Origin of the sequence: Mucilaginibacter arboris, assembly GCF_009754915.1 — a bacterium.
GTDB lineage: Bacteria > Bacteroidota > Bacteroidia > Sphingobacteriales > Sphingobacteriaceae > Mucilaginibacter_A > Mucilaginibacter_A arboris.
Genome location: NZ_WPIK01000006.1, coordinates 230,686 through 274,254, shown reverse-complemented (window position 1 = coordinate 274,254; position 43,569 = coordinate 230,686). Strand labels below are relative to the sequence as shown.

30 protein-coding genes and 1 pseudogene (1 of these 31 only partly in view) are annotated in these 43,569 nt (G+C 40.6%); 20 read left to right on the top strand and 11 right to left on the bottom strand.

Annotated elements, in window-relative coordinates; genetic code table 11:
• The first annotated feature begins 113 nt into the window (after positions 1–113).
• From GO621_RS08705 to GO621_RS08695, 3 genes and pseudogenes are all read left to right on the top strand, one after another.
• Positions 114–1,562, top strand: a pseudogene (locus GO621_RS08705) (IS1182 family transposase).
• A 687-nt stretch (positions 1,563–2,249) separates the two neighbouring features.
• Positions 2,250–5,918: a CheR family methyltransferase gene (locus GO621_RS08700; protein WP_157566077.1), complete on the top strand. Its 3,669-nt coding sequence runs from the start codon at positions 2,250–2,252 to the stop codon at positions 5,916–5,918.
• Between the two features lie 49 nt (positions 5,919–5,967).
• Entirely contained in the window at positions 5,968–6,999 is a 1,032-nt protein-coding gene (locus GO621_RS08695) for a chemotaxis protein CheB (RefSeq protein WP_157566076.1), read from the top strand.
• Between the two features lie 533 nt (positions 7,000–7,532).
• Here the strand turns inward: GO621_RS08695 and GO621_RS08690 are convergent.
• From GO621_RS08690 to GO621_RS08675, 4 genes are all read right to left on the bottom strand, one after another.
• Entirely contained in the window at positions 7,533–8,510 is a 978-nt protein-coding gene (locus GO621_RS08690; RefSeq protein ID WP_157566075.1) for a 2-hydroxyacid dehydrogenase, read from the bottom strand.
• Between the two features lie 82 nt (positions 8,511–8,592).
• Positions 8,593–9,648, bottom strand: a complete 1,056-nt coding sequence (locus tag GO621_RS08685; protein ID WP_157566074.1) for a response regulator — start codon at positions 9,646–9,648, stop codon at positions 8,593–8,595.
• 17 nt (positions 9,649–9,665) lie between these two features.
• Complete coding sequence (locus GO621_RS08680) at positions 9,666–10,886, bottom strand: PAS domain-containing sensor histidine kinase (protein WP_157566073.1); 1,221 nt, start codon at positions 10,884–10,886, stop codon at positions 9,666–9,668.
• A 115-nt stretch (positions 10,887–11,001) separates the two neighbouring features.
• Positions 11,002–11,361, bottom strand: a complete 360-nt coding sequence (locus tag GO621_RS08675; protein ID WP_157566071.1) for a hypothetical protein — start codon at positions 11,359–11,361, stop codon at positions 11,002–11,004.
• 494 nt (positions 11,362–11,855) lie between these two features.
• Here GO621_RS08675 and GO621_RS08670 point away from each other — a divergent pair, with 494 nt between their 5' ends.
• The 4 genes from GO621_RS08670 to GO621_RS08655 all read left to right on the top strand — a co-directional run bounded on the left by GO621_RS08670 (position 11,856) and on the right by GO621_RS08655 (position 17,034).
• A complete protein-coding gene (locus GO621_RS08670; protein ID WP_198170187.1) occupies positions 11,856–13,655 on the top strand; it encodes a thiamine pyrophosphate-binding protein in 1,800 nt (599 codons plus the stop codon).
• Between the two features lie 65 nt (positions 13,656–13,720).
• Positions 13,721–14,737, top strand: coding sequence for an SDR family oxidoreductase (locus GO621_RS08665; RefSeq protein WP_317163416.1), 1,017 nt, complete (start codon positions 13,721–13,723; stop codon positions 14,735–14,737).
• Between the two features lie 214 nt (positions 14,738–14,951).
• Positions 14,952–15,449 (top strand): DUF4142 domain-containing protein, encoded by a 498-nt coding sequence (locus tag GO621_RS08660; protein WP_157566070.1) that lies wholly within the window; start codon positions 14,952–14,954, stop codon positions 15,447–15,449.
• Between the two features lie 301 nt (positions 15,450–15,750).
• Positions 15,751–17,034 (top strand): family 43 glycosylhydrolase, encoded by a 1,284-nt coding sequence (locus tag GO621_RS08655; RefSeq protein WP_198170186.1) that lies wholly within the window; start codon positions 15,751–15,753, stop codon positions 17,032–17,034.
• A 584-nt stretch (positions 17,035–17,618) separates the two neighbouring features.
• On the opposite strand, the gene GO621_RS08650 is transcribed toward GO621_RS08655, so the two are convergent.
• Together GO621_RS08650 and GO621_RS08645 are read right to left on the bottom strand one after the other, a co-directional pair.
• Positions 17,619–18,419 (bottom strand): hypothetical protein, encoded by an 801-nt coding sequence (locus tag GO621_RS08650; protein WP_157566066.1) that lies wholly within the window; start codon positions 18,417–18,419, stop codon positions 17,619–17,621.
• Positions 18,420–18,614: 195 nt separating this feature from the next.
• Positions 18,615–20,168, bottom strand: coding sequence for an IPT/TIG domain-containing protein (locus tag GO621_RS08645; protein WP_157566064.1), 1,554 nt, complete (start codon positions 20,166–20,168; stop codon positions 18,615–18,617).
• Positions 20,169–20,283: 115 nt separating this feature from the next.
• Between GO621_RS08645 and GO621_RS08640 the strand changes: the two genes are divergently transcribed.
• Positions 20,284–21,522, top strand: a complete 1,239-nt coding sequence (locus GO621_RS08640) for a sensor histidine kinase (protein ID WP_157566062.1) — start codon at positions 20,284–20,286, stop codon at positions 21,520–21,522.
• A 20-nt stretch (positions 21,523–21,542) separates the two neighbouring features.
• The gene (locus tag GO621_RS08635; RefSeq protein WP_157566060.1) at positions 21,543–22,184 is read left to right on the top strand and encodes a response regulator transcription factor; all 642 of its coding nucleotides are present in this window, start codon (positions 21,543–21,545) and stop codon (positions 22,182–22,184) included.
• Between the two features lie 288 nt (positions 22,185–22,472).
• Here GO621_RS08635 and GO621_RS08630 read toward each other — a convergent pair whose 3' ends face one another.
• Complete coding sequence (locus GO621_RS08630) at positions 22,473–22,643, bottom strand: hypothetical protein (RefSeq protein WP_157566058.1); 171 nt, start codon at positions 22,641–22,643, stop codon at positions 22,473–22,475.
• 397 nt (positions 22,644–23,040) lie between these two features.
• On the opposite strand from GO621_RS08630, the gene GO621_RS08625 reads away from it, so the two are divergent.
• The gene (locus tag GO621_RS08625) at positions 23,041–25,452 is read left to right on the top strand and encodes a PAS domain S-box protein (protein WP_198170185.1); all 2,412 of its coding nucleotides are present in this window, start codon (positions 23,041–23,043) and stop codon (positions 25,450–25,452) included.
• A 424-nt stretch (positions 25,453–25,876) separates the two neighbouring features.
• On the opposite strand, the gene GO621_RS08620 is transcribed toward GO621_RS08625, so the two are convergent.
• On the bottom strand, positions 25,877–28,486 hold the full coding sequence (locus GO621_RS08620) for an MGH1-like glycoside hydrolase domain-containing protein (RefSeq protein ID WP_157566054.1): 2,610 nt from the start codon (positions 28,484–28,486) through the stop codon (positions 25,877–25,879).
• 438 nt (positions 28,487–28,924) lie between these two features.
• On the opposite strand from GO621_RS08620, the gene nirB reads away from it, so the two are divergent.
• From nirB to nirD, 3 genes are read left to right on the top strand one after another with little or no spacing between them, the layout of a single operon-like run.
• A complete protein-coding gene (gene nirB / locus GO621_RS08615; protein ID WP_157566052.1) occupies positions 28,925–31,432 on the top strand; it encodes a nitrite reductase large subunit NirB in 2,508 nt (835 codons plus the stop codon).
• Positions 31,426–31,590, top strand: coding sequence for a hypothetical protein (locus GO621_RS08610; RefSeq protein WP_157566050.1), 165 nt, complete (start codon positions 31,426–31,428; stop codon positions 31,588–31,590). The genes nirB and GO621_RS08610 overlap by 7 nt, the downstream gene beginning before the upstream one ends.
• The gene (gene nirD, locus GO621_RS08605; protein ID WP_157566047.1) at positions 31,580–31,939 is read left to right on the top strand and encodes a nitrite reductase small subunit NirD; all 360 of its coding nucleotides are present in this window, start codon (positions 31,580–31,582) and stop codon (positions 31,937–31,939) included. Before GO621_RS08610 ends, nirD begins: the two co-directional genes overlap by 11 nt.
• A 4-nt stretch (positions 31,940–31,943) precedes the next feature.
• Here nirD and GO621_RS08600 read toward each other — a convergent pair whose 3' ends face one another.
• Positions 31,944–32,639, bottom strand: a complete 696-nt coding sequence (locus GO621_RS08600) for a Crp/Fnr family transcriptional regulator (RefSeq protein ID WP_157566045.1) — start codon at positions 32,637–32,639, stop codon at positions 31,944–31,946.
• A gap of 138 nt (positions 32,640–32,777) precedes the next feature.
• On the opposite strand from GO621_RS08600, the gene GO621_RS08595 reads away from it, so the two are divergent.
• From GO621_RS08595 to GO621_RS08575, 5 genes are all read left to right on the top strand, one after another.
• A complete protein-coding gene (locus GO621_RS08595; protein WP_198170184.1) occupies positions 32,778–34,304 on the top strand; it encodes an alginate export family protein in 1,527 nt (508 codons plus the stop codon).
• Positions 34,305–34,351: 47 nt separating this feature from the next.
• Positions 34,352–35,656, top strand: coding sequence for an MFS transporter (locus GO621_RS08590; RefSeq protein WP_157566043.1), 1,305 nt, complete (start codon positions 34,352–34,354; stop codon positions 35,654–35,656).
• A gap of 61 nt (positions 35,657–35,717) precedes the next feature.
• Entirely contained in the window at positions 35,718–39,242 is a 3,525-nt protein-coding gene (locus tag GO621_RS08585; RefSeq protein WP_157566041.1) for a nitrate reductase, read from the top strand.
• A 4-nt stretch (positions 39,243–39,246) separates the two neighbouring features.
• Complete coding sequence (locus GO621_RS08580; protein WP_157566039.1) at positions 39,247–40,734, top strand: rubredoxin domain-containing protein; 1,488 nt, start codon at positions 39,247–39,249, stop codon at positions 40,732–40,734.
• A 96-nt stretch (positions 40,735–40,830) separates the two neighbouring features.
• The gene (locus tag GO621_RS08575; protein ID WP_157566037.1) at positions 40,831–41,175 is read left to right on the top strand and encodes a hypothetical protein; all 345 of its coding nucleotides are present in this window, start codon (positions 40,831–40,833) and stop codon (positions 41,173–41,175) included.
• 23 nt (positions 41,176–41,198) lie between these two features.
• On the opposite strand, the gene GO621_RS08570 is transcribed toward GO621_RS08575, so the two are convergent.
• A complete protein-coding gene (locus tag GO621_RS08570; RefSeq protein ID WP_157566035.1) occupies positions 41,199–41,822 on the bottom strand; it encodes a hypothetical protein in 624 nt (207 codons plus the stop codon).
• 161 nt (positions 41,823–41,983) lie between these two features.
• Here GO621_RS08570 and GO621_RS08565 point away from each other — a divergent pair, with 161 nt between their 5' ends.
• Complete coding sequence (locus GO621_RS08565; RefSeq protein ID WP_157566032.1) at positions 41,984–42,637, top strand: YceH family protein; 654 nt, start codon at positions 41,984–41,986, stop codon at positions 42,635–42,637.
• Between the two features lie 61 nt (positions 42,638–42,698).
• Here GO621_RS08565 and GO621_RS08560 read toward each other — a convergent pair whose 3' ends face one another.
• Positions 42,699–43,118, bottom strand: a complete 420-nt coding sequence (locus GO621_RS08560) for a YidH family protein (RefSeq protein WP_157566030.1) — start codon at positions 43,116–43,118, stop codon at positions 42,699–42,701.
• Between the two features lie 415 nt (positions 43,119–43,533).
• Between GO621_RS08560 and GO621_RS08555 the strand changes: the two genes are divergently transcribed.
• On the top strand, positions 43,534–43,569 hold the start of the coding sequence (locus GO621_RS08555; RefSeq protein ID WP_157566028.1) for a type II toxin-antitoxin system Phd/YefM family antitoxin. It continues 183 nt past the right edge of the window; only the first 36 of its 219 coding nucleotides appear in the window; its start codon is at positions 43,534–43,536; the stop codon falls past the right edge of the window.

The following is a 43,569-nucleotide window of genomic DNA, read 5'->3' as shown; positions in this document are numbered from 1 at the left end:
AAACTGAGGACACTGAAAAAGTACCATGGAAAATGGGGATAAAAAGGAGCAGAGAAATTAAGTTTTCTGCTCCTTTTTTGTTATTTTTAAAGTATAATCAGCAGACCTTTCAGATGTTAGTTCAACAACAGCAAATTCAGTTCAGCGCTTTTTCGGGTTTATATGATTTGATCGTTCTCCAGGATAATCTTCTTCGCAAGATCAATGAACTGCTATGCTTTACTTTATCTACAAAGAATTGGTGGGCAAGTATTGTGCAAATAACGGGCGTATGGCAGAAAGCCCCGTACGGATGTTTAAATACCTGTTATTGAAAACGATCTATACCGTTTCGGATGTTGATATCGTTGAGCGTTCCAGGTACTATATGTCCTTCAAGTATTTCCTGGAGATGTTGCCTGGGCAGGAAATCATCGGCCATAGTTCGTTAACAAAGTTCCGGAAGCTGCGGTTGAAGGATACCGGCCTGTTAAACCGCTGATTGGTAAAAACCATCTCTATAGCTATTGAAAAGGGCATTATCCGCTCCAGGTCAATCATTGTAGGTGCTACGTATTCTTTTTCGCGATCCCATCCATATTCAGCATTGGAGGTATTGAGAGAGCGTTCAAAACTAATTCGAAAAGCGGTTTATGCTATAGATGAGGGTATGAAAGACCACATGCCAAAAAAGGATGATTCGGATGATCTGGAAAAGGAACTGGCTTGTTGCAGGGAACTTGAAAAGCATATCGAATCGGACCAAACGTTGAGTTTGGATCCTGCGGTCAAAGAAAAACTAAACCTGTTGAAGGAGACGGTAGAAGATACACTGGAAAACTACACGCCCTCCAAAGACAAGAATGCCAGGACTGGCCATACATCAGCCAACAGCTCATTTTTTGGTTACAAACCCATCGGGGGCCATGACACAGGAACGTATCATTACAGCTGCTGTGGTTACCTCCGGAGAAAAGGGGGACGGCCCCGAGCTTCCAAAACTTTTGGAGATTAGTCAAGGCAACGGGGCCAACGTAGGCGTAATTATCGGCGGCACAGCTTATTCAGAGAAGGAAAATCTTAAACTAACGGCCGAACAAGACATCAAGGTTGTGTCCAAGCTTGAAGCTGTAATAACATAGGACGTTAGAAAGGAAGAAGACGAGTTTGATTATAATAAGGATGCCGATATGTTTGTATGTCCGGCAAGCCATTTGGCCATCCGCAAAGCGAGGCAGGGGAAAAAAATGTTGAAAAAAACCAATCGTACACCTACTATTTCGACATTGAAAAATTTAAAACATGCCAGTTAATGAATGGGTGTTACAAGCCGGGGGCAAAGTCAAAAACGTATGCGGTAAAAATAAAGTCGACTGTACATCAGGAGCAACAGGCTTTCCAGGATACAAACTACTTTAAAGAAAAGGCCAAACATAGGTATAAAATCGAAGCAAAAAACAGCGAGTTGAAAAATGTCCATGGCTATGACGGGCAATAGCTTATGGGATTGAAAATATGGAGATGTAAGGGCACTGGCGATTTTAACACTTAACCTTAAAAGGATCATCAAACTAATATCTTAACTACAAAATAAAAAAAGACAGGCTGAAACCCTTAGCGCTTCAGTAAATCAGGCTGTTCCGCAATGCCTCACAAAATACATCGATAAAAAAAAAGCGATCAAGTAAAATCGTCTTTACTTGATCGCTTTTTTATATCCCCTCAACAGAGGTACTTTTTCAGTACCCTCTGCAAAACATGAAGGTTTTTTTTAAAGCGATTTTAATCCTTATAAAAAGCTTTTTCATAAGCCTGATTTGTTTGCACAATACAGTACCCATCACATGGTTAATTATAAGATTTAATTACATAAAAGACGGGCAAAGTCAGCAGTATTTACGCAGTAACTATCAGAATTACTTAACAATCGTAAAACCGCCACTATTAATTCCGGTATCGCCATGGGTGGCTGTATAAGCACAAGCTGTATATTCAGCTACATGACCCAGTGTTTGTCATTAAATATTGTATCGCGCAGCTTTAAATAAGCCTCTTTGGGTGTTTTGTTTGTCGTGTTAGAAAAAGTCAACTACCCCTCCGTTTCTAAATACTATCAGGATAGTTCCCCTACTTCATTTGTTGATGAGTAAAGTTTAATTAAAATTAACATTTTTTAAAAAATATTGGTTTAAAACTTCTGCAGGATATGCTTGTTTCGTTAAAAATTATAATCTTTAAAAAATATTCCCCTTAAACTTAAAAGGTTATCCATGTCATTAGCCGATGTTGCCCAGCCTGTTTCCAGTCAACAATTTCCAGTTGTTGGTGTTGGGGCTTCAGCCGGGGGACTGGAAGCATTCAAGCTTTTTATACAATCTATTCCTAAGAACTCGGCCATGGCTTATGTTTTCGTACAGCATTTAAGCTCAGGCCTTGAAAGCCAGTTAGCGGAAATCCTTCAGAAGCATACGCAAATGCCGGTACACCTGATAACAAATTACATACACCTGCAGCCAGACCATATCTATGTCATTCCGCCCGACCAGATGCTAACTGTTGTAGACGGATCGCTAAAACTTGAACCGATTGCAGACAGGAGAATAAAAATTATTGATCTTTTCTTTTCATCGTTAGGTGTCGTTCATCAAAGCTTTGCCGTTGGCGTAGTGCTTTCAGGGTCTTTAAACGACGGTACATTAGGGCTTCAGGTGATCAAGGCCAATGGCGGCCTCACCTTTGCCCAGGATGAATCTTCTGCAGCTTTTGACAGTATGCCCAAAAGCGCTGTAAAGGCAGGGGCGGTTGATTTCATTCTTCCCCCGGAACAAATTGTCCCCAGGCTAATAGCCATTAACCGGCCTTTTAAAGGGGGGCCTATAGGAGAAGCCTTACCTGTTCCAAGTAGTCCGGACCAACAGGATGAAGAGGTTTTCAAGGAGCTGTTGACTCTCCTTCGTGTACGCAAAGGCGTTAATTTTACTGATTATAAACAGAGCACGGTCAAAAGGCGTATTGCCCGCCGAATGGCTTTAAGTAAAATTGGGGAACCAAAGGATTATCTCCATTTTATCCGGGAAAATAAAAGTGAGCAGGATGCCCTTTACCAGGATATGCTCATCTCAGTTACCCATTTTTTTCGGGATACCAAAAGCTTTGATTCCTTGTGTAAAATTATCTTTCCCGGAATCCTGAAACAAAAGGCAGCCCGGGAACCGCTAAGAATTTGGGTTGCAGGTTGTGCAACAGGCGAAGAAGCTTACTCCATGGCGATATGTTTACATGAATTTTTAGGTGACAAGGCGGGCGGACAAAAAATACAGATTTTTGCGACAGATATTTCTGAAACCGCAATTAATAAGGCCCGTTCCGGCATTTACAATGAAGCAGAACTGGAAGGCATCTCCATACAGCGCAAACAACAGTTTTTCATTAAAATGGACGGCCATTACCAGGTGAAAAAATCCATCAGGGAACTTTGTATTTTTGCCCATCACAATATACTTGGTGACCCCCCGTTTTCCAAAGTAGCCCTGATTAGTTGTCGTAATGTGCTGATCTACCTGGAACCGGTACTTCAGAAACGGGCATTAAGTGCTTTTCATTATGCATTAAATGAAAATGGTTATTTAATGTTAGGGAAATCTGAAACTACCGGCAGTAGTAATGAGTTATTTACTCCTTTTAACAAGCAGGACAGGATATATCAGCCCAAAGGGCCTCATGGAAGATACCCAAATATAATTCCGGAAAGGCGGAAACCTGCGTTAGAAGGCCAGGGCCAAACCCTTCCAATCGATAAGTTCCTTATAAAGGATATCCATAAAACTGCCGATTCCATTTTGCTCTCTAAATATTCCCCTTCAGGAGTATTGGTTAACCAGAATTTTGACATTATTGAATTTCGCCGTAAAACGGACCCCTGGCTTTCGGTGCCTATGGGAAAGCCGAGCTTGAACGTGTTAAAAATGGCCAGGGAAGGACTCTCCTTTGAAATCCGCAGCCTGTTACAACAAGCAAAAACACAACAAGTGTCCGTTCGTAAAGAAGGTATATTCTTTAAGCTGAACGGGATTCAGCAATATGTGGATATAGAAGTAGTGCCTTTAGCTGATGCCTCTGAGGCATACTACTTAATACTGTTTCAAAACAGTGTCCCCTCACAAAACCGGGATGTAAGGTCGGGACCAAAAGATACACCGGAACAGGTTTCTGAAAGCACTAAACCGCTACTTATGCGCATAGAGCAGCTGGAAAACGAACTGGCACAGGCGCGCGAGGACATGCGGGCGGTAACCGAGATGCAGGATGCTGCTAATGAGGAACTGCAAAGCGCGAATGAAGAACTGCTTTCTGGAAGTGAAGAGCTGCAGAGCCTGAACGAAGAACTGGAAGCTTCCAAGGAGGAGCTGCAAAGCACGAATGAAGAAATTATTACCGTAAACAACGAATTGCTGGACCGCAATGAACAATTGGATAATTCCCGAAAATATACTGAAAAGATATTCAGCATCATTCATGATTCATTGGTTGTTCTAAATAAAGAGCTTATAGTATTAAGGGCTACGGACGGGTTTTATAAGTTATTTAAGACAAGGGAGCAGGAAACGGAAGGCCAGTTTCTATACAAATTGGATGCAGGGCATTGGAATACTCCAGCGCTCCGGCACTATTTTGAAAATATCTTGCCAGAACAAGGTTATTTTGAAGGATTGGAAGTGGGCATGGAGAGCAGCAGGACTGGCCCTATGGAGTTGCTTGTGAATGCCCAGCAGTTTGACACCCATACGGGAGAAAAACTGATTATGATAGCTGTAAGTGATATTACCACTAAAAAGAAGCTCGCCAAAACAGAAAAACTACTGCAGGAAAGCCGGGACAGGCTATCTTTTGCTATTGAATCAGCCGGTATGGGGACATGGGATCTTACCCCTTCTACCGGAGAACTTATATGGGACAAGCGCAGTAAAGAGCTTTTTGGTTATACCTCAGCAGGTTCCGCCCACTACAACATCTTTCTTGGCCAGGTACATCCCGATGACCGCAGTAATCTACATGAAATAATACAAAAGACTTTGAGGGGGGAAAACGGAGGAAATTTTAACGCACAGTATCGTATGGTACGGCCCCCAGATCAAAAGATTTGCTGGATGAAATCCAAAGGTAAAGCCTATTTTGATGAACAAAACCAGCCTGTCCGCTTCGTAGGTACTGTTTTAGACATATCAACTGAAAAACAGGCAGAGCAAAATATGGGTAAGTTGCTGCAGGAAAAAGATGAGTTCATGAGTATTGCCAGCCACGAATTAAAGACCCCTATTACCAGTATTAAAGCCGGCCTGCAAATACTGGAACGCTCGATGACTGGGAAAGAGGAGTTTAAAAATATTCTTTTACTGGCAAAAAGGGCAAACCAGCAAACGGGTAAATTAGCAGATCTTGTAAAAGACCTTCTGGATGTAACCAAAATCCAGTCAGGAAGTTTAGTGCTTGATAAATTCCGCTTTCCAATTGTAGGGTTTGTTCGGGAATGCTGCGAGCAAATATCCGACAAAAGTGGAGATTACGAGATCATAATTCACGGCAGCGAGGATTTAATGGTATATGCAGACAGAAACCGTACTGAACAGGTAATGACGAATTTAATTACCAATGCCATTAAATACGCTCCGGGAAGCAATATAATGAAAATAGCGATAACGAAGGAAATTGGTTCTGTTAAAATTACTGTAACTGATTTTGGAATAGGTGTTGCAAAGGAGAAAATCCCTTTTTTATTTGACAGGTTTTTCAGGGCAGAGGAAGTAACAAAAAATTATGCTGGTTTAGGATTGGGGCTTTATATCTCGGCAGAAATCGTTAAGCGCCACCATGGAGAAATCGGTGTGGAAAGTGAGCCGGGAAAAGGGTCCTCTTTCTGGTTTACCCTGCCTGATGAATAAGACAAGGAAGTGCGAGCCGCTAATTTAAAATACTAAATAGTTTTTTAGAATGAAAAGACCACAAGTTATAAAAAAGCCGGGGCAGATATCAAAAATTGTCGTCATCGGAACATCTGCCGGAGGCCTTCATGCACTGACAACACTAATTAGCCAGTTACAGCAGGACTTTCCCGCTCCGATATTGGTAGTTCAGCATATCTCTGCTGATGCAGTAGGAAATGTGCTTTTAGATGGGTTAAATAAGTCTGGCAAATTATTTTGCGTGCATGCTGAAAACGGAATGGAACTTGCGCCGGGGCATTTATACCTGGCCCCGTCTGACCACCACCTGATGATCGATCAGGAAGGGAAAATATTGGTAACAAAAGGGGCACATGAAAACCGCTCACGTCCTGCTATAGATCCTTTGTTCCGCTCTGCTGCCGTAGCTTTCGGCAGTAAGCTTATTGGAATATTACTGACCGGTTACCTGGATGATGGGACGGCCGGCCTAAAAGTCATCAAAAGGTGCGGAGGAATTTGTATTATTCAGGATCCGAAAGATGCTGAGTACCCAGATATGCCGAGAAATGCTTTAAACCAGTTAGAACCGGATTACGTTGTCCCTTTGTCTGAAATGGGCAGTCTGCTTGAACAGCTTGTTGCAATGGCACCGGAAGCAAGCGGGCCAGTTCCCGAAGATATTTTAATCGAAGCTAAAATTGCAGCGCGCGTACTGAGTGACCTAACTTCTGTCAACGCCTTAGGCAACCAGGTCCCTTTCAATTGTCCCGGTTGTGGTGGCGTACTATGGCAGGTGGACGAAGGCCCTGCGCTCAGGTTCCGTTGCCATGTTGGCCACGCCTATACATCTGCAACCCTGCTTGCCGAGCAGACCAAAAAGATGGAAGAAACGATGTGGACAGCACTCCGGATGTTTGAGGAAAGAAAAAACCTGCTCACCACAATGGCTAAAGGACAAAAAGGTGCAGCTTTACAGTCATCCCTGGAAAGGGCAAAACTATCCGAAGTCCATATCGGCCGCATCAAAGCGATTTTGTTAGCTAACGATAAAGGGACAGGTAGCGATATACCTACCTAAAGATAAAGGACATTAAAAGGAATCCGTGTTTTGCTTCTGTCGGCGGTAAGCTTTCGCACAACTCATTACTATTCGCATGTTTTATAAGTCTGATATACATTATACTTACAGCAGAAAGTTATTACAGTTTTGCGGATGACGATCTGATGTTCTAAGCTTTCGGGCTTTTTTATTTAAGGTTATCTGTTGTATCTCTAACAACTAATTAACAGGTTCCTTTTAACAATAGGCTGATAACAGTGAGGTTGTTTAAACTTTTTGGTACCAATTTCAATTTGATCCTTCGGCATGCCGAGGTTTGGTGCCCATGCTTCTTTTACCGGATAAAATTGGTGTTTACATTTAATCACTAAAGACCTATAAGGTTTTGAAAACCTTATAGGTCTTTAGTGAATGGTTACATTTTTAGGCGATAAAAGAAGCATCGGCCCCAAAAACAAAACCTAACGACCAACATTTTTAGGCGATAAAAGAAGCATCGGCCCAAAAAAAGAGGGCCAGAAAAAAAGTTTAAACAACTTCAGTATTGAAACTTAGATTGCCAGCATGCCTAAACATTTTTTTTGCTGCCAGATGTTTAAATGAGCGATGGTTTTTATAGCGATTTCCTGCAAGGCTTCCTGTGTTAGAAATCCCTGGTGTGGTGTAATCATTACGTTTGATAAAGTCATTAATTCTTCCAAAAGCGGGTTTCTGTTGCTATCAGCATGATGATCTTCAAAGAAGATTCCTTTTTCATCCTCAAAAACATCTATCCCTAAATAACCGATATAGCCGTTTTTTAAGGCCCCAAGAACATCGGTTGTATTGATTAGCGCGCCTCTTGCCGTATTAATCAGCATAACACCTTTTTTCATCAAAGCGATGGTTTCTTTATTGACCAAATATTTTGTTTGCGGAGTAAGCGGCAGGTGCAGGGAAATAACATCAGAATGTTTAAAGAGTGCTTCCAAGTTAACTTGCTCAATTCCAGTCAAGGCTTGATTTGCAACATCAAAGCCTAAAACAGTACACCCAAGGCCGTTATAAATTGCCGCTGTCGCCCGTCCTATTGTGCCTAAACCTATAATGCCGACTGTTTTCCCGTAAAAGTTAAAACCGATGTGCTGGTCAATCCTGAAATCGAAATTCCTGCTTTGGTTAACCGTTTCTACCAGCTTCCTGTTGAGCGCCATGGCTAACGCTACGCTTTGTTCTGCAATGGCAAAAGGCGAATAAGAAGGAATATTGGCTACTTTAATACCAAAACTTGCAGCAGCATTTAAATCGATCTGGTCTGTCCCGGTAGAACGTGTTACGATATATTTCACGCCAAAACCAGCCAGTTTTTCTATTACCGGTGCAGAAACATCATCATTGGTAAAAACCAGTACGGCATCTTTCCCTTCGGCATAAAAGGCTGTTTGCAGGTTTAGCGTGTTCGAAATTAAGGTGAGATCGTGCTTTTTTTGGTTGGCCAACGCCAAGGGTTCTTTCTCGAAAGAACGGATACTATATGCTACTGCTTTCATCTGCTCCGGATTAATTAATCCAAAGTTATCTGAAAGCATTCTGGCTTTACATAAGCGAAATCAAAAGCAGAAATGACCTTCGTCAGTTTTTCATGTTCTGAAGCTTGTTTAAGTTCAGGATCATAATCTGACTGCCTTTTTTATCGATCAAACCTTCGTCTTTAAAATCACTTAACGTGCGGCTTACTGTTTCTGATGCCATGCCTGCCATCGCAGCCAAATCTTCGCGGGATGCTTTTAAGTTGATAGCAGAAGAAAGATTTTTTGCCGATAAACGAAGCAATACTTCAGCCATTCTTTTTCGTACCGAGTGATAAGCCAGTTGGAGTAATTGTTCTTCTTTTTCGCGCAGGTTATTGGAAAGTATTTTGATGAACTGACGGCCGACATCGGGATATTTGTTCAACAATTCTTCTGCCAGATTTTTGGGCAGCAGGCAAAGTGTACTATCTTCCAAAGCTTCTGCAGTTTCGTAGTTTGTGCTATTTAACAGCAACGCATGGATACCAAAATATTCATCCGCGCAGTAAATTGCTGTTAATAATTCCCGGCCGTCTTCGCTTATTACAAATGTTTTTATTTTGCCAGATAGCACTAAGTAAATTCCGGAAACAGCATCGCCATTATAATAAATCACCTGTTTCTTTTTTACCTGGCGGATTTTACGTTCGGCTATCAGCTTTTTCAGTTCTGCTAAACCGTTAGAATGGTTAACTAAATTACTTAAATTTTCTAATGCTTTGCTGTAAAAAGCCTGTTGTTTTTCCTTCTTTTTCAAGCGGCTTTCAATGGCGTTCATCAGTTCTACATCGTCAAAAGGTTTGGTCAGGTAATCATCTGCGCCCATTTCCATACCTTTTCGCATATCCGGCCTTTCAGCTTTTGCCGTCAGAAAAATAAACGGAACAGCCGAAGTTTCCGGGTTCTTGTTTAGCATAAACAAAACGCCGTAACCATCCAGTTCCGGCATCATGATATCGCACAAAATCAAATCCGGCAGATGTTGTTGTGCAAGCTCTACGCCTGTTTTTCCGTTATCCGCTGTTAAAACTTCATAATCTGCCAGCTCTAAAATTTCGGCTGTGCTTTCCCTGATGTCTTCATTATCTTCAATTAACAGAATACTTATTTTTTTCATCAGCGTTGATTTATGTTTTAAGAAGATGGAGATATTGCGGGCATACTGTTTTTATCACCTAAAAATGAGAGCGTAAATTGTGTCCCTTTATTTTGCGTACTTTCAAAATCAATTTTTCCGTTCATTAACCCAACATAGCGCTGTACAATGTTCAAGCCCAAGCCAGTACCTGAAATATTTCCTGTATTATGCGCCCGGAAAAACGGCTGGAACAAATATTTCTGATCTGTTTCCGGAATGCCGATGCCATTATCTTTTATCGTAATATGGTACCCGCCATTACTAATTTCAGTGTTAAATTCAATCAGCGTATTTTCTCCTGAGTATTTAATGGCATTTGCAATTAAGTTGATGATACAGTTTTTAAGCAGGTTTTGGTCTGACGTAATTTCACTTTCTGCCCCGGTATGCTGGTAAATAATATTCTGGTTTTGCTTGGCTATCAGCTGCATTTCTTCTGTAATTTCTTCTGCAAACTTTACCATGTTAAAAGAAGTATTGTTGAGTTCCACTTTTCCGGCTTCCAGCCTTTCCAGCGATAAAAAATCATTCAAAATATTGGTTAAGTTGCCAACCGCATTTTTAATTTTATTAACATGCTTGGTAATATTGGCATTGCTTAATGGTTGTGCATATTTTTCGATGAGCGACGCGGAAAGCTGAACAGAACTTAACGGCGTGCGAAACTCGTGCGAAGCCATCGAAACAAACCTTGTTTTCAGTTGGTTCAGTTCTTTTTCTTTTTCTAAGGATAAGCTCAATCTATCTTTTGCCAGTTCCAGTTCGGTTACGGTTTTAACCAAATCCTGTGTACGTTCTTCGATTTTCCCTTCCAGGGACTCCGTATAAACCTTTAGTTTTTCTTCTGCTTCTTTTTGCTTGGATAGATCGTGAATAAAGCCTGTAAAAATTTTACGGTTTTCGTACTGCACTTCACTTACGGCTAACCAGAAAGGAAAAGTTGTGCCATCTTTCCGCAACCCAAGCACTTCCCGGCCAATACCAATAATGTGTTTCTGTTTAGTTTGATGATAACGTTCGAGGTAATTGTCGTGCTGGCCCTTATCCGGCTCGGGCATCAGCATGGAAATATTTTTACCTGTTACTTCCTCGTTTTTATATCCAAAAAGCCGAAGCGCCGCAGGATTAAGTGTTTCTATTTTGCCTCGATCATCTATCGTGATAATTCCGTCTATCGCGGTTTCAATAATGGCATTAAGCAGTCGGGCTTTTTCCATGTAAGGAATTTGAAACGCAAACTTAGAATTTTGGATTTAACAATCAGAAATTTGATTATAAAAGAAAAGCGGCCTGAAGTAAGAAGCCGCCTGATATCTACATTAATAAGGTTACTTAAAAAAGCATAATTGCAGCCATTGCAAAATGTATGACAGCACTAATTGCAAAGCAGAAAACAGTAGTGCGTATGCCAGAACCACCCATATTGGCAATAAGGCTGGTGAAGAAACAAATTAAACTGGTTGCCAAAAAGAATGGGGCAGCAGCGCCGTTATAAAAATAGGTCAATACACCGATCATGGGCACTAAGAAAACACCGTGGACCATCAGGGAAAGTAAAAAGAAAAAGGTATGGTTGCTTTTTTGACTATCGGCAAAAGTATTGTATTTGTTTACGATAAAAGAAGCATCAAATGGAATGTGTTCAGGAGCTGTTGTCCAGGTTGCAGGTGCTGTTGTTTTTAAAGTTGCCATGATCAAAATGTTTTTTATTTATAGAGTTATTTTATTTTCTGATACAAATTTGCAACAGATCCGTCGGTACAACCATGACCGCTATCAGTACAAAAAATGATTGAAATCATATTTTTAGGTTTGATTGGATCCGGTTTAAAAGCGTATCTGGCCGGTTTGAGAATGGACTATAAAAATTATAAAACCAATTAGTAGATAACAAACAGCAGGAGTGTACATTGCAGTTCCTGCATTTGTTGCTGGAACAATTGCACAAAATTAATCTCGCGGCCATCAGTCCGACTTATATCAAAAACGGATGATATCAAGCTATTTTCTGCCAGTTAAATACGCCATTAATCCTGATAGCAGGTCAGCTTAACCAGTCTAAGCAATTTTCAAGCGCCTTTAGGTTTCGGCCTTTTGTGGTTTAAAAGCAAAAAGATTGTTTTTAAAACAAATTTTCAAAATACTAAATTATGAATGTAGCATTTTTTGAAACCTCATTCATAGTTATGATGAAAAACACGTCAAGAAGAAAATTCGTACAGAATATATCTCTGGCGATTGCAGGTGCGGCAACGGTACCGGAGTTTTTAGCTGCAAAACTGGTTCAACCGTTAAATACCGGGCATATTGCTGATCAGGAAAATCTGATAGAGCCTTCATCCAGTGATAATACTTCGGATATTCTGATTGATAAACTGATTGCATGGAAGGTCGAAGTGATATTTGGAATGATTGGCGACGGGATTAATCCAATTATTGAATCCATACGTAAAAAGCAGGATAAAATAAGATTTATAACCGTTCGGCATGAAGAGGCTGCTGCTTTTATGGCCAGTGGTTATTTCAAGCACTCCGGTAAACTTGCTGCCTGTATCGCAACTTCCGGTCCGGGGGCAGTTCATCTGATGAATGGCATTTATGATGCTGCAAAAGAAAACGTACCGGTTATTGCCATCACCGGTTCTACTTACCATGATTTGCTGGGCACACATTTTACCCAGGAGGTAGATACTGTTTCCCTAATGAAAGATGCTACTGTTTTTAACCAGATGCTTACCGGCCCTCAGCATGCGCTGACAGCTGTTGACCTGGCTTGTCGCGCAGCATTAACCACACCCGGCGTTGCCCATTTAACAATCTCTACCGATGTGCAGCAAAAGGTTTTGTCGGAAGACAAAAAATCTAAAAAAGCTGCAAACCTGCATGGTTCTTCTACCTATATGCCCCGTGTAGAAACACCAGAAGAAGATGAATTAAATACAGCTGCAAATTTAATAAACTCCAGTTCAAAAGTAATGATTTTGGCAGGAAGAGGGGCTTTAAAAGCACGTGCTGAAGTAGGGCAATTGGCCGAAAAACTGGGTGCACCGGTTGCTAAAGCCTTGTTAGGAAAAGCTTTATTGCCTGATGATTCTCCTTTTACCACTGGTGGGACCGGGCATTTAGGTACTTATCCGTCCCAGCAAATGATGGCAGAATGTGACCTTTTACTCATTTTGGGCAGTACGATGCCCTGGATTGAATATTATCCAAAAAATGCAAAGGGAATTCAAATTGATCGTGACCCAAAACGGATTGGTTTACGTTTCCCGGTTGATATTGGCCTGAACGGCGATGTAAAAGCAACGCTTACAGCATTACTCCCAAAGCTCAAAAAAAACAGTAACCATAGCTTTTTACAATTAGCCCAACAGCGTATGGCCGACTGGAAAAAAACAATTGCCAGGTTGGAAGAAGATAAATCCCTGCCCATAAAACCACCTTTTCTGGTTGCCCAGGTTAACCGCTTGCTGACTGATGATGCGATGATTTCTATCGATACCGGTGCACATACTGTTTTTACTGCCCGTCATATCCAGATCAGGCCTCAGCAGCAAGTAGCAGTATGCGGTAACCTGGCCAGTATGGCTCCCGGTCTCCCGTATGCTATTGCTGCGCAAATCGCATATCCGGGAAGGCAATCCATTGCCATGGTAGGTGATGGTGGTTTTACTATGCTGATGGGAGAAATGGCAACTGCTGTGCGTTATAATTTACCAGTTAAGGTAGTAGTCTTCAAAAATAATACCCTTTCGATGGACCAGTACGAGCAACTGGATATCGGGAGTAAACCTTATGGCATCGATTTGCAGCCAATTGATTTCGTGAAAATAGCAGAAGCCTGCGGGGCAGAAGGCTATCGTTGTACTAAGCCTGATGAAATAGCCTCTACACTAAAAAAAGCTTTTGCTTCAACTCGTCCGGCTGTAATAGAGGTCTTGGTTGACCCGGAACAAAACCCGGCGCCGCCGGATAAACTGGTTTGAAGCCAAATATGATTAAAAGAAGGTTACGATCAAACCTATCCCTTGATAGTTAGTTATTTATCAAATTGTTACCGACAATGAAAGAAGAAAATAAAATCACCCGGCGGCAGGTAGTTGCCGGTTTAGGTACGGCCTTGGCAACTGTTGCTATTTCACCGGTACTTGCTTCATCAGTTACTGAAACGGCGCCAGCAGGACCTCCCAAGATAGATGACCCGAGAGGCAAATATCCCAAACCGCCTTTTAAGAGCCAGCCACAACCCTGGCCGGGCTTACAAAGCAAGATGGACCCTGTACCTGACTGCGGTGAGACAAGCTACAAGGGTTCCGGCCGGCTTACTGGTAGAAAAGCACTAATTACCGGTGGTGATTCGGGCATGGGACGGGCAGCTGCCATTGCCTATGCGCGAGAAGGCGCTGATGTAGCCATTAACTATTACCCGACGGAAGAGCCGGATGCCCGCGAAGTGATCGCGCTCATTAAAAAAGAAGGCCGCAAAGCGATAGCTATTCCCGGTGACTTGCGGAACGAGGCGTTCTGCAAACAATTGGTCCAAAAAGCGCTTGCCGAATTAGGAGGCCTTGATATTATTGTCAGCAATGCCGGCAGGCAACAGGCCTTCAGTTCTATCCTGGATATTACCAGCGAGGAATTCGATGCCACGATGAAGACCAATATTTATGCTCCATTCTGGATTATCCGGGAAGCCCTGCCACATCTGCCGCCGGGTTCTGCCATTATCGGCACCACGTCTGAGCAGGCCTATAACCCCGATCCCTGGTTGTATGCTTATGCACAAACGAAGGCGGCAACCATGAATTATGTTAAATCATTAGCTAAACAGCTTGGACCTAAAGGTATCCGGGTAAATGGTGTTGCGCCGGGCCCTATTTGGACGGCTTTGCAAGTAAGTGGTGGCACTACCCCCGAGAAGCAGCAATTGTTCGGCAGTTGGACACCTTTAGGCCGTCCGGGTACCCCTGCAGAACTGGCTTCCATCTATGTGCAATTAGCTGCAAGCGATGCGAGCTACGCTAATGGGCAGATTTATGGTTCTTCAGGTGGGGTCGGGCAACCATAATCAATAATATTAGGAAGTTGTTTAATTATATTGTAGAAAATCATCATGCTTCTTTTATCACTATAATTTTGTTTTTGTAATCCTTGCTTACATAAAAACATAATGGTTACTGTTTTTTAGGTGATAAAAGCAGTATCGAAAATATTACGGATAAAATTTAAACAGCTTATAAGTAAATCATGCATCTATTACCTATGAAAAAATAACCTTTCTTTTGGCCTTTGCCGGCTTAGCCTTATTTAATCCGGCCAAAGCACAAACCGAAGACCAGGATACAACAACCATTCATTTTATTGTGCAGGCGAGTATCAGCGGGCTGCAGGAAATTAGTGCAGGAGGCCTGGCCGCCCAGAAAGCGCTCAGGCCAGAAGTCAAAGCGTTTGGAAAACGCATGGTTGCAGACCATGGTAAAGCCCAGACAATGCTGATGCAACTGGCTAAATCCAAAGGGTACCAGGTTCCTTCGCAGGCAACTAGCCCTCCGGTACCCGAACCTATGCTAACCAAAGCATCAGGCAAAGACTTTGACAGGCTGTATGTCCACATGATGGTACCCGGCCACCGGCAAACTGTTTTACTGTTTCAAAATTATGCCATCAGAGGAAAAGATCCTGCCGTTAAAGCTTTTGCGCAGCAGACTTTATCTATGCTGAAGGAACATTTGGCTGCAATTACTGCTATTGATGACACAGTAAAAGAGGTTGCTCAATAATAGTACATCCGAGCCTGTTTTATGAGAAGTGACAGTACCCATACAAATAGTCATTCTGCAATTGCAGAATGACTATTTGTGTGGGTACTGATTGTACCTGTAATTAACAGTTTATGCTTTCTACAATAAATTTTAGAATAGTTGTGCAATCGATTGTATAATATAAAAATCCTTATTTAGCTTTATCACGCTGCTTGTTAAAAAACGTTGATCCGGCTATTACTATATCTAACCACTTATGAGAGATTCTTTTTTGGGCCTTTTACTTTTTGTCTGTTTTTTAGTCAGCCCAATACTGGGGATGGCTCAAAACCCTTTAATTATGAACCAATTTACGGCCGATCCCTCTGCCAGGGTTTTTGAGGGAAAGGTGTACGTTTACCCTTCACATGATATTATGGCAACGCCCGGACATGGACGTGTTGGTTGGTTTTGTATGAAAGACTACCATGTTTTTTCGTCTGAAAACCTCACTGATTGGACAGATCATGGTGTAATTGTGAGCCAAGATAAGGTAAAATGGACCGATTCAACTGCTTACAGCATGTGGGCACCTGATTGCCTGTTCAGAAATGGTAAATATTACTTCTATTTTCCGGCCCCTCCGAAAGATAAAAGATCGGGAAACGGTTTTGCTATTGGGGTTGCAATTGCTGACACGCCTTATGGTCCCTTTATTCCCAACCCAGAGCCAATTAAAGATGTTCATGGGATAGACCCGAACGTGTTTATGGACAAAAACGGGCAGGCTTACTTGTACTGGGCTCAGAGTAATATCTATGCAGCAAAACTAAAAGATAACATGCTTGAACTTGCGGGCGAACCGAAAGTGCTTGGCAATCTTCCTGATAAAGGGCTTAAAGAAGGCCCTTATCTATTTGAGCGAAAAGGCATTTACTACTTAACATATCCTCACGTAGAGAACAAAACCGAAAGATTGGAATATGCCACAAGCAATAATCCACTGGGGCCGTTCAAATTTACTGGTGTGATCATGGATGAATCAATTAGCGGATGCTGGACCAACCATCAGTCGATCGTTGAATACAAAGGGCAGTGGTATTTATTTTATCACAACGACGACCTTTCGCCCAATTTTGATAAAAACAGGTCCATTAGGGCAGATAGCCTGTTTTTTAATAGTGATGGTACCATACGGAAAGTCATACCTACGCTAAGAGGGGTAGGCGTAACACGAGCTACCAAAGAGATACAGGTTGACCGTTACAGCGATGCCAGTAAAGACGGTATATCGGTCAGTTATGTAGACACAGCTAACAGAATGCAAGGTTGGAAAGTGATCCTGGAACGGAAAGATTCCTGGGTACGATATAATGCCGTTGATTTTGGTAAGAAAAAGCTGAAAGTGGCAAACGGAAAAACGCTGTCAGCCCAAAGCAGCCTGCTCGAAATCAGGATCGATAAAGTGGACGGGACCCTGTTAGCCAGCATGAAAGTTGTTCCTGGAAGCAACTGGAACTTAAATAAAACCAGCTTAACAAATTTTCCTTCCGGAACACATGACCTGTTTGTTATTTTAAAAGATGCACATCCTGTACAGCTTGACTGGATACGGTTTGAATGATATTATTCGTACTTTCTATCCATTCCTATGTTTAACAGGAAAATATTAGAGCCTGTTTAGATTTTGCCCTGGTTATTTTCTATGCTTCTTTTATCACCTAAAAAACAGGACATTTTCATGCTTTTTGTATCGGTATAGAACAAAAACAAAATTTACAGGCATAAAAGAAGCATTATAAATTCTGCGGATATTAATTTAAACAGGCCCTGCAGTCTATCAAAATTAATATCCGGTTGGAATGCTGTATATGCAATCAACTGCGATAAAACCTTACTCATAATAAACTTTTTAGTTAATTCTTTATTGAATTTGGAGCTGATAGATTCACACATGGCCGAATTCGGTCTATCTTTAAGTAATCAGTATAGTATAATAAAGATTTTTACTAAACTATACTTTAAAACAAACATATCATTTCGTCACTAATAAGGCAGATAACATTTTTTCATGGCCTTGAAATAAGGGCAGTAATATTTGCTTCATCGATAAGGATTTGATTGTTGATAGCTTAAGTGGACAGTTCCGGCTTCTTTTATTATAAGCGACATTATTCTTTGCTTTTTTGAATGTAGCTTGGCGAAGATTTATTGATAAGTTAGCTTAAAGGTGCCATCAGTGATAACCTGGTTGCCTTGGGCATAAGCCGTAGCGGGCACTAAGATTGCTGTAAATGTACCGCTGATCGTTCTTGTTGCTGGATCAATGTCAGTAATTATTACTGTTGCGCTTCCGCCGTCATTAATGCTGCTCCAGCCTCTGCCGGGCCCTTGGCCGGCCTGCGGATTAATCTGATAAGTAATTGATGAAGCTGGTGTCTCTTTGCAAACATAAGTGCCAGGCCCGGTTACTGCATTCAGGTTGATGTTTAGGGGGCAAAATGCATCAGTATAATCAAAGCCTGAATTGTATGCTATTATACCATATACTGTTATACTCAGATTAGGTGAGGTATAATTTATCCTTGCACTATAGGTGTTTTGAACAGTACCATTTGCCTTATAGGAAGATATACTGTAAACAGGGGTTGGGGTAAAGGTAAGTGTGCCTAAGGCCGTAGTTTTGCCAGCCGTAATAGTGACGGTAGAATCAGCCGGCACCTTATATCCTGCGTTTACCGTAAAGTGTATAATGTAATTTCCCGCAGTCAGTCCGGAAACATTAATTGCTCCTGTGCCTGCATCCGGAATAATTATTTTCGAATTCGTTCCGGAGGTGCTAACCACAGATACAGCTTGTACCGCTACTGCTGGTGACACCACACCGCTAAGGTCACCATTCGTAACAGGTTTGGTTGTAGAGGATTGAGGTGTAACGGTATCATGGCCTTTATGGCAGGCGCTTATAGCAATGCTTACAAGGATAAGGCAAGCTATTGTTCTTTTCATTGTGCCTTTCGGTTTTTACACAAAAATACTAACTGTAACAAGGCCTGACAATCCCCCAATTTGGGGGATTTTTTGCTTAAAAAGGATAATTTTTTTCTAAATTATTTGTTCAGCAGTCTAACTAATTCATTTCTATCCCAGTGTTAATCCGGTTTTCATCTATGCTTCTATTTCAAATGCATAAAATGTTAAAGCCTACTTACAAAGTGCAACTGCCGCTAATGCATCTGGTGTTGCGGCATAGTTGCCATTACTGGTTAATGTAAGCGCAGGTACATAAACTGTTCTGTATACATCTGTTATAGTAGTAGGGGACCTATATGAATATGCAGGTGAAGTGCTTAATATACTGATTAGTGCCTTAAGCGGACAAAAATCATTAAGATTAGCGTTACCCGTAATACTGGCTATAGGCACAGATGTTAAGTTTTGCAGCCCCGCTAAAGAAGTAAGTTTTGCATTGCCGGTAATATTAATACCGTTAATTGAGGTCCCCCCCAGCAGTTGATAAATAGCTGGTAAAGTAAGCGTAGTTAATTGTTCTAATCCATGAAAGTTAGTTAAGGCAGGATTGCCGGAAATAGTAAGCGAACCCGCTGTTTGTAAAGCGCTGAACCCGCTTAGATCGGAAAGGGCGGTACCAGATATCAATAATGTACTCGTAGCTAATGATAAGGAGCTAAAATCCACATTAGACAGTTGCCCACAAGAAGATATCCGTAAACCACCAAGAATAGAATTACCGGTAATACTGGTAAGTGATTTAAAGCTGGCGTTATTCAGGTTTTTGCAGGAAGACAACAAAATATTGCCTGTTGTTCCTGTTAACTTATCCATAGTTATTGCAGTAACCACTAAGTTTTGAAAAGAAACGCTGCCTGCTGATGTAATGTTGTTTAAAAAAGAAACGTCAGAAAGCAAAGGGCAAGCTGATATGAAGAGGGTGCCCGAAACCGAAGTAATATTAGACAATCCGGCGACTGATGTAATATCGTTACCAGAAATACTTAGACCACCGTTAATCTGCAATTGTTTTCCTTTGTTAAGCGCAACAAAAGCATCAACTTCGGCCTGGGTAGTTAACCGTACATCACCGTTAACATAGGGCGAGGTAAGAGGTGAAATATAAGTAAATGCCGGTCCTGTAATACTTTGGCTGCCCACAGTAACGGTAACATTACCGCTGGTCGCTACAGGCGCGACTACTTTGATTTCTGTTGATGTAACCGACTGTACAGTGGCACCCACCCCGTTAAATAAAACCTTCACCCAGAGAGTAGAAGTCCCGAAGTTAGTGCCGGATATGGTAACTACCGCACCCGAAGAACCAGTGGCAGGCAATATCCCCGTTACCGTTGGGATTGCATAAGTAAACACCGGCCCTGTAATGGTAGTTAGCGCTTGTCCTGTAATACTTTGACTACCTACCGTTACCGTAACATTACCACTGGTCGCTACCGGCGCAACTACCTTTATTTCTGTTGCTGTAATTGATTGAACGGTACTGGCAACCCCGTTAAACAAAACAGTAGCAGAAGTTCCGAAGTTAGTGCCGGAAATGGTAACCACTGTACCTACACTCCCCGAGGAAGGCGATATGCTGCTTATGGTTACCTGTGCAGGCGCTTGTCCGGTAGTACCGGTTGTTGTAGTTGTGGTGGTAGTAAGATTTGGGATAGCTGGCTGCTCCTTTTTACAGCTTGAAAAGGCGAGCAATAACACCAATAAAGCAGGTAATAATTTGTTCATGGCCTGGAAAAATATAATGCAATTTACTACCACTTACTGCAATCATCAATCCCCCAATCTGGGGGATTTTGCAAATAGGTTTAGGTTCTGATAATGACTTGAACTACTTTTGATTATGGTGAAGTTCAAAACCCTGATAAATTGGTTCTTACCTGATAAGCTGAAGAACAATAGGCTGCATCCGGAATATGATCAGGTTTATACTTTGGTGTCTGCTAGCTTTTTTGCGACTATAGCGCTGCTTCTGTTATATGGAGTTTTGTTTTTTTTAGGTTATCAGATCAACGCCATTGCCTATAACGGACTAATGTGTTTCTGCCTGCTTTTTTTCGTCCGCAAAAGCATCATCAAAGTACCTATTTTTATTATGGGAATGGTAACTTATGTTATTTATTACCCTTATATAGCAAACTCTGGCGGCATTTATTCGCCTATGGTAGGTTTTCTTTATGTGTATCTTGTTGCAGCTTATTGGGGTAATCCTAAAACAGGCGCTTATGCAACCGGTTTAAATATTATTGTTCTTTACTTGCTGTACTTACATACGCCTTCAGAAATCGGATTACCAGTAACAGCAGGTGGCAGGTTAACTAGTTTTATTATACATGCTTTGGGTATGGGCTTTTTGGGGGCCCTGCTTTGGATGGTTCAAAAAAGGCAGGACGAGGCGCGGGAAGAAACCAAGCAGCTGCAAAACTACCGGATAGAGTTTTTGGACAAAGAAATTGCCAAACGTACCGAGCAGTTAAACAACATGCGGCAATCGCTGGCTACTGACTTTCATGACGAAACAGGCAACCTGCTTTCAGCTATTACCCGGCAAGCTGGTTTGCTTAAACTTCGGTTAAAACCAGATGACCCGGCTTTTCCAATGGCAGATAGTATCATCCGTAACAGCAATGAGCTTTACGCTTCCGGTAGGCATTTTTTATGGAACCTGAACCATGACAGCGATAACCCGCAAGTGCTTTTTGAGTACCTTACTTCTTTCGGGCAGTCTCTTTATAACCAGTTCGATATTTCCTTTTCAGCACAAAGCACCGATTGTTCATCTTCTAAAATTGACCCTTTTGCCTCCTTAACTATCATCTTCATTTTTAAAGAGGCCATGAACAATGTCATCAAGCATTCCGGCGCCAGCGAGGTAACATTTAAAATGACAAACTATAAGAACGACATTGAATTTTCATTGACCGATAACGGAAGCTGGAAACAGCCAGACGGGAAGGATGGGCATTACGGATTGCAAAATATGCAGATGCGAAGTGAAAAGCACCAGCTTAAATTTAAGGTGCACCCGGGCCCTACCGGAACGCGGATCGAAGTAGCCGTTCCAACAGTACCTTTAAAATAAACCGTTAACAAAAAACAATCATGCCAGAGAAAACAAGGATCGTTGTTATTGAAGATAATACCCAAATCAGGGAAGGCTTTGCAGCGGTGCTGGAAAGCACGGAAACCTTTATAATTACCGGGCAGTACAGCAACTGTGAAGAAGCGATTAAAAACTTACGGGACGACAGCCCAGAAATTGTACTGATGGACATTGACCTGCCCGGTATGAGTGGTATTGAAGGAACGGCTATTATTAAAAAGCTAATGCCTGCAACTATCGTGATCATCATTACGGTGCTGGAAGAAAGCGAAAAGGTTTTCCAATCGCTTTGTGCGGGTGCGGGCGGTTATATTGTCAAAAATTCTGCGTTGGAAGAAATTGTCAAAACCATTAACGAAGCTTTAGCTGGCGGCGCACCGATGAGCCTGTCTATTGCTAAAATGGTCGTTAGCTCTTTTAAGCAAAGCAATAGTTCTCCTTTATCGGAGCGCGAAACGGCAGTTTTGCGAGGAATAGCCGAAGGAAAAACTTATTCCAAAATCGCGCTGGATTTATTCGTTAGCAAAGAAACCATCCGCAGCCACATTAAAAATATTTATCATAAGCTGGCTGTCAACAGTAAAGCCCAGGCCCTGAAAATTGCTGGTGATAAAAAATGGATAACCGGCAGAAATTATTAAATTGAAAGGCTTTGCTGAATCGAAAAACCGTCTGCAATAATTAGAAGTAAAAACGCCATAATAATACCTATAATAAGGTTCGTTATCCTGCTATAGGTAAGCTGTAAAAAGAAAAACAATTTTTCTTAACTTTTTCGTTTGAAGGGCCGCTTTTGTAAGGGTGTGAACCTCAGTGTTGAGTTATCGTTTTTCTTCAGCATTGCTAAGCAGTTCTGCCAGTTTTGCGAAAGCTCAATTGGGTAACAGGCTGTTTCCCAATTTATGCCCGGTAAAAGAAGCATCTAATTTTCAGGCTTTGTTGTTTTTGCTTATGCTACACCTTTCCGGCTTTTTCAAATAAGCTTTCCTTCCCTCATCAAAATATTGTTTAAATCCATCAACCTGCCTGTTTGGCTGGCCTTCTTTGCAAACTGGTTTTTCTGTTTCAGAACCATTATCTGTTTTTTCTTTGATTAACATGATTGCAACTTACCTTGTTGGTTAAGCTATAGTAGATAAGATCGTACTTCCGTAGTTAACCCCAATTATTGGGCGCCAGGGTTTAATCGGTCTATTCTTATTATTAGGGCTTGTTTAAATTTTGCCCGGTTATTATCTATGCTTCTTTTATCAACTAAAAAACATAAAATTTTCATGCTTTTGTATCGGTATAACATGCAAAAACAAAATTTATAGGCATAAAAGAAGCATTATAAATTCTACAGATATAAATTCAAAGGCACTCTTAGTAATGGAATTTATTTCTTTTAAGAAAAAACAGTATTAAATACGCATTCTATTATTTAACCTTTAATTATAAAGCAATATAAATTTATATTTGATTGCTGATCGGCAAGTAATCATACCACTGCTAATGATGGAACCTTTACAAGAACCCCTGTTTCAAAACCTCTTTAATCATCTGGCCGAACCACATGTTGTAGTTAAAGCAGATAGCCCGCGTTTTACCGTAGTTGCCTGTAATAAGCAATATAAGGCAGTAAGCAATACGCTTAATAAAGATATTATAGGTATGGGGATTAAGGAAATATCTGATCTGAAAAATGCAAACTATGAGGGCGACAGCATTATTGAAAAAGCTTTAAATAAGGCCATAGAAACCAGGCAAGTAGTTAAACTTGCTGCAGTTAGGTATGATATACCTAGTGCAGACGGGCTTCAAATGCAGCAAAGCTGGTGGCAAACAGAATATATACCTGTTTTGGGGCAGAATGGTAAGGCCGAATATTTGTTATGTACTATTCATAACATCACCGAACAGGTAACCAGTAAGAAAAACAGGGAAAGGGCAGAACAACAGGAAAAAGCCTTACGCAAAGAACAGCTTTTAAATGAAGAACTGGCCGAAACAATTAAAAAGTTAGAAGAATCACAACAAAACCTGGCCAAGCTGAACAACGAGCTGGAGGACCGTGTTGCCAGCCGTACAAAAGCCTTGTCTGATAGTGAAGCCAGGTTTCGTAACATGATTGAACAGTCTCCTGTTGCCATGCTTGTAAATAAAGGGGACGACCTGATCTTTGAGATTGTAAACCAGCCCATGCTGAAGTTGATTGGCAAAGGCGATGCAATAAAAGGCAAGCCTTTGTACGAAGCTATACCGGAGCTAAAAGGACAGCCGGTAGTTGATAAGCTTTATCATACTTACCAAACCGGCGAGGAATGGACGGGGTATGAGCAACTGGTTTTGATGGACCGCGAGGGAAAATCTTACCAGGGTTATTATAATGTTACATATAAGCCGTTAATCGAAAACGGGCAGATTACCGGTGTGCTGGAAGTTGCTGTTGATGTAACCGAACAAGTACAGGCCCGGCAAAAAATCCTGGAAAGTGAAACCATGTTCAGGGCGATTTTTGAACAATCGCCGCTGGCATTTTGTGTACTGAAAGGGCGGGACCTGGTAACAGAATTAGCTAATGATAACATATTAAAACTATGGGGCAAAACCCGGCAGGAGGTAATTGGTAAACCACAAACGGTAGCAAGGCCCGAAGTGCAAGGGCTGCCCTGGTTAAAACTCATTAATCAGGTATATACTACAGGGGTAACGCACAAAAATCCGGAGTTTAAAATTTTAATGCAGCAAGATGGTAAGCCCGAAGAAGGTTACTTTAACGCTGTTTATCAGCCTTTAAAAGATGCTGAGGGGCAAACAAGTGCCATCCTGGTAATCCTGGAAGATGTAACCGACAAGGTGAAAGCACAGCAGCAAGTTGACCAGGCGCAGCAGCAGTTTCGCCAGGCAGTTGACTCTGCCAATATGGGGACCTGGAGCATTAACCCAGCATCTTATCAGTTAACCTTCTGTAACCGTTCCAAAGAGATATTTGGCTTTTCGCTAAAAGAAGATGTATCAAACAGGTGGGCAATGAATGCTGTCGATCCTGCTTACAGACAAATGGTAAGGAAAGCTATTGCTGCCGGAATTGAAAAACATGAAGCTTGCGACCTGGAATATCCAATCATTAATCATATTTCCCATGAACGAAAATGGGTCCGGGTAACCGGAAAAATGTTTTTCGATGAAAATAATAGGCCTGCCCTTTTTTCGGGCCTTTTAATGGATATAACCACACGCAAATTAGACGATATACGGAAGAACGATTTTATCGCCATTGTTAGCCATGAGCTTAAAACACCGCTTACTACACTTAAAGCTTATGCACAAATGTTAACTGTTAAATCTAAGAAAGCAGAAGATGTTTTTACGGTTGTTGCTTTAGAGAAGGTGAACTCCCAGGTAAAGAAAATGACGGGGTTAATTAATAGCTTTTTAAATGTATCCCGTTTAGAAGCCGGTAAAATACATTTGGATAAGGTAAATTTTTCTTTAGATGAACTGGTTAAAGAAAGGATAAATGAGTTTGCCTTAACCATCAAAAGCCATATTATTTCTTTATCGCCTTGCGGCCCGTTAACCGTTTTTGCTGATTATGAAAAGATAGGGCAGGTAATTAATAATTTATTAACAAACGCAATTAAGTATTCGCCCGCCGGAAAACGCATCGAAGTTAGTTGCCAGAGCGAAGAGGGCATGGCCAGGATAAGTGTAAAAGATGAAGGTATGGGCATTAAAGCTCATGACATCAGTAAATTATTTGAACGGTTTTACCGGGTAGAAGGCCGGCATACCCAAAACATATCCGGCTTTGGTATCGGCCTGTATTTGTGCGCAGAAATTATACAGCGGCACAATGGTAAAATAGGGGTTGAGAGCGAAATAGGTAAAGGCAGTAACTTCTGGTTTACGCTGCCGCTTTCTTAAAATTGGCCGGGTTGGCACTTTCAAATGATGCTTCTTTTATCGCCTAAAAAAGTATAAGCATTGCTTGCTGATTTTTAGGCGATAAAAGAAGCATGAGAAAACCATTCAAAAATATTAAGCCCAATTTGTGGCAAAGTTTCCGCAGGAAAAACCAAGATGGGTAATAATATTCCTGCTTTTTAGCTTGTTCAGATTGAAATTGCCTTGATTTAAGCATATACAATCTGTGGAACAAGGATTGTAAAAAGGTAAAGTATAACGAACACTTAAACTTATTGGAATCATGAAAAAATTAATTTTACTTGCAGCACTTGGCCTTAGTTTAACTGCATCACTTTCTTCTTGCTCACGAAACGTGCGTTACGCGCGTACTTCTAACATGCGTTTTACCAAATAAAAAAGAAGGTAGCAGCCCGGTTTCTGGTTATAAAAGTGCGATCAGCCCTGTCCATCCGGTTTGATGGCTGGCACCTAAGCCCTTGCCGGTATCGCCATGAAAATACTCGTGGAACAGGATGTAATCTTTAAAATGAGGATCGAGATTAAACTTTTTATAACCTCCGAAAACAGGCCGTTCTCCTTTTTCATTCCTTAAAAAAATACTTTTTAAGCGATTGCTTAAAGATGCAGCAATTTGAGCAAGGGAATGATAACTGCCTGAACCAGTTGGATATTCTACCTTAAAATCATCAGTATAATATTCCTGAAAGCTAAGCAATGCCTGGATAATTAAATAATTAATAGGCATCCAGATGGGGCCGCGCCAGTTACTGTTGCCGCCAAACATGCCGGTATCGCTTTCTGCCGGATTATATCTTACTTCATAATCATTTCCGTTTAATAGATAATGGTAAGGATGGTCCAGGTATTCTTTGGAGATAGAGCGGATGCCATAATCTGATAAAAATTCGTTCGGGTCGAGCATCCGGCGCAGTAAAAGTTTCATGCGATGGCCGCGAAGCAGCGAGAACAAGTGCTGTTCTGTACCTTTTGTATCTTTCCAGTAACTTACCAGTCTTACCAAGTCGGGCCGCTGCTCCATAAACCAGTCCAAACGCTCTTTTAAGTGGGGCAGTTTGTTCCATTTGTTTTCATCAAACACAATTGTGGCAAACATGGGTATTAAACCAACCAGTGTCCTTAGTCGTAAACGGTCACTTTCTCCATCTGGCTTACGAAATAAATCATAATAAAATCCGTCCTGGTCATCCCATAAACCCAAAGAATCTTCACCCATATAAGCGATAGAACCAGCAATGTATAAAAAGTGTTCGGCAAATTTGATAGACATGTTCTCGTAAACCGGGTTATACAAGGCCAGCTCGATACTAATCTGTAACATATTAAGCGCGTACATAGCCATCCAGCTCGAACCATCTGCCTGCTCTAAAAAACCTCCTCCCGGAATAGGTGCGCTGCGGTTAAAAACGCCAATGTTATCTAAACCTAAAAAACCACCTTCAAAAATATTATTGCCTTCACTGTCTTTCTGGTTTACCCACCAGGTAAAATTGAGCAGTAATTTCTGAAAAACACCTTCTAAAAAGAGTATGTCTTCTTTTTGGTTTACTTGCTTATCAAGCTGGTAAAGCTGCCATGCGGCAAGGGCATGAACAGGAGGGTTAACATCACTAAAATCCCACTCATAAGCTGGCAATTGTCCGTTTGGATGGATGTAGCGGGCACTAATAAGCAAATCGAGTTGTTTTTTTGCAAAATCAGGATCAATTTGCCCAAACGTAAGGCAATGAAAAGCAAGGTCCCAGGCGGCAAACCACGGATATTCCCATTTGTCTGGCATAGATAAAATATTATCTGCAATAAAATGTTTCCAGTTGTGGTTGCGGCCTTTAAAACGGCTTTGCGGCGGCACTGGCTGCCCTGCATCGCCATTGAGCCATGAATTTACATCATAAAAGAAGTATTGCTTGCTCCAGAGCATTCCTGCAAAAGCCTGCCGCTGTACTAAACGCTCATCTGCATGAGTTGTAGTTTGCTGCTTATCGGCATAAAACCCGTCTGCTTCTTTTATACGTAGATTTACGATGTTGTCGAAATCATCAAAAGGATCGGTCTGATGATTATTAGAAAGCCTAAGCTTAACTTGCATACTTTGCTTTGCAGGAACAGAAAGTTTAAACCATGCTGCTGCTTTTGTGCCTTTTTTTTGAGGGTTTACAGCCGAAAGATTATTATTTATAATACGATCATTAATTCCATCTTTTACAAAAGCCGAAGCATTTGCTGAATGATAAAGTCGCTCGTTATTCGTTTCGTTTTCAGTAAATAACAGTTCTGTATTGCCATCAATATGGCAATAATAATTGCCTAATTGTGATTGTAGTAATAAGGTACTTTTATCCTGATGTGTAATTTGAGGCTTTGTCGAGTTTGGGTTCCAGCTCCACGTATTTCTAAACCAAAGCTGTGGCAGCACATGCAAATCAGCATTTTGATCGCCACGATTATAAATAGTGTATTGTATTAAAATATCGTCTTCCGCATTTTTAATATATTCTATAAATACATCAAAATAACGGTCCTGATCAAATAAGCCCGTATCTATCAATTCAAACTCCGGTTCTAACTTTCCACGCCGTTGGTTTTCATTTATGAGCTGTTCATACGGATAAGCTTCCTGGGTATATTTATACAGCATTTTCATATAGCTGTGCGTAGGCGTGCTGTCTAAGTAATAATACAGCTCCTTCACGTCCTCGCCGTGGTTGCCCTCGCTATTGGTCAACCCAAAAAGGCGCTCTTTTAAAATCGGGTCTTTGCCATTCCACAAAGCAAGCCCTAAGCAAAGCAGTTGCTTATCATCACTAAAACCGCCAATTCCTTCTTCGCCCCAGCGGTAAGCTTTACTTCGTGCCATGTCATGGGTAATATAATTCCAGGCGTCGCCATTGGCGCTGTAATCTTCACGAACGGTCCCCCATTGCCTTTCCGATAAATAAGGCCCCCATTTTAACCAATTTTTAGTTCCGGAATAATTATCGTTTAAACGGCTTTGTTCAGCAGTAGTATTCATTTAAAGGAAATCATTGTCAGGAAGATAATGTTTTATAGCAGAAGCATATTTTATAACTTCTGCCTCAAGCAGAGGCTTCAGGAAATCTTGTTTTGGAATAAATATTATTCCTGTAGAATCTTTTTTTTAAATTTTTTATTTAATAACCTCAATTAATTCTGTTTTTTCTTGGAAATAATTCATTGTTTCGATCAATTTCATTCACAATTAAATTAATTACATCTAATTGTTCTATTAAAACAATAATTTTTGATGTTTTAAAATGAAATTTCTTTATAAATAATATAAAAACTATAATTTTTATTACTTTTTTAATAAAAATTATAGTTTTTATATTATTTATATCATAAATGCTTAACATTGTATAAATGATATGAAGATTTTTTTAAAAGAAAAAAAATAAATATAAATTTTATCACTTTTTTATAAGTATTAGGTATGAAAACTGAATTCGATCAAAAAACAGTTGTGGTTATTGGGAATGGGATGGTTGGTTATAAGTTTTGCGAAAAGCTTATCAAGAAAACTGGTCAGTTTAATTTGATTGTTTTTGGTGAAGAACCACGAAGAGCTTATGACCGTGTACATTTAAGCGAATACTTTAACGGAAAAACTGCCGATGATCTTTCTCTTTCAACTTCAACCTGGTACGAGGAAAACGGAATTACGCTTTATTTAAGTGATCCTGTTCAGGAAATCAATCTGACAGAAAAAAAGGTTCATGCTCGCAGCGGTATCTCTTTAAGTTATGATTATCTGGTATTGGCTACCGGTTCCGGTGCTTTTGTTCCGAATATTCCGGGTGTAGAAAAAGAAGGCGTATTTGTTTACCGTACCATCGAGGATTTGGAGATAATGAAGGATTATGCGTCGAAATGCAAAAACGGAGCGGTAATGGGCGGCGGACTTTTAGGTTTGGAAGCCGCAAAAGCTTTATTAGATCTGGGAATCAAAGAAACACATGTGATAGAATTTGCCCCGCGTTTAATGCCACGGCAAATTGATTCTGCAGGAAGTAACCTGCTTCAGGCTAAATTAAAAGAGCTTGGTTTGCATATTCATCTAAATAAAAACACTGCAGAAATAGCAGGAGATCATAAAATTGAATCGCTGAAATTTAATGATAACACGGAATTACCAATTGATATGCTAGTAATTTCTGCAGGTATCAGGCCAAGAGATGAACTGGCAAAATTAGCCGGATTGCAAACCGGAACGCGTGGCGGCATTGTAGTAAACGAAAAAATGCAAACCAGCAACGAGTTTGTTTACGCCATTGGCGAGTGCGCGCTTTACGATAACATGATTTACGGTTTAGTTGCGCCTGGATATGAAATGGCTGACGTAGTTGTTAATCAAATTACACAAGGTGAAAAAGCTTTTTACGGTTTTGATATGAGCACCAAATTAAAGTTGATTGGTGTTGATGTAGCCAGTTTTGGTGATAATTTTATTACCGAACCAGATTGTCGCACCATTATTTTTGAAGATACACATAAAGGTGTTTATAAAAGGATCAACATCAGCAATGATGGTAAATATTTGCTTGGTGGCATTTTAATTGGCGATGCGGAAGCTTACAATATGCTGCTTCAAACCGTAAATAATAAATTGGTTTTACCGCCAAACCCGGAAGATTTAATTCTGGGTTCTCGCGGTGGCGAAGAAAATGCTGGAGCAGGCGTACTTTCATTACCGGATGAAGCTTTGATTTGTTCCTGCGAAGCGGTAAATAAAATCGATATCTGCAACGCTGTAAATCTGGATGGTGTTACCAATGTTGATGGCATTAAAAAATGCACCAAAGCCGGAACAGGTTGCGGTGGTTGTGTTCCGCTGATTAAAGATCTGGTTAACGGCACCCTGAAAGAAAATGGTGTTTACATCAAGAATGTAATTTGTGAGCATTTTGATTATTCCCGCCAGGAACTGCTCGATCTGATCAAGCTGCATAAAATCAAAACGTACGATCATGCACTTGATCTTTTAGGCCGCGGTGATGGCTGCGAAGTTTGTAAACCTGCTGTTGCCAGTATTTTAGCAGGTGTTTGGAACGATTTAATTGTAAAACAGGATACTATTCAGGATAGTAATGACCGTTTTCTGGCTAACATCCAAAAAGGAGGAACTTATTCTGTTGTTCCCCGGATTGCAGGAGGCGAAATTTCCCCTGATGCCTTAATTGTTATCGGAAAAGTTGCCAAAAAGTATGGTTTGTACACCAAAATAACCGGTGGCCAGCGCATTGATATGTTTGGAGCGCATTTGAACGATCTGCCTGACATCTGGGAAGAATTGATGGATGCCGGAATGGAAAGTGGTCATGCTTACGGTAAATCTCTTCGAACAGTTAAAAGTTGTGTAGGAAGTACCTGGTGCCGTTTCGGATTGCATGACAGTGTTTCTTTTGCCATCCAAATTGAAAATCGGTACAAAGGAATCCGGTCTCCACATAAAATTAAAAGTGGCGTAAGCGGTTGTGTACGGGAATGTGCAGAAGCACAAGCCAAAGATTTCGGAATTATTGCTACAGAAAAGGGCTGGAACTTATATGTGTGCGGAAATGGCGGCTCCAAACCGCAGCACGCACAGTTATTGGCTAGCGATATTGATAGTGAAACCTGCATCAAATATCTCGACCGTTTCCTGATGTTCTATATCAAAACTGCTGATCCGCTTACCCGAACCGCAACCTGGCTAAACAAAATGGAAGGCGGCATGAGCTATCTTAAAAATGTAATTATTAACGACAGTTTGGGAATTGCAGAGCAGTTGGAAGAAGAAATTCAGCAGTTAATGAGCACTTATCATTGCGAGTGGAGCGAAGTGGTAAATGATCCGCAGCTGAGGAAAAAATTTACGCATTTTGTTAACGCACCGGAAGAAAAAGATCCGACGGTAGCATTTGAGCCTCTACGCGACCAGGTTCGGGCAAAAGAATGGTAGCAATGCTTCTTTTATCGCACAAAAATCATCAGCATAAAACACCGGTAAAAACAGTATCAAGCCATAAACCCGGAGAAATGGCCGAATGCTTCTTTTACCAGGTAAAAAACATCAACATAAAAAACATTGATAAAAACAGTATAAAGTATGGAAGCTGAAGTATCAACAACAATTACAAACTGGTTTCTGGCCTGCGCCGCTTCTGATGTTCCGGAAAACGGCGGCGCTTGCGTAAAGTACAAAGACGACCAGATTGCCATTTTTAATTTTAGCCGAAGAAAAGAATGGTACGCGACTCAAAATCTTTGTCCGCACAAGCAGCAAATGGTTTTATCGCGCGGAATGATTGGAAGCACAGGGGATGTTTTAGAGCCTAAAGTTGCTTGTCCTTTCCACAAAAAAACGTTTTCGCTAATTACCGGCGAATGTTTAAATGCGGAGGAATGCAGCATTAAAACCTATCCAATAAAAGTGCAGGACGGAAGGGTTTACATTGGTGTTGAATGATTATTTAAACGGAGGTATCTTGTATCAGCTGAAACACTTTCTGATCGTTTAAAATCTTGATCTGTTTGCCCGAAATGGCAATTGTTCCATCCAGGATCAATTCGTTGATCACCCGGAAAAGCGTTTCATAAGTTGCACCGATATACGAGGCTAAATCCTGACGGCTTAATTCAATATCGATATAACCATCAGCATTAAAACCAAATTGTGTACTTAGGTTGATAAGCGCTTGTCCGGTTCGTCCTTTAACAGGCATATGCGCCAGGTTTCGCATTTTTCTTTCGGATACCTGCAGCTCATCAGCATAAAACAGTAACAAGTTATAAGTTAAATCGTGGTTAACTTTTAAGGTAGAAGTAAAAAAATCAAGATCAAAAAAGCAAACAATTCCGGCTTCGAGCGCAGTAGCCGTTATTGGATATTCCAAATTACCGCCCAAGCCACGATGACCAAGGATTGAACCATTTTTAACAAAACGAATAATTAACTCTTTATCCTCGCCCCATTTTTTATGCACTTTAACATTGCCCGAATAAACAAAGTAAACGCCGCTAACCGGATCGCCTTCATTAAAAATAACATCGCCTTTTTTTACCACGAAGTTTTTCCTGGCAGAAGCAACAGCCGGAATCCATTCTTTTAAACAGAGTTTACACAAAAAACAGCTTTTAAGGTCGCATGCTATTTTACTTGTTTTCATTTCGATAGGCAATTCAAAGTGTAATCATACAATATTAGATAATAAAAACAGCACATATAACTCTTGCCGAAACAAAGGTTCAATTACAACTAAACAGTTACAAACAGTTATTCAACTTAAACCCAAACCATCACGATTATGAATAAAAATCTACTTCTTTTTGCTGTTTTTATCATGCTCATTTTAAATTGTTTACAATCATCGGCACAAATATCTTTGATCGGGCAACTGCGGCCGCGCGCCGAGTACAGAGATGGTTACGGAACTTTGGAGCCCGAAACTTCCAAACCTGCCGGTTTTGTTTCGCAAAGGGTAAGGCTGATTTTTAATTATAAATCAAGCAGGGTTATTTTTCAAACGAGTATCCAGGATGTTCGGATCTGGGGACAAGATGCTTCTTCCATCAGCAATGCAGATGGGAATAAGCTTTTTGTACATGAGGCCTGGGCCGAACTTGTTTTAGCCAATAAAAAAGATACTTCGTTTAAAAAACCTCCTGTTGATTATTTGGGATTGAAAATTGGCCGCCAGGAAATAGTGTATGATGATTCGCGGTTATTAGGCAATTTCGACTGGCAGCAGCAAGGCCGCCGCCACGATGCAGTTGTTTTAAAAATGCTGAACAAAGGCTGGCAGGTAGATTTAGGTGCCGCTTACAACCAAAACACTGATGCTGTTAATTATAATGGTACTTATTATACACCTGCCAATGTTCCGGCTACCATAAAAGATAGCAACGGGAACTTGGTAAATACGCCTGCTGGTATTATTCCGCTGGTAAACGCTGCCGGGATCAGTTCTAAAACCGGAACGCCTTCTTTCAGTAATCCTCCGGGCTCGAATGCTGCTACGCAGGATTATAAAACGTTTCAGTATTTGTATGCTGCAAAAACCTTCCATCAAACTAAAATATCAGGATTATTCTTTGCAGACCAATTTGGAAAATATGTATTGGATTCTGTCAGAAATGTTTCCGGAAGCAACATAGGTTACGTTTATGGCAGAAGATTTAACCAAACTGGCTTAAATACCCGTTATACAACTGGTTTAATGTTGGTTTCTCCGTTGGGAGATAAAAGTCCGCTTTCTTTTAGCGGTGCCTTTTATTACCAGGGCGGGCACGACCGCGACGGCCTTTCTTTAAGCGCTTATACTTCAACCTTAGCCTTAACTTTTCAGCAAAAACTGTTTGGTTTTACACCTGGCTGGGATTATTTATCTGGTAATGATGCTTTTTCAACTTCCACAACAAATCACCGCTTTGATCCGCTTTATGGCACACCACATAAATTCTGGGGCTTTATGGATTATTTCTATGCTGGTACAGGTTCTCCTGCGGGCGGTTTAAACGATGCCTACTTTAAAATTAAATACCTCAGCATTAATAAAAGATTTAATGCTGGTTTAGATTACCATTATTTCGCTTTAGCCCAAGAGCAAAAAGACGTTTCCGGCAACGCCATAAAAAAATTTTTGGGAAGCGAGTTCGACTTCATTGGTTCATACAATCTCAGCAAATATACTACGGTAGAAGCAGGCGTCGCGATGATGGCGGCTACAAGAAGTATGGAATATGCCAAAAATGTTACTCCCGGTTCTTCGCATCTGAATAACGCCTGGAGCTATCTGCAGATTAATATCCGTCCTGACTTTTTTAGCAAGTAAAAACAGTATCACCTATACCATTTATCAACATTAAAAATTAAAAAACCATGTTTACAAACGCGCAGCAACAGCTTACGAAACTAAACGTATTTTCTCTAAAAGGAATCCAGATGCGGACTTTCCACATCACCTGGCTCATGTTTTTTGTCTGTTTTTTCGGTTGGTTCGGTTTAGCGCCGCTGATGCCAACCATCAGGGCAGAGTTGGGATTGACCAAGGCACAAGTTGGCAACACCATTATTGCTTCTGTAGCTTCTACCATTTTTTTCAGGCTGATTGTTGGTAAACTTTGCGATACTTGGGGGCCGAGAAAAACAGCCGTTAGATTATTGCTGGTTGGTTCGTTACCTGTTTTTCTGGTTGGATTGGCACATGATTATACAACGTTTTTATTGTTCCGATTAGCTATTGGCATGATTGGGGCTTCATTTGTCATCACCCAATATCATACTTCCATGATGTTTGCACCTAACATAAAAGGTACGGCAAACGCAGTAACTGGTGGCTGGGGAAATTTAGGCGGAGGCGTAACCAATATGGTCATGCCTTTAATTTTTGCAGCAATTGTAGGTTTTGGTTATTCCAAACCAGAAGCCTGGCGTTATGCCATGATTGTCCCTGGCGTAATGATGCTGATTATTGCTTTCTTGTACTGGAATTATACTAAAGATACTCCAAAAGGAAACTTTGATGAAATTAACCGGATAAAAACAGCATCAAAAACAGACTGGTCTATTTTGTCCGATTGGCGGGTTTGGGCGTTAACTTTAGCTTACGCGATGTGTTTTGGTATGGAAATCACTTTTGATAATGTGGCTTCCCTGCATTTTGTAGATAACTTTCATTTGTCGCAAAGCAATGCCGGTTTTTGGGCTGGCGTTTTTGGAATGATGAACCTTTTTGCGCGTGCTTTAGGCGGCATTGTTTCTGATAAAGTAGGTTTTAAATTTGGCATGAAAGGCAAAGGTTTACTGCTTGCAGGCGTGTTGCTGCTGGAAGGATGCGGATTGCTGCTTTTTGCCCAGTCGGGAACCTTGGTTATCGCAATTGTAACGATGTTAACTTTTGCACTGTTCCTTAAAATGTCTAACGGGGCAACTTACGGCATTGTTCCTTTTATCAACACCAAAAACGTAGGTATGGTAAGCGGAATTGTGGGTGCCGGTGGAAATTTAGGTGGAATGCTGTTCGGTTTTCTGTTTAAATCAGAAACGATCACTTATGTACAAGCTTTTACTTATATCGGTTTTGGTGTTATCGTGGTATCAATGATTGTGCTGGTTACCCGTTTTTATAAACCAGAAATTTTGGAAGAAACTGATCTTGATTTTGCTGCTATAAAAGTAGCATAAGTGGGAAATGTAATGCTTCTTTTAAGGCATAAAAACTCAAGACTTCTAAAACTAAAACTGAATGTCCGCAAAGAATAAAGAAAATAATCAATTCACCTCAACCTGCTGCTATTGTGGTGTGGGTTGTGGTGTGGTGATTAATAAGGAAAAGAATGGCACGATCACTTTAGAAGGCGATCAAAACCATCCGGTGAACAGGGGAATGCTTTGCAGTAAAGGTTTAAACCTGCATTATACCGTTAACGATAAAAGCGACCGGCTGCTTTATCCGCAAATGCGTTACAACAAAAGCATGCCGCTGCAACGCGTAAGCTGGGACGAAGCCATGGAACGTACCGCCGCCGTTTTTAAAACTTTTATTGAGAAATACGGTCCGGATTCTGTTGCTTTTTATGCTTCCGGACAGTGTTTAACCGAAGAATATTATGTGCTTAACAAGTTGATGAAAGGCTTTATCGGCAGCAATAATATCGATACCAATTCCAGGTTGTGCATGAGCAGTGCGGTTGTTGGTTATAAAATGTCTTTGGGTGAAGACAGCGTGCCGATTTGTTATGATGATATTGAGCTGGCAGATTGTTTTTATGTAACCGGAGCAAACCCAGCCTGGTGCCATCCGATTTTATGGCGACGGGTAGAAGCACACAAAGCAGCAAATCCGGAAATTAAAATTATTGTAGTTGATCCTCGCATAACCGATTCTTGTTCATTAGCAGATCTGCACCTGCAAATTAATCCCGGAACAGATATTATTTTAAATCATGCCATCGGTCGTTTACTGATTGAAAATGGTTATACCGATGCCGATTTTATTGCTAAGCACACAGAAGGTTTCGAGGCTTATGCTGAAAGTGTTTTTGGTAAAACGATTAGCGAAGCCGCTGAAATTTGTGGCATAAAAGAAGTATCCATCCATTTAGCCGCAAAATATATCGGCGAAGCCAAAGGGTTTATTTCGATGTGGACGATGGGTTTAAACCAAAGTGCTATCGGGGTAAATAAAAATTTAAGTCTTATCAACCTAAACCTGATTACCGGCAAAATTGGTAAACCTGGTTCTGGTCCGTTTTCTTTAACTGGCCAGCCAAACGCAATGGGCGGCCGCGAAGTTGGCGGAATGGCTAATCTGCTTCCCGGCCATCGTGAACTTAGTAATCAGCAGCACCGGCAGGAAGTACAGAATTTTTGGGGAGGAACTGTTATCTCTCCAAATCCTGGTTTTACTGCAACAGAAATTTTTGAAGCTTTAAATGATGGCCGCTTAAAAGCTATCTGGATTATTTGCACCAATCCGTTAACCAGTATGCCAAATGTTCGTTTGGCCGAAGAAGCTTTGAAAAAAGCAAAATTTGTGGTAGTGCAGGAAATTAGCAATAAACCGGAAACATTAAAATTTGCGGATGTAGTTTTTCCGGCTGCCGGATGGACGGAAAAGGAAGGAACGATGACCAATTCAGAAAGGCGCATCAGTTATCTACCTAAAATTATAGAACCGCCGGGAGAAGCTTTGCCGGATGCAGAAATTATTTGTCGTTTTGCCCGTAAAATGAACTTTAAAGGTTTTGATTTTGCATCAGCATCAGAGATTTTTAAGGAACATACCAAGCTTACTGCAAAAACCAACATTGATATCAGTGCTTTAGATTACAGCATTTTAAAAGCACAAAAAACAGTTCAGTGGCCGTACCGCAAAAAAAGTTTGCAGCAGGGAACTGTCCGTTTATTTACCGATAACCGTTTTTATACGCCTTCAAAAAAAGCAGTGATAAAAACAGTATTAGATGGTTTTGCAAGCGAACAACCTGATGCCGATTTCCCATTTGTGTTAACCACTGGCCGCATTCGCGATCAATGGCATACCATGAGCAAAACCGGAAAAGTAAGTAAATTAAATAAGCATATTTCCGAACCTTACTTAGAAATTCATCCTCAAGATGCTGCGGAATTAAATTTAGCAGATCATGATTTGGTAACGATCAAATCGCGCCGCGGAGAAGTTCGCGTAAAAGCAAAGCTTACTTCCAACATAAAAAAAGACGTAGTTTTTTTGCCGATGCATTGGGGCAAAATCTTAAACAGCGACCTTAACAGGGCTAACAACGTTACTAATGATCTGGTTGATCCGGTTTCCAAAGAACCAGATTTTAAATTTTGCGCCGTTAGCGTTTCAAAATATAAAAAACCTGTTCAGCGCATTGTAATTATTGGTGCTGGAGCAGGTGCTTTTGGTTTTGTAAAATCTTACCGGGAACTGAACCAGGATGATGAAATTATCATTTTTAGTAAAGAAAACCATCCTTTTTATAACCGCGTAATGTTGCCGGATTATATCAGCGGAGAGCAAACCTGGCAGCAGCTCGTCAAGATGACGGACGAGGAAGAACCGGATTATAATATCCGCCTGCTTCGTGGCATAAGCGTTGAAAAAGTTGACCGTGCAAATAAGTTTGTAATTGATTCGCGCGGAATAAAAACTACTTATGATGTGCTGATTATGGCAACAGGAAGCAGCGCTTCTGTTCCAAAAAATGTGCCTTCTTTGCCTGGTATTTTTACCATGCGTAACCGAAATGATGCTGATAATTTCAAACAACATGCTCCTAAAAACGGCCATGTGGTAATTGTGGGTGGTGGATTACTGGGCTTGGAAATGGCTGCTTCGCTTCGGGAAATCGGTATCCGCATAACGATTGTACAACGTATCTCCCGTTTTTTAAGTCGGCAATTAGATACTTTAGGAAGCCAGTTGCTGCATGAAGAAATGGTGGACCAGGGTTGCGATATTTTTTACAATGATGAAATCCAGTTGTTTTATGGCCGATCCAAATTAACCGGAGTTGGTTTAAGAAGTGGTCGTAAAATTAATTGCGATGCCATGATCCTTGCTATAGGCACCACACCAAACTTAGAACTGGCACGCGATTGTGGCTTAACCTATAAACGCGGCGTAATTGTAAATGAACGGCTGCAAACCAACGATCCGGATGTATATGCAATCGGAGAAATTGCAGAATTTGATGGAATATTATATGGTGTAACTGCCGCTGCAGAGCAACAAGCACAGGTGGTTGCACGCTATTTAAGCGGCGATATTGCCAGTTATTATCAGGGAAGTTTACTCATGAACATTATTAAAATTCATGGATTTGATTTATGTAGTATTGGTACAACAGAATGCCCAGAAGGAAGCGATTATGAAGAAATCGTTTTTATTGATAAAGCCAAACGCTATTATAAAAAATGTGTCATCCATCAAGATAAATTGGTTGGTACAATTTTAATTGGCGATAAAAGTGAATTCCTGGAATTTAAAGAATTGATTGCAAACAAAACAGAGTTGAGCGATAAACGCCTGCAACTACTTCGGAGCGGTAAAAAAGCCGAGCCGGTTTTAGGAAAATTAGTTTGCAGCTGCAATAATGTAGGAGCAGAAAATATCTGTAATAAAATAAAATCCGGCTGTACAGAACTGAAAGAACTGAGTGAAACCACTGGTGCCGGAACAGGTTGCGGCTCGTGCAGGCCGGAAGTAAAACGGATTTTAGAAGAATATTTAGAAGCTGAATTATTAGAAAAAGCAGGTTGAAACGATGGAAAATGCTACCGAATTTACGATGAAGATTAATTTGTCAGGCGGAATTATTTCTCCCGGAGATTTGCAGGAAGCTTTAAATATTGCTGAAAAATCTGGTGCAACTGATATTGTTTTTGGTAACCGGCAGCAGCTTTTTTTTAAGGTAAAAGAAGCACAGCTGGACGATTTGAACCATGAATTGCTAATGGCCGATATTCATTATGAAATGGATTCAGATGAATATCCAAATATCATGAGTTCGTACGTTACTGATGATATTTTTGATAATCCAAATTGGTTGAGCGAAGGCGTTTTTAAAGATATTTTTGATTTATTTTATTTCCGCCCAAAACTTAAAATTAACCTGATTGGCAGCAACCAAACTTTTGTTCCGTTTTTTACCGGCAATTTAAATTTTGTTTCTTCGGAAGTTAGCAATTACTGGTTCTTGTATGTCCGTTTTCCCAAAACAAACCAGTTGTATTGCTGGCCTTCATTAATTTATTCGGAAGATATTTCCGAAATCAGTAAAAATATTGAAAGACAGATATTGGAGAACAAAAATTTGTTTTATGATCAGCAAAATATTAATGCCGAGTTGCTTTACGAAAAAACAGCTGCTAAAAACAGCATGGCCATCCAGCCGATTCAACAGCAATTAAAACTGCCAGACTTTCAATTACCTTATTACGAAGGGTTTAACCGTTATGGAAACAATAAACTTTGGCTGGGGATTTACCGCCGGAATGAATCTTTTAGCATCGATCTTTTAAAAGATATTTGTAAAATCTGTTTGAAAACCCGCATCGGCCAATTGCATATTACACCTTGGAAATCATTGGTTGTTAAAGGAATTGAACCGGCAGACCGTAAATATTGGGGAAAAATCCTGGATCAATACAGAATAAATGTTCGTCATGCTTCCAACGAATTAAACTGGCAACTGGAAAATTTGTGTGCCGAAGGTTTGCGTTTAAAACAGGAACTGGTCAGGCAGTTTGAAGAAGCCGATTTGCGCACTTACCGGCTTTGTTTCGCCATAAAAACACATCTTAAATCTGGCTTGTTCGGTTCTGTTATTATTCGAAAGCTACTAAGTACTTCTGACCAGGAACAGGCGCTTTTTGAAATTTTGCATACGCGGGACTTCAATCCAAACACTAAAGAATTTGTTGTTTATAAAATCAATTTGCAGGAAGAACAGCTTGGCCCTGAGTTGATCGCTTTATGCAACTATTATTATGAGTTGCAAAATGATCATAATTTATCAGCATTAAATGAAATTATTGCGGAGGAAATATCTGCGGATGCAGCAATATACTTCGTTTATCAATGCAAAAACTGCCTCACTATTTACGATCAATTTTGGGGAGATGAACTGAACAGCATATCTGCAGGAACTAATTTTACAGATCTGGTTACTTATCAATGCCCAACCTGCGATTCGCCCAAAGAAGATTTTATAGCGATAGAAAAGGTTGTACCGCATTTAGCTAGCGTTTAAAATCAATGCTGTTTTTATGCGATAAAAATCGACATAAAAATAGCGGGAATAATAAGACGAACCAATAACTTTGTATGGCGGAACAAAAAATAAACAATGAAACCAGGCGACAAAGTAATTTGCATTAATGCTACAATTGATCCGGAAAAGGCAGAAGAAATACGCAAGGATTTTGAAATCTGGGTCACTAAAGATAAAGAATATACCATCCGCGAAATTCTAGACAATAAAGGGATTGTAACCGGTGTTTTGCTGGAAGAAGTGCACAATTTCCCTAAATATTTTAAGCTGATTGGCCGTTACCAGGAACCTGCTTTTGCCATCTGGCGTTTCAGGAAATTAAATTATGCCACTAAAACAGAAACGGTAGAAGAGGAGCACGAACTGGTAGAAGTTGGCGTGCAAAAGCAACCTGAAAAAGAAAAGGGTTTTTTAAAATAAACCGTCCTTTTCTGATGCTTCTTTTAGCTGTCTTTTTTTGGCTCGATCAACCCTTCAACCAGGTTTTTCCACTGGTGGTTTGAAAAACCAAGTATTGCGCCCAAGGCAACAACTGTATGCCTGATGGTATCCCAAAACCTGTTTGCTTTCAGGTTCGGAACTTCATTGCGGCTATGTACTTCTGCGCTTACGGTATTTCCTTTTCGCTTCACTATAAACGTACTGGTGGCATCTTCATGAAAAAAATGTGCTACATTCTGATTAGGGTTTTGAGGATTGGAAGAAGGCCGTACGCGGATAGAAACAACCTGTACATCAGCCGCTTGATCTGTTTCATCCTGAATGGCTTCTATTTTCACCCAGTCATCTCCGTTGCCACTATCCGGCCCGGGTGCAGGGATATGGATTTTAAAACAATCGCCTTCCTGTGCCGGCCGGTCAACTTCCAAACCATTGCTATTGGTTAATTGAAACCCGGACGAAAAACCGCTGGCAATTTCTCCCCAATGGGAAATATTAAGCAGCCTTTTTTTTACTGTTTCAAAAAGTTTTTCAGCTTCTTCCCGGCTTTTTAAAGTTTCCTCGTGTATAACATCTACCTGGTTCCCTTTTTGCTGTTCGGGTATGTTTTTATCTTCTATCGACATAAAACTTCTTTTAAATTGAACACAAAAAAAGAAAGGTAGTTTTTGTGTTTGAGGAAGAAAAAGTGAATGGGCAATGCTGTTTTTATCGTCCTAAAAATTGAATTTGGATAAAAATTGAAACTTGGGTTTTGTACGATCAAACAGATCATTACTTTTAAAAAATGGATTCACCTACTACTTTGCCTGTATTATCTCCCGAAGAACTGCGCGTTCTGGGCGTTTTGATGGAAAAAAGCAAAACCACGCCCGATTATTATCCCATGACTTTAAACAGCTTAACTATTGCTTGCAACCAGAAATCATCGCGAAAACCTGTGGTAGATTATGATGAAGAAACGGTGGTTTTAGCTTTAAATTTATTAAAGAAAAAAGGCTTGGTTTCTACTGCAACCGGCGGTTCTATCCGTTCCGTAAAGTACAAACATAGCTTTGCCATCGTTTTTCCGGTTGTTCCTGCTGAAGTTGCAATTATCTGTTTATTAATTTTACGCGGTCCGCAAACGCCGGGCGAACTCAACACCAATTCGGGCAGGTTGTATGAATTTGGGTCGATAGAAGAAGTACAATCGGTTTTAGAAAAGCTTTCTCAGCCTGAAATACCTTTTGTAAAACAATTACCGCGCCGCAGCGGACAAAAAGAAGTCCGTTTTGCGCATCTTTTAGGCGGGGAAATTGAGTTTGAGGAAGAAGAAACGCCGCAGGAACCGGCACGCAGATCGGTAAGCGAACTGGAAGCACGTGTTACGCAATTAGAACAAAATTATATCGGGCTAAAAGAAGCATTTGATAAATTGATGAAGGAATTGATGGGATAAAAGAAGTATGTATTGTTTTAAGGTTAAAAAATCAATAACATAGTTTATCAATCCGGTACGTTTAAAACGTAATGCTGGGCAATAAATACCAAATCAAAAGGATGCTGACAACAACTAATGCAATTGTTAACACAAGCGAAAGCCAGAACGAAGGATAATACTTTTTACCGTTCAGCTGTTGTTCAATATTTCTATATCTGATATAAGCTAATAATGCTAAAATTGCACCTACGGCAACCAGGAGTATCCCGATAACAGAAGAGTAACCTTTGCCAGCAATGGCAGGATTTTTATCGCCTAAAGCATAAGATAATTGCCTGATAAAAAGCGTAAACTTTACTACAACAAAGCCAAATCCCATAATGGCAATGCTGGTCCTTATCCAAGCCAGAAAAGTTCTTTCATTTGCTAAATGATCACTGGCATTTGCTTGTTTTAGAGGTTGGTTCTCTGTTGATGTATCAGGTGGCGTTTTTAACATTTACTTGGATTGATAATTTAAACACTATAAATGTAGTTTTTTAAATGATGTTATAGGAAACTACGTTTTCCCCTCAAAAAACCTTTGCAACCATGATTTAAAATCACTTTAATTAAGAAGTTGTTTAAACTTTTTTTCTGGCCCTCTTTTTTGGGGCCGATGCTTCTTTTATCGCCTAAAAATCACTAAAGACCTATAAGGTTTTCAAAACCTTATAGGTCTTTAGTGATTAAATGTAAACACCAATTTTACCCGGTAAAAGAAGCATGGGCACTAAACCTGGGCATGCCGAAGAACCAAATTTAAATGGCCCCAAAAAGTTTAAACAACCTCTAAGTTTACAACATAACTTCGGTAAGAAATACGACAAGGAAAAGTACTCTAACTGCAAATCGAATTACATATATTTGTTACTATGGCAACCATAACAATACATACTGCTAATACTGAT

Excerpts from the sequence above, each read along its gene's own strand:
- GO621_RS08700 (WP_157566077.1), top strand. The coding sequence starts at position 2,250 with ATGTCATTAGCCGATGTTGCCCAGCCTGTTTCCAGTCAACAATTTCCA.
- GO621_RS08695 (WP_157566076.1), top strand. The coding sequence starts at position 5,968 with ATGAAAAGACCACAAGTTATAAAAAAGCCGGGGCAGATATCAAAAATT.
- GO621_RS08690 (WP_157566075.1), bottom strand. The coding sequence starts at position 8,510 with ATGAAAGCAGTAGCATATAGTATCCGTTCTTTCGAGAAAGAACCCTTG.
- GO621_RS08685 (WP_157566074.1), bottom strand. The coding sequence starts at position 9,648 with ATGAAAAAAATAAGTATTCTGTTAATTGAAGATAATGAAGACATCAGG.
- GO621_RS08680 (WP_157566073.1), bottom strand. The coding sequence starts at position 10,886 with ATGGAAAAAGCCCGACTGCTTAATGCCATTATTGAAACCGCGATAGAC.
- GO621_RS08675 (WP_157566071.1), bottom strand. The coding sequence starts at position 11,361 with ATGGCAACTTTAAAAACAACAGCACCTGCAACCTGGACAACAGCTCCT.
- GO621_RS08670 (WP_198170187.1), top strand. The coding sequence starts at position 11,856 with ATGATGAAAAACACGTCAAGAAGAAAATTCGTACAGAATATATCTCTG.
- GO621_RS08655 (WP_198170186.1), top strand. The coding sequence starts at position 15,751 with ATGGCTCAAAACCCTTTAATTATGAACCAATTTACGGCCGATCCCTCT.
- GO621_RS08650 (WP_157566066.1), bottom strand. The coding sequence starts at position 18,419 with ATGAAAAGAACAATAGCTTGCCTTATCCTTGTAAGCATTGCTATAAGC.
- GO621_RS08645 (WP_157566064.1), bottom strand. The coding sequence starts at position 20,168 with ATGAACAAATTATTACCTGCTTTATTGGTGTTATTGCTCGCCTTTTCA.
- GO621_RS08640 (WP_157566062.1), top strand. The coding sequence starts at position 20,284 with ATGGTGAAGTTCAAAACCCTGATAAATTGGTTCTTACCTGATAAGCTG.
- GO621_RS08635 (WP_157566060.1), top strand. The coding sequence starts at position 21,543 with ATGCCAGAGAAAACAAGGATCGTTGTTATTGAAGATAATACCCAAATC.
- GO621_RS08630 (WP_157566058.1), bottom strand. The coding sequence starts at position 22,643 with ATGTTAATCAAAGAAAAAACAGATAATGGTTCTGAAACAGAAAAACCA.
- GO621_RS08625 (WP_198170185.1), top strand. The coding sequence starts at position 23,041 with ATGGAACCTTTACAAGAACCCCTGTTTCAAAACCTCTTTAATCATCTG.
- GO621_RS08620 (WP_157566054.1), bottom strand. The coding sequence starts at position 28,486 with ATGAATACTACTGCTGAACAAAGCCGTTTAAACGATAATTATTCCGGA.
- nirB (WP_157566052.1), top strand. The coding sequence starts at position 28,925 with ATGAAAACTGAATTCGATCAAAAAACAGTTGTGGTTATTGGGAATGGG.
- GO621_RS08610 (WP_157566050.1), top strand. The coding sequence starts at position 31,426 with ATGGTAGCAATGCTTCTTTTATCGCACAAAAATCATCAGCATAAAACA.
- nirD (WP_157566047.1), top strand. The coding sequence starts at position 31,580 with ATGGAAGCTGAAGTATCAACAACAATTACAAACTGGTTTCTGGCCTGC.
- GO621_RS08600 (WP_157566045.1), bottom strand. The coding sequence starts at position 32,639 with ATGAAAACAAGTAAAATAGCATGCGACCTTAAAAGCTGTTTTTTGTGT.
- GO621_RS08595 (WP_198170184.1), top strand. The coding sequence starts at position 32,778 with ATGAATAAAAATCTACTTCTTTTTGCTGTTTTTATCATGCTCATTTTA.
- GO621_RS08590 (WP_157566043.1), top strand. The coding sequence starts at position 34,352 with ATGTTTACAAACGCGCAGCAACAGCTTACGAAACTAAACGTATTTTCT.
- GO621_RS08585 (WP_157566041.1), top strand. The coding sequence starts at position 35,718 with ATGTCCGCAAAGAATAAAGAAAATAATCAATTCACCTCAACCTGCTGC.
- GO621_RS08580 (WP_157566039.1), top strand. The coding sequence starts at position 39,247 with ATGGAAAATGCTACCGAATTTACGATGAAGATTAATTTGTCAGGCGGA.
- GO621_RS08575 (WP_157566037.1), top strand. The coding sequence starts at position 40,831 with ATGAAACCAGGCGACAAAGTAATTTGCATTAATGCTACAATTGATCCG.
- GO621_RS08570 (WP_157566035.1), bottom strand. The coding sequence starts at position 41,822 with ATGTCGATAGAAGATAAAAACATACCCGAACAGCAAAAAGGGAACCAG.
- GO621_RS08565 (WP_157566032.1), top strand. The coding sequence starts at position 41,984 with ATGGATTCACCTACTACTTTGCCTGTATTATCTCCCGAAGAACTGCGC.
- GO621_RS08560 (WP_157566030.1), bottom strand. The coding sequence starts at position 43,118 with ATGTTAAAAACGCCACCTGATACATCAACAGAGAACCAACCTCTAAAA.